46 protein-coding genes and 1 tRNA gene (1 of these 47 running past the window's edge) are annotated in these 57,671 nt (G+C 33.3%); 26 read left to right on the top strand and 21 right to left on the bottom strand.

Translation table 11 applies throughout. From position 1 onward, the window contains the following. Together ABJM36_RS16125 and ABJM36_RS16120 are read left to right on the top strand one after the other, a co-directional pair. Positions 1–2,706: the 3' portion of a putative LPS assembly protein LptD gene (locus ABJM36_RS16125; RefSeq protein ID WP_348452596.1), read on the top strand. Its footprint begins 48 nt before the window's first position; the window shows 2,706 of its 2,754 coding nt (coding positions 49–2,754); its start codon lies off the left edge, out of view; the stop codon is at positions 2,704–2,706. 81 nt (positions 2,707–2,787) lie between these two features. Then, a complete protein-coding gene (locus ABJM36_RS16120; protein ID WP_348452595.1) occupies positions 2,788–3,168 on the top strand; it encodes a Rid family detoxifying hydrolase in 381 nt (126 codons plus the stop codon). A 10-nt stretch (positions 3,169–3,178) separates the two neighbouring features. On the opposite strand, the gene ABJM36_RS16115 is transcribed toward ABJM36_RS16120, so the two are convergent. Then, on the bottom strand, positions 3,179–4,555 hold the full coding sequence (locus ABJM36_RS16115; RefSeq protein WP_348452594.1) for an ATP-binding protein: 1,377 nt from the start codon (positions 4,553–4,555) through the stop codon (positions 3,179–3,181). A 168-nt stretch (positions 4,556–4,723) separates the two neighbouring features. Between ABJM36_RS16115 and ABJM36_RS16110 the strand changes: the two genes are divergently transcribed. The 4 genes from ABJM36_RS16110 to ABJM36_RS16095 all read left to right on the top strand — a co-directional run bounded on the left by ABJM36_RS16110 (position 4,724) and on the right by ABJM36_RS16095 (position 13,192). Continuing rightward, positions 4,724–5,764: a GMP reductase gene (locus ABJM36_RS16110; protein ID WP_348452593.1), complete on the top strand. Its 1,041-nt coding sequence runs from the start codon at positions 4,724–4,726 to the stop codon at positions 5,762–5,764. A gap of 190 nt (positions 5,765–5,954) precedes the next feature. Beyond that, on the top strand, positions 5,955–9,281 hold the full coding sequence (locus ABJM36_RS16105) for a transglutaminase family protein (RefSeq protein WP_348452592.1): 3,327 nt from the start codon (positions 5,955–5,957) through the stop codon (positions 9,279–9,281). A gap of 456 nt (positions 9,282–9,737) precedes the next feature. Then, on the top strand, positions 9,738–12,299 hold the full coding sequence (locus ABJM36_RS16100; protein ID WP_348452590.1) for a circularly permuted type 2 ATP-grasp protein: 2,562 nt from the start codon (positions 9,738–9,740) through the stop codon (positions 12,297–12,299). 2 nt (positions 12,300–12,301) lie between these two features. Next, a complete protein-coding gene (locus ABJM36_RS16095; protein ID WP_348452588.1) occupies positions 12,302–13,192 on the top strand; it encodes a transglutaminase family protein in 891 nt (296 codons plus the stop codon). 87 nt (positions 13,193–13,279) lie between these two features. On the opposite strand, the gene ABJM36_RS16090 is transcribed toward ABJM36_RS16095, so the two are convergent. From ABJM36_RS16090 to ABJM36_RS16060, 7 genes are all read right to left on the bottom strand, one after another. Beyond that, positions 13,280–13,822, bottom strand: coding sequence for a transposase (locus ABJM36_RS16090; protein ID WP_348452587.1), 543 nt, complete (start codon positions 13,820–13,822; stop codon positions 13,280–13,282). 558 nt (positions 13,823–14,380) lie between these two features. Beyond that, positions 14,381–14,668 (bottom strand): hypothetical protein, encoded by a 288-nt coding sequence (locus ABJM36_RS16085; protein ID WP_348452586.1) that lies wholly within the window; start codon positions 14,666–14,668, stop codon positions 14,381–14,383. A 164-nt stretch (positions 14,669–14,832) separates the two neighbouring features. Continuing rightward, positions 14,833–16,050, bottom strand: coding sequence for an ATP-binding cassette domain-containing protein (locus tag ABJM36_RS16080; protein ID WP_348452584.1), 1,218 nt, complete (start codon positions 16,048–16,050; stop codon positions 14,833–14,835). An 11-nt stretch (positions 16,051–16,061) separates the two neighbouring features. Next, positions 16,062–16,922, bottom strand: a complete 861-nt coding sequence (locus ABJM36_RS16075; RefSeq protein ID WP_348452582.1) for an N-acetylglucosamine kinase — start codon at positions 16,920–16,922, stop codon at positions 16,062–16,064. A gap of 197 nt (positions 16,923–17,119) precedes the next feature. Further along, positions 17,120–18,127 carry a type I glyceraldehyde-3-phosphate dehydrogenase gene (gene gap / locus ABJM36_RS16070; RefSeq protein ID WP_348452580.1) on the bottom strand — a complete coding sequence of 336 codons (1,008 nt, stop codon included), beginning with the start codon at positions 18,125–18,127 and terminating at the stop codon, positions 17,120–17,122. A 17-nt stretch (positions 18,128–18,144) separates the two neighbouring features. Then, on the bottom strand, positions 18,145–19,131 hold the full coding sequence (gene pfkA / locus ABJM36_RS16065) for a 6-phosphofructokinase (protein ID WP_348452578.1): 987 nt from the start codon (positions 19,129–19,131) through the stop codon (positions 18,145–18,147). 141 nt (positions 19,132–19,272) lie between these two features. Further along, on the bottom strand, positions 19,273–23,670 hold the full coding sequence (locus tag ABJM36_RS16060; RefSeq protein ID WP_348452576.1) for a translocation/assembly module TamB domain-containing protein: 4,398 nt from the start codon (positions 23,668–23,670) through the stop codon (positions 19,273–19,275). A gap of 165 nt (positions 23,671–23,835) precedes the next feature. Here ABJM36_RS16060 and tsaD point away from each other — a divergent pair, with 165 nt between their 5' ends. From tsaD to ABJM36_RS16020, 8 genes are all read left to right on the top strand, one after another. Next, positions 23,836–24,858 (top strand): tRNA (adenosine(37)-N6)-threonylcarbamoyltransferase complex transferase subunit TsaD, encoded by a 1,023-nt coding sequence (tsaD, locus tag ABJM36_RS16055; RefSeq protein WP_348452574.1) that lies wholly within the window; start codon positions 23,836–23,838, stop codon positions 24,856–24,858. A 554-nt stretch (positions 24,859–25,412) separates the two neighbouring features. Continuing rightward, on the top strand, positions 25,413–26,045 hold the full coding sequence (locus tag ABJM36_RS16050) for a peptidylprolyl isomerase (protein WP_348452572.1): 633 nt from the start codon (positions 25,413–25,415) through the stop codon (positions 26,043–26,045). Between the two features lie 2 nt (positions 26,046–26,047). Next, positions 26,048–26,752: a 16S rRNA (uracil(1498)-N(3))-methyltransferase gene (locus ABJM36_RS16045; protein ID WP_348452570.1), complete on the top strand. Its 705-nt coding sequence runs from the start codon at positions 26,048–26,050 to the stop codon at positions 26,750–26,752. A 6-nt stretch (positions 26,753–26,758) separates the two neighbouring features. Beyond that, entirely contained in the window at positions 26,759–27,400 is a 642-nt protein-coding gene (locus ABJM36_RS16040) for a DUF4159 domain-containing protein (protein ID WP_348452568.1), read from the top strand. Between the two features lie 59 nt (positions 27,401–27,459). Then, positions 27,460–27,960 (top strand): TrmH family RNA methyltransferase, encoded by a 501-nt coding sequence (locus ABJM36_RS16035; RefSeq protein ID WP_348452566.1) that lies wholly within the window; start codon positions 27,460–27,462, stop codon positions 27,958–27,960. A 53-nt stretch (positions 27,961–28,013) separates the two neighbouring features. After that, positions 28,014–29,102, top strand: coding sequence for an AI-2E family transporter (locus tag ABJM36_RS16030; RefSeq protein ID WP_348452565.1), 1,089 nt, complete (start codon positions 28,014–28,016; stop codon positions 29,100–29,102). An 8-nt stretch (positions 29,103–29,110) separates the two neighbouring features. Next, positions 29,111–30,295 carry a class I SAM-dependent methyltransferase gene (locus tag ABJM36_RS16025; RefSeq protein WP_348452564.1) on the top strand — a complete coding sequence of 395 codons (1,185 nt, stop codon included), beginning with the start codon at positions 29,111–29,113 and terminating at the stop codon, positions 30,293–30,295. Then, on the top strand, positions 30,292–30,648 hold the full coding sequence (locus ABJM36_RS16020) for a hypothetical protein (RefSeq protein ID WP_348452563.1): 357 nt from the start codon (positions 30,292–30,294) through the stop codon (positions 30,646–30,648). The genes ABJM36_RS16025 and ABJM36_RS16020 overlap by 4 nt, the downstream gene beginning before the upstream one ends. A gap of 13 nt (positions 30,649–30,661) precedes the next feature. On the opposite strand, the gene ABJM36_RS16015 is transcribed toward ABJM36_RS16020, so the two are convergent. From ABJM36_RS16015 to ABJM36_RS16005, 3 genes are all read right to left on the bottom strand, one after another. Beyond that, entirely contained in the window at positions 30,662–31,120 is a 459-nt protein-coding gene (locus tag ABJM36_RS16015; protein ID WP_348452562.1) for an RNA methyltransferase, read from the bottom strand. A gap of 74 nt (positions 31,121–31,194) precedes the next feature. Further along, positions 31,195–31,268 (bottom strand) — tRNA-Arg (locus ABJM36_RS16010). A gap of 223 nt (positions 31,269–31,491) precedes the next feature. Further along, on the bottom strand, positions 31,492–33,078 hold the full coding sequence (locus ABJM36_RS16005) for a solute:sodium symporter family transporter (protein ID WP_348452560.1): 1,587 nt from the start codon (positions 33,076–33,078) through the stop codon (positions 31,492–31,494). A 148-nt stretch (positions 33,079–33,226) separates the two neighbouring features. Here ABJM36_RS16005 and ABJM36_RS16000 point away from each other — a divergent pair, with 148 nt between their 5' ends. The 6 genes from ABJM36_RS16000 (at position 33,227) to ABJM36_RS15975 (ending at position 39,449) form a co-directional block, all read left to right on the top strand. After that, positions 33,227–34,219: a GntR family transcriptional regulator gene (locus ABJM36_RS16000; protein WP_348452559.1), complete on the top strand. Its 993-nt coding sequence runs from the start codon at positions 33,227–33,229 to the stop codon at positions 34,217–34,219. Positions 34,220–34,238: 19 nt separating this feature from the next. Further along, a complete protein-coding gene (locus ABJM36_RS15995) occupies positions 34,239–35,129 on the top strand; it encodes an aldose 1-epimerase (protein ID WP_348452557.1) in 891 nt (296 codons plus the stop codon). 3 nt (positions 35,130–35,132) lie between these two features. Further along, on the top strand, positions 35,133–36,281 hold the full coding sequence (gene galK, locus ABJM36_RS15990; protein WP_348452555.1) for a galactokinase: 1,149 nt from the start codon (positions 35,133–35,135) through the stop codon (positions 36,279–36,281). 28 nt (positions 36,282–36,309) lie between these two features. After that, complete coding sequence (locus ABJM36_RS15985; protein WP_348452554.1) at positions 36,310–37,332, top strand: UDP-glucose--hexose-1-phosphate uridylyltransferase; 1,023 nt, start codon at positions 36,310–36,312, stop codon at positions 37,330–37,332. A gap of 62 nt (positions 37,333–37,394) precedes the next feature. After that, positions 37,395–37,784, top strand: coding sequence for a thioesterase family protein (locus ABJM36_RS15980; protein ID WP_348452553.1), 390 nt, complete (start codon positions 37,395–37,397; stop codon positions 37,782–37,784). Positions 37,785–37,853: 69 nt separating this feature from the next. Next, a complete protein-coding gene (locus ABJM36_RS15975; protein WP_348452551.1) occupies positions 37,854–39,449 on the top strand; it encodes a hypothetical protein in 1,596 nt (531 codons plus the stop codon). Here the strand turns inward: ABJM36_RS15975 and ABJM36_RS15970 are convergent, their stop codons facing one another. The 4 genes from ABJM36_RS15970 to ABJM36_RS15955 all read right to left on the bottom strand — a co-directional run bounded on the left by ABJM36_RS15970 (position 39,450) and on the right by ABJM36_RS15955 (position 42,931). Continuing rightward, positions 39,450–40,373 carry a hypothetical protein gene (locus ABJM36_RS15970; RefSeq protein ID WP_348452550.1) on the bottom strand — a complete coding sequence of 308 codons (924 nt, stop codon included), beginning with the start codon at positions 40,371–40,373 and terminating at the stop codon, positions 39,450–39,452. Further along, positions 40,363–41,052 (bottom strand): hypothetical protein, encoded by a 690-nt coding sequence (locus tag ABJM36_RS15965; protein ID WP_348452549.1) that lies wholly within the window; start codon positions 41,050–41,052, stop codon positions 40,363–40,365. The genes ABJM36_RS15970 and ABJM36_RS15965 overlap by 11 nt, the downstream gene beginning before the upstream one ends. A gap of 108 nt (positions 41,053–41,160) precedes the next feature. Further along, a complete protein-coding gene (locus ABJM36_RS15960) occupies positions 41,161–42,648 on the bottom strand; it encodes a hypothetical protein (RefSeq protein ID WP_348452548.1) in 1,488 nt (495 codons plus the stop codon). Positions 42,649–42,691: 43 nt separating this feature from the next. Next, entirely contained in the window at positions 42,692–42,931 is a 240-nt protein-coding gene (locus tag ABJM36_RS15955) for a hypothetical protein (RefSeq protein ID WP_348452547.1), read from the bottom strand. Positions 42,932–43,322: 391 nt separating this feature from the next. Between ABJM36_RS15955 and ABJM36_RS15950 the strand changes: the two genes are divergently transcribed. Both ABJM36_RS15950 and ABJM36_RS15945 read left to right on the top strand, forming a co-directional pair. Beyond that, entirely contained in the window at positions 43,323–44,756 is a 1,434-nt protein-coding gene (locus ABJM36_RS15950; protein ID WP_348452546.1) for a glycosyltransferase family 2 protein, read from the top strand. Between the two features lie 259 nt (positions 44,757–45,015). Continuing rightward, positions 45,016–45,534: a RidA family protein gene (locus ABJM36_RS15945; protein ID WP_348452545.1), complete on the top strand. Its 519-nt coding sequence runs from the start codon at positions 45,016–45,018 to the stop codon at positions 45,532–45,534. 260 nt (positions 45,535–45,794) lie between these two features. Here ABJM36_RS15945 and glyA read toward each other — a convergent pair whose 3' ends face one another. After that, positions 45,795–47,066: a serine hydroxymethyltransferase gene (gene glyA / locus ABJM36_RS15940; RefSeq protein WP_348452544.1), complete on the bottom strand. Its 1,272-nt coding sequence runs from the start codon at positions 47,064–47,066 to the stop codon at positions 45,795–45,797. A gap of 200 nt (positions 47,067–47,266) precedes the next feature. Between glyA and fahA the strand changes: the two genes are divergently transcribed. After that, the gene (gene fahA, locus ABJM36_RS15935; protein WP_348452543.1) at positions 47,267–48,550 is read left to right on the top strand and encodes a fumarylacetoacetase; all 1,284 of its coding nucleotides are present in this window, start codon (positions 47,267–47,269) and stop codon (positions 48,548–48,550) included. A 230-nt stretch (positions 48,551–48,780) separates the two neighbouring features. After that, entirely contained in the window at positions 48,781–49,959 is a 1,179-nt protein-coding gene (locus tag ABJM36_RS15930; RefSeq protein WP_348452541.1) for a hypothetical protein, read from the top strand. A 75-nt stretch (positions 49,960–50,034) separates the two neighbouring features. Here the strand turns inward: ABJM36_RS15930 and ytxJ are convergent, their stop codons facing one another. Then, on the bottom strand, positions 50,035–50,424 hold the full coding sequence (gene ytxJ, locus ABJM36_RS15925) for a bacillithiol system redox-active protein YtxJ (RefSeq protein WP_348452539.1): 390 nt from the start codon (positions 50,422–50,424) through the stop codon (positions 50,035–50,037). A gap of 261 nt (positions 50,425–50,685) precedes the next feature. Between ytxJ and clpB the strand changes: the two genes are divergently transcribed. Together clpB and deoC are read left to right on the top strand one after the other, a co-directional pair. Further along, complete coding sequence (gene clpB / locus ABJM36_RS15920; protein WP_348452537.1) at positions 50,686–53,292, top strand: ATP-dependent chaperone ClpB; 2,607 nt, start codon at positions 50,686–50,688, stop codon at positions 53,290–53,292. Positions 53,293–53,734: 442 nt separating this feature from the next. Next, positions 53,735–54,472 (top strand): deoxyribose-phosphate aldolase, encoded by a 738-nt coding sequence (deoC, locus tag ABJM36_RS15915; RefSeq protein ID WP_348452638.1) that lies wholly within the window; start codon positions 53,735–53,737, stop codon positions 54,470–54,472. A gap of 90 nt (positions 54,473–54,562) precedes the next feature. Here the strand turns inward: deoC and ABJM36_RS15910 are convergent, their stop codons facing one another. The 4 genes from ABJM36_RS15910 to pxpA form a co-directional block, all read right to left on the bottom strand. Next, positions 54,563–55,303 carry a DUF6503 family protein gene (locus tag ABJM36_RS15910; protein ID WP_348452535.1) on the bottom strand — a complete coding sequence of 247 codons (741 nt, stop codon included), beginning with the start codon at positions 55,301–55,303 and terminating at the stop codon, positions 54,563–54,565. Positions 55,304–55,371: 68 nt separating this feature from the next. Then, complete coding sequence (locus ABJM36_RS15905; RefSeq protein ID WP_348452533.1) at positions 55,372–56,226, bottom strand: biotin-dependent carboxyltransferase family protein; 855 nt, start codon at positions 56,224–56,226, stop codon at positions 55,372–55,374. Next, positions 56,219–56,950 carry a 5-oxoprolinase subunit PxpB gene (pxpB, locus tag ABJM36_RS15900; protein ID WP_348452531.1) on the bottom strand — a complete coding sequence of 244 codons (732 nt, stop codon included), beginning with the start codon at positions 56,948–56,950 and terminating at the stop codon, positions 56,219–56,221. Before pxpB ends, ABJM36_RS15905 begins: the two co-directional genes overlap by 8 nt. 6 nt (positions 56,951–56,956) lie before the next feature. Next, positions 56,957–57,671 (bottom strand): 5-oxoprolinase subunit PxpA (gene pxpA, locus ABJM36_RS15895; RefSeq protein WP_348452529.1); only part of this gene is annotated, 715 nt, incomplete at its 5' end.

Raw genomic sequence — 57,671 nt, 5'->3', positions numbered from 1 at the left:
GCGTTGCATACAAACAACTTTAAAATACTTTTTGCACTAAGTTTTACTGTGTTTATCAACACGTTAAGCTTTTCTCAAGATATCCCTAAAAAAGGAAAAGGCATTAACAGAACTGTTAAGGATAGTTTAGTTACTAGTGTTGACAGTCTCGACGTTTTAAAGACTTCAGAGAAAACTCAGGATACCATTAAAAAAGATTCTATAAAACCTAAAAAGGAATTCTTAGAAAACATCGTTAAGTATCACGCCAAAGATTACACGACATTCAGTAACAAAAAGCAAAAGCTATATTTGTATAATGAAGCCAAAATTGATTATGGCGACATGAATATTACTGCAGGAAGTATAACTATAGATTATAATACCAATACTGTTTTTGCTGTAGGTATTACAGATTCTATTAATGGGTATAGCCAAAAACCTATATTTACTCAAGGTAGTAATGTTGTTGAGCCCGACTCTATCGTTTTTAACACTGAAACTCAAAAGGCATTAATTTACAATTCGAAAACAGAACAAGGAGAAGGTACCGTAATATCAGAACTTACTAAAAAAGAAAACGACTCCGTATATTTTGTAAAAGATGCTAAATATACTACCGCTACTAATTTAGAAGATCCGGAATATTACATAAAATTAAGAAAAGCTAAAATTGTACCAGGTAAAAAAATTGTAACTGGTTTAGCCAACTTATTTATATATGATGTACCAACACCTTTGGGTTTACCTTTTGGATTTTTTCCACAAAGCGAAACTCAAACTTCTGGAGTTATAATTCCAACCTTTGGAGAACAAAATGACAGAGGTTACTTTTTACAAAATGGTGGTTATTATTTTGCCATTAATGACTATGTAGATTTGGCTGTTTTAGGAGATTATTACACCAACGGAAGTTACGGTTTACGTTTAGAAAATAAATACAAGAAAAGATATAAATACAGTGGTAATGTTGGTTTTAGATATGAAAATTTAATAACTAGCGAACGTGGGTTTTCAGATTATGCCACTAGCACTATTTATAATTTAAGGTGGTCCCACAGTCAAGATTCAAAAGCAAATCCTAATTCTCGTTTTTCAGCATCTGTAAACTTAGGTAGTAGTAATTACTATCAGCAATCTATAAATCAAGTAAATGTTTCTTCGTTTTTAAATAACACACTATCATCATCTGTATCATATTCCAAAACGTTTCAGGGCGAACCTCAGGTTAATTATAGTTTAACAGCCACGCATTCACAAAACACCAATACCGAAGAAATAAATATGACACTTCCAACATTTCAAGGAAGCGTTGGCAGAGTATATCCATTTGCATCTAAAAATGGGTCTAAAAAGGGTATTATTCAAAATATAAACTTGCAATATAACGTTCGCGGGGAAAATAGAATTACAACTACAGATTCATTATTCTTTAAAAAAGAAATGTTTGATGATGCTAAAGCGGGCTTTCAACACTCTATTCCTATATCTACAAACTTTAAATTATTTAAATATTTTAGTGCTAGTGCTAGCTCTAGCTTTAATGAAGTTTGGACTTTTAAAACCGTTGACAAGACCTATGATAGCGTTGAAAGAGAAACGGTAACAGAAACTATAAATGGCTTTGATGCCTTTAGAACCTATAATTTTAGCACCAGTTTAGGAACCACAGTTTACGGTATGTTTAATTTCGAAAAGGAAGGTAAAGATCCCAAAATTAAAGCCATAAGACACGTTATAAGACCTTCTATTAGTTATAATATAAATCCAGCTTTTGATAAATATTATGATACTTACGAAGTAGTAAGTGCGGATGGTTTAACTACTAGCGATGTTGATTTTACGCGTTTTGAAGAAAGCATATTTGGAACACCTAATAAAACGTTTTCAAGTTCTATGGGTATTTCTGTTTCTAATAACCTTGAAGCCAAAGTTAAAGACAGGGATAGTACGGCTACTGAAGATAAAAAAATAACCATTTTTAATAACTTAAACTTTTCTACATCTTACAACTTTGCTGGAGATTCTTTAAAATGGAGTCCGGTGCGTGTTAGTGGTGGTACGCAATTGTTTAAAAACAAAATGAGTGTGAATTTTGGAGCTACCTTAGATCCATATGCATTGGATAACAACAATAGCAGAATTGACACTTACAACATTGATAATGGTGGTAGCCTTTTCAGATTAACTAGTGCCAATATGAATGCCAGTTGGTCGTTCTCTAGTAAAGATGGTAATAGCAAGAATAAGGATAAAGATTCTAGTTTAGAAGAAAACAGGCGTAGTGGCGGTCGGGATGACGATTTGTTTGGTGTATCTCAAGATTTTGCAAATCAACAAATAGATGACAAAAAAGGCGATAAAGAAGAGAAACCTAGTGAGTTGTATAATTATAAAATACCTTGGAATTTTAGGGTTGCCTATGCCGTAAATTATTCAAATAGTACAAGGCAAAGTGAAATTTCATCACACTCCCTTATGTTTTCTGGCGATATCGATTTGTCTTCAAAATGGTCTATTGGTGGTTCCTCTGGTTACGATTTAAAAAATGCAGGTTTTACCTATACCCAACTCCGTTTTGAACGTGATTTACTAAGTTGGCGAATGAATTTTAGCTGGGTTCCTTTTAGTGCTAACAGTTCTTGGAATTTCTTTATTGGTATAAAATCTAGTATATTAAGTGATCTTAAATACGAAAAACGTAGACAAGCCGATATTCAATTATAAATCTGTGTAATACTAGCTTATGTTGAGATTAAAAACCTAGAACCAGCTTTTTTTTTACGGATAACTAAAAATTATACTATTATGAAAACCATTATCACTACCAAAAATGCTCCGGCTCCAATAGGACCCTATAATCAAGCTATACTAACAGGCAACACCTTATATACCTCGGGCCAAATTGCTATAAACCCAGAAACAAATACCTTGGTTATTGATGATATATCAAAAGAAACTAAGCAAGTCATGCAGAATTTAAAAGCTGTTCTCGAAGCGGCAGATATGACTTTTGAACATGTAATTAAATCCTCTATATTTATTAGTAATATGGATAATTTTACTACTATTAACGAGGTTTACGGTAGCTTCTTTAACGATGCTAATGCACCAGCTAGAGAAACAGTAGAGGTTGCTAGATTACCTAAAAGCGTTAATGTAGAAATTAGTATGATAGCTGTAAAATAAGCCTAATGGTTTAATGGTTAATAGCGGTAAACTTTTCTAGTAAGCCCCTAAGCTTTAAAACATCAATAGGTTTTGGTAAAAAATCATCAATACCTGCTTGTTTTGCTTTTTCAATATCCTTTTCAAATGCACTAGCAGATACACCAATAATTGGTGTCTTACTTCTATAATATTTATCGGTTTCCTTTATAAGTTTAGTCGCCTGGTATCCATCCATATCTGGCATATAAATATCCATAAAAATCATATCAAAATCCAATATTTTATAAAGCTCAACAGCCTCCAAACCATTTTTAGCAAAGGTACAATCAGCACCTTGCTTTTCTAAAAGGAATTTAATTACCTTTTGGTTCATTCTATTATCTTCTGCAACTAACACATTAAATTTGGTGGACAATATAGGCTCGCTAGTTTCTTCAAACTTTTTAACGTTTAAGGTCTTTTTAAGCTGTAAACTAAAATAAAAGGTAGACCCTTCATTTTCCTTACTTTCTAATTTCAGCTCTCCTCCCATAAAATTGACTAATTTATGAGAAATTGATAAGCCCATGCCCCCACCTCTATAATCCTTTTTAATAGAGTTATCATAAACACCATCAAAATTATTAAAGACGTGTTTCACATCTTCCTCCTTCATACCTATACCTGTATCTTTAATATAAAAGGTAATAATTTGATCGTTATCAATACCTACAGACTGATCGACAATTATTGATATTTTTCCAGCATTTGTAAATTTTATGGCATTATTAATTAAATTAATTAGCACTTGTTGAATTCGCTTAGAATCAGCAAAAACCAAAAATTTACCGTTATTTTCAGATATAAATTTGTATTCAAACTCTAAGCCTTTTTCCCAAGCCTGATATTCTAGAATTTTAAAAAGTTGAGATAAATCCGTTTTTAAATCGGTTGTTTTTAAATTCAATTTCAAATCCTTATCGTTAGATTTTTGGTTGTCAGAAACCATATTTACTAATTGCAATAAGTGTTTTGAAGAATATTCAGCTATTTCAACCTGAGCTGTTTGGTCACTATCAAGGTCGGTTTGCCTTAACATATTTAACATGCCCAAAACGGTGTTTAATGGGGTACGCACCTCATAAATCATATTCGCCAAATAAATAGATTTTTGGTTAGCCACCTCTTCAGTATGCTCTAAATTTTCTTTTAACTCATCTAACCTTGTCCTAAGGTTTGCTTCTACAACATCATTTTTAAGTTGGTTTTTTAAAAAATATTGTAAAGCAAAAACTTGTAAAATGGCTAGAATAAACAAAAAAATGGCCGCACTTTGAGCGTAAATTTTCTTTTCTAAATAAAAATAACCAATAAGTAAAATGGCGGTAATAGATGCAAAAATGAAAAAAGATAATTTCTTTTTCATTTTTAATTGTCTTATAGATTTAGGGAAACCCTTCATTAATTAGTGCTTTTAACAAACTTATCTATAAATATACGAATTAGCAAAACTATTATTTAGTATTAAGTAGTTTAATTACTATGAAAATACTTAAATTTAAACTTTAATCATTTATTAAAAAACAATTCTTAAATGCGCATAGAATATGAAATTAAGTTAGGGTTTAAAGATGTAATGATTCGCCCAAAACGCTCTACACTAAAAAGTCGATCTGAAGTTAACCTAGAACGCGAATTTAAATTCCTGCACAGCCCTATTACTTGGAAAGGAATTCCAATTATAGCGGCAAATATGGATACCGTAGGCACCTTTGAAATGGCTAAAGTATTATCAAAAAACAAACTTTTTTCTGCCATACACAAACACTATACAATAGAGGAATGGGCTGAGTTTTTAAAAAACACGCCTGCAGGTATTGAAGACTTCATTGCTGTTAGTACTGGAATTGGTAAAAACGATGCCGATAAATTATCGAAAATCATTACCCAACACCCACAACTTAAATTTATTTGTATTGATGTAGCCAATGGCTATTCAGAATATTTCTCAGATTTCGTTAAACAAACACGAATAGCCTATCCTGATAAAGTAATTATTGCAGGAAATGTGGTTACTGGCGAAATGGTTGAAGAGTTACTACTTTCTGGAGCCGATATTGTAAAAGTTGGTATTGGTCCAGGTTCGGTTTGTACCACACGGGTTAAAACCGGAGTGGGTTACCCACAGCTATCGGCAATTATAGAATGTGCCGATGCTGCCCATGGTTTAGGCGGACAAATAATAAGTGATGGCGGTTGTGCTATTCCTGGCGATATCTCAAAAGCCTTTGGTGCGGGAGCCGATTTTGTAATGTTAGGTGGTATGTTGGCTGGCCACGACGAAAGCGGTGGTGAAACCATTGAAAAAGAAGGCCAAATGTATCGGAAATTTTACGGTATGAGCTCTGAAACTGCCATGGATAAGCATGTTGGTGGTGTCGCTGAATATCGAGCTAGCGAAGGTAAAACTGTCGAAGTGCCTTATCGAGGTAAAGTCGAAACAACACTGCAAGATATTTTGGGTGGTATTCGCAGTACATGTACCTATGTAGGCGCAGCCCGGTTAAAAGAATTAACGAAATGCACGACTTTTATTCGTGTTGCAGAACAAGAAAACAGAACCTATACCCATTAACATTTAAAAGTATTTTATATCTAGTCTTATTCTATTTTTAGTGCCAAAAGTTAATTGATTTTTAATTTTAGCATTTATTGCAAGTATTAATATTAAAATCATAATTTAAGACTAATAATTCTGAGACTAATTATGTGTTTTCTTAATATAAAACCCTTAAATTGTATTATCTAATAATTAAAAATCAACTATGGCGTTAAAAATTGTAATTTCTCACAAAACAAAGTATAAATATGACAGACCGGTTTCGTTATCACCACATATATTTAGATTAAGACCTGCCCCCCATAGCAGAACGCCCATAGAAGCTTATTCCATAAAAATTACGCCCGAAAATCAATTCTTCAATTGGCAGCAAGATCCATTTGGAAATTATATGGCGCGTTTAATTTTTCCTGATAAAACAACCGAACTGACTATAGATGTAGAAATTATAGCCGATTTAAAAACGATAAATCCGTTCGATTTTTTTGTTGAAGAATATGCAGAAGAATACCCTTTTGAATATAAAGAGGAAACCAAAAAAGAATTACTACCCTATTTAGAAATTACTGATAAAGGAAAACTACTTCAGGAATTTCTAAAAACATTAGATTATAAGCCTAGAAAAACCATTTATTTTTTAATCGATATCAATCAAAAAATATATGAGTTTTTAAATTATAACATTAGGATGGATCCTGGTGTACAATCCTGCGAACAAACATTAGATATAAAAAGTGGTTCCTGTCGCGATTACGCCTGGTTATTTGTTCAAACTTTGAGACACTTAGGTTTTGGTGCGCGATTTGTATCGGGTTATTTAGTGCAATTAAAATCTGATGAAAAATCTTTAGACGGCCCTTCTGGTCCTGAAGAAGATTTTACCGATTTACATGCCTGGGCAGAAGTGTATTTGCCTGGTGCCGGATGGATAGGTTTTGATGCTACTTCTGGTTTATTAGCTGGCGAAGGTCATATCCCTTTAGCATGTACCCCTACTTTTGAAAGTGCTGCCCCCGTTTCTGGAATGTCTGATGTTTGCGAAACTGAGTTCTTTTTTGAAAACTCCGTAAAACGTATTTTCGAATCGCCAAGAGTTACCAAACCTTATACTGAAGAGCAATGGAAGGCTATTTACAAACTAGGTTTTAAAGTAGAAAAACAATTAGAAAAAGGAGATGTGCGTTTAACCATGGGTGGCGAACCCACATTTGTATCTATTGACGATATGGAATCGCCAGAATGGAATACCGATGCCGATGGTCCTCATAAAAGAGAACTAGCCAAAAACCTTTCTGCACGTCTATACGATGAGTTTGCAAAAGGAGGTGTATTACATCAAGCGCAAGGAAAATGGTATCCGGGAGAACCTTTACCACGATGGTCTATAGAATTGTGCTGGAGAAAAGATGGTAGAAACATTTGGCATAATAAAAAATTATTATCCTTGTTTTCAGATAATCCTATAGTTCCTGAAAATGCCGATAAATTATTCCTAGAAACCCTTACTAAACATTTAGGAATTACAGATACCACTATTGTCCCAACTTACGAGGATGCTTTCTATTTTATGTGGGAAGAAGGCAAACTCCCTATAGATGTCGATCCCACAAAAGATGATGGCGCACTATTGGTTAAAAACAAACTAAAAGATATTCTTAAAGATGGTAAATCCAAAGCAGTTGGTTATGTTTTGCCATTAAACAATTCTATAGGCACTTGGTATACTAGTGACTGGACTTTCCGTCGAAACCACTTATTTTTAATACCCGGAAACTCTCCTATTGGCTTGCGATTACCATTAGATTCTTTAATTAGAAAACCTGAACATGACGAATTCCCACAGTTTGTCGCTGATAATTTTTCGGTAAAAGGACGACTACCAAGCTTCAAAAAAACCGCAGCCACCCGTTACGAGCATGTCGTTAATAACGGTGCTGAAATAGATAATAAATATTTTATTAGAACGGCCTTATGTTCCGAAGTTCGAGAGGATAAATTATACTTGTTTTTACCTCCAATGGATTCTGCCGAAATATTTTTAGACCTCATTGCCTCAATTGAAGCTACCGCAAAAAAATTGAATATCCCTGTTATTTTAGAAGGCTACGACCCGCCAAAAGATCACAGATTAGAATCTATGAAAATAACTCCAGACCCTGGAGTTATTGAAATAAATGTGCATCCAGCTAAAAACTGGGAAGAGTTAACACATAACACATTAACTTTATACAAGCTCGCTAAGCAATCCCGATTAGGCACCGAAAAGTTCATGCTCGATGGTAAACATACGGGTACAGGCGGTGGAAATCACGTCACCTTAGGTGGTGTATCACCAGCCGATAGCCCACTTCTTCGTAAACCTAGTTTATTACGAAGTTTACTCACCTTTTGGCAACATCACCCAGGATTATCTTATTTATTTTCTGGCGCTTTTATAGGTGCAACAAGTCAAGCGCCACGAATAGACGAAGCGCGTATGGAAAACCTATACGAACTCGAAATAGCATTTAGTCAAATACCAAAAAATGGTGAAGTACCATTTTGGTTAACCGATAGGTTATTTCGCCATTTACTAACCGATTTAACAGGAAATACACACCGTGCAGAATTCTGTATCGATAAATTATATTCACCAGATTCTTCCTCAGGGCGATTAGGAATCCTCGAGCTCCGTGCTTTCGATATGCCACCGCATCCTCAAATGAGTTTAATGCAAAACCTACTGGTAAGAACACTAGTAGCTTGGTTCTGGAAAAAGCCATACGAACATGATTTAGTACGTTGGGGCACCGAGTTACACGATAAGTTTTTAATCGAGCATTATGTAAGAGAAGATATAAAAGACATTGTTGAGCAACTTAATAGAGCCGGATATAAATTTCAAGAAGATTGGTTTAATCCATTTTTCGAGTTCAGATTCCCACTTCATGGTATGGTTCAAATCAATAATGTGCATTTGGAGTTACGTGCAGCTATCGAGCCTTGGAATGTATTGGGCGAAGAAATGACCGGTGGAGGGACGGCGAGATATGTCGATTCATCCGTAGAGCGTATTCAAGTAAAAGTCAATCATTTTGTTGAAGAACGGTTTGTTCTTACTTGTAACGGTGTAAAAGTACAATTAAATAATACAGGTGTAAAAGGGGAGTTTGTTGCTGGAGTGCGTTACAAAGCATGGAATCCGCATTCGTCTCTACACCCAACCATAGATGTAGACACACCATTGGTTTTTGATATTGTAGACACCTGGAATAAACGCTCCATTGGAGGTTGCACTTATTATGTGGCCCATCCTGGAGGACGTTCGTACGAGAATTATCCTGTAAATAGTTACGAAGCCGAATCGCGACGCATAAATCGTTTTTGGGAATTCGGACACACACAAGGTACCATCGAAGAAAAAGAAGGCATCATGCAAGGTGGCGAAAGCATATCGAAAGTCGAAAAACAAGAAAGCTCTAAAAAGTTTAGTTACAAAGAGCTGCCAATAAATTTCGAGTTTCCATACACCTTAGATTTACGTAAAAAATAAAGTTTAATACCATTTCTCATGGAGCAGTAAGGTTACATGAGAAATGGTTAAAATAATTTAATCCTGCATTAATTTGGGCGTTACCCATAAAGGGTCGGGCTTACCGCTGTATCTTTTTTTGCCATTTATCGCAGCAAAAAAAGGATGTCACTTCAATCCCTAACGCAGTGTTACGCAAACATCCTTTAGGTTAAGCTTTGCGTTTCGGTTTAGATATATTTTTGCTTTTAGAGCCTATAAATGTTTAATCTAATTGTACTTAACACGAAATTAGTTGGTTTTGGTTGTCCCCTCGAGGGGACTTTAGGGGTGTCATCAATTTAAAAACAGCATTACCTTACAAAACACCAATACACTTCAATCTTAGGCCATTTTCTTTAAATAAAAAACCAAATCACATCTTTAGTACTTATAACAACATTTTACATTAATTTTGCAGTTCCATAATATCAAAAAATGCCCATTACAACTAAACCATTATTCCAGGATTACTTTTCTGATTTTAAAGGCTATGACGAGGTTTTAAAACCCAATATGTCTATCAGCTCAGAATGGCAACCACTGTTAAACAAATTTTCAGAAGTCGAAACCGAGAACCTCCTGTCTAAACAAGACGAGATTAATTGGTTAATGGAAGAAAATGGTGTTACCTATAACGTGTATAACGACCCTCATGGTCTTAACCGTTCGTGGGGTTTAAATGTGGTTCCCTATGTTATCCATCAAACCGAATGGGAATCGACCATAGAAAAAGGTATTCAACAACGTGCTGAATTACTAAACTTAGTTTTAAAAGATATTTATGGCAAGCGCGAACTTATAAAAAACGGTATTGTACCCGAGGAGGTTGTTCTCGCACATCGCGGATTTTTAAGGCAATGCGATCAAATTCAATATAAAACATCAAAGCATTTACAAATCTACTCACTAGATTTGGCTCGTGGTCCAGATGGCCGCATGTGGGTAGTTAGCGATCGTACGCAAGCGCCTTCCGGAATGGGATATGCTTTAGAAAACAGATATGCACTTAACCGTGTTGTGCCAGATCTATTCGAAAATATTAACGTTAAACAACCCCTAGCGTTTTTTAACGATTTAAAACAAATGCTGCTCGATGCTGCACCTCAAAATCAAAGCAATCCCAATATTGTTATCCTTACTCCTGGTCCGCATAACGAAACCTATTTCGAACATGCGTATCTAGCTTCCTATTTAGGCTATCCTTTAGTTATGGGTAGCGATTTGGTGGTGCGTAATGGTAAACTATGGCTTAAAACACTTAAAAGATTGAAGCAGGTTGATGTTGTTTTAAGACGTGTAGACGATGCTTTTATGGATCCCTTAGAGTTACGGGAAGATTCATATTTAGGCGTTGCAGGCTTACTTGAAGTGGTTAGAGAGCAACAGGTGGCCATTGTAAATCCTATTGGTTCTGGTATTTTAGATAATTCGGGGTTAATTCCGTTTATGAATGCCATTTGCAAGTACTTTTTTAAAGAACCATTAATACTACCACAAATTGCATCTTGGTGGTGCGGACAAAAAAAGGAATGCGAATATGTTATCGAGCATTTAAAAGATTTAGTAGTAAAACGTATCGATCGTTCTAACCGAGAAAATATTTATTTCTGCGAATTTTTAGACAACGATGCCCTAAAAAAATTAAAGGATGAAATTTCGTTGGCACCTTATCAATTTGTAGCCCAAGAAAAAATATCGTTTTCAACAGCACCAAATTTAGTAAAAGGTAAATTAGAACCTCGTAAAGTATCGTGTCGCACTTTTGCTATTGCTAAAAAAGACGGTTATAGCGTTATGCCTGGAGGTTTAGTTCGTGTGGCGGCCGATCGTAAAAAAATATTTGTATCCAACCAACGAGGTGGTATTAGTAAAGATTTCTGGATAGTTTCTAACGACAGTCAAAATCCGTTGCGTAATTACTCCTGGGATTCTTCATCTAACCATACCATTTCAGATATTAATGATTTATCCAGTAATACCGCCGAAAATTTATTTTGGTCTGGACGCTATTTAGGACGTTCGTTAGTTACCGCACGTTATTTACGTGTAGTACTTAATAGAATGAACCAAGGGCAATCTACAAGCCGCAAGTCAGATTTAGACACCTTAAAATTACTATACCAATCGATAACCAATATAACCTCGACATTCCCTGGTTTTATTGGTGAAGGTTCCGAAGAGCGCCTAAAACACCCCTTAAAGGAAATTGTTTCTTTAATTACCGACGAAACCCGCATTGGCAGTCTTGCGCAAACCATGAATAGCTTTAACAACGCCTATTACTCGTTAAGAAGTTTATGGTCCAAAGACATGTGGCGTGTTTTTGATGGCATAAAAAAACAATGGGAAACCTTTATTAAAACCAAAGACTTTTCAATTAATAAACTCATAAAATTCCTTGACCGTATTATTACGCGCCTTATAGCTTTTATGGCACTTATAGAAGAAAGCATATTAGTAAATCAAGGTTTGTTACTTTATTTTATTGGCTTGCAAACCGAACAATCGATGATGCATGTCGAAAAATGTCGCTCTTTATTGGTAGTAAATTATGAAGAGCAAGTACAATACGAAGTTTTAGAAGCCTTTTTAAATAGTAACGAAAGTCTTAATATTTATAGGTACAGTTACCGCTCGTACTTAAGTGTAGAAAACGTAATTAAACTGTTGTTAATTGATAAAGAATATGCCAAGTCGTTGGCCTATAAAATAACACGTATAGAAAAGGACGTTAATAAACTGCCTTATTCTGAAGGTTCGAATACAGTAACGGCTTGCAAAGCCAAAATATTAAAAGCACATACTAAAATAGAAAGTTTAGCTATTGATACCCTTTTAAAATTAGATGACGACGCTGGCCTACGACAAAATCTAGATGATGCCTTAGCCGAAATTAGCGAGCTTTTACACGAAACATCAATGGAGGTTTCAAATACCTATTTTAACCACTCGTACACACAAAAACAACTGACAAACCAAAACTTTCCACTACAATAACCATGTTATATCAAATATCCCATACTACAAGTTATTTATATGAAGTTGGTGTAACCTTCTGCCATAATATAGCCACTATAAAACCTAAGGATATACTGGGGCAAACAGTTGTTGATTATAAGTTAGATATTAGTCCAACGCCAACCGAATTCTCAGAAAAAATAGACTTTTTCGGAAATACCATAACTCGGTTTTCCATACAAGAGCAGCATAAAACTTTAAAAGTAACCGCTCTTAGTAAAATACTTCGCGACCACACGTTGGAACCTGATATTTACAAATCGGAAAGCGGTCAAAAAATAACCTTAATAGAAGCTTTAGCAGCGCTAAAAATCGAAACTCGAGGGCATTTACATATTAAACAATTTGAATTAGAATCTATTTTAATTGCCAATATATCGAAAGATATTAGGACTTACGCCGAAGCATCTTTTAAACCCAATCGTTCTATTTTTGAAGCGGCGTACGAGCTCATGGAACGTATTTTTAAGGATTTTGAGTTTAACCCTAATGTTACAAACGTAGCCACGCCAATACACGAGGTTATGGTTAACAAAAAAGGGGTTTGTCAAGACTTTGCGCAAATAGCTATCGCTTGTATTCGATCGATAGGTTTACCAGCACGTTATGTAAGTGGCTATATTGAAACCTTACCACCTCCGGGAAAAGAAAAGTTAGTTGGTACCGATGCTTCTCATGCTTGGTTTTCCATTTACATCCCTACGTTTGGATGGGTTGATTTCGATCCTACCAACAACCAAATACCCAAAGACCAACATATTGTTGTGGCTTATGGACGCGATTATTACGATGTGCCGCCTTTAAAAGGAGTTATTTATAGTTCGGGAGCTAATAAAATGAAAGTGGCTGTGGATATTCGACCTGCGGTTTAGGCGTAGCTTTTAATAATTAGTTTTAGGCTAGCACGAATATCTTGCTTGTACTATTGAACAAACTAAAAAACACTATTTGTAATCATATCAGACATCAACCTTTAAAATAGTTTGGTCGTCCTGATAATTTCTTGCACTACTGTACTTCCAATCAACTGGGTTTGTAACAAAACCTGATTCTACAGGATTATTATGTATATAGTCAATCTTTTGCTGTATAACTTTATCACTCCATAATTCAATTGGTTTATTATGTTGTTGCCAAAATTGAAGGTGCTTTACATTACTTTTATTTTTTCCAGCGCGTTCCATCATCCATAATAACCATTCTTTTCTACTTTCTTGTGGGTTCTCTTCTATTGTTTTTATGAGTTTTCTAGCAGTAAAACCTTTAAAATCTCGTATTAGTCCAGATGGATCGTCGTTAGCAGACCTAAATATTAAATGTACATGACTTGGCATAAAGCAATAAGCATATACTTCCATACCTTTTTCTGCCCTACAATACGTTATACTTTCCTCTAAAACATTAAAATATTCTTGTCGAGTAAAAACATCTAACCAATACACTGTTGCAAAACTTATATAGTATGCTCCTTGCTTATTATGGAATTTATATTTTCTACTCATTTTTTATTTCGCTAGCGCAAGCATCTTGCTTGTGCCGTTAAACTAACTAAAATCAACTCGCTTCAAAACCTTTACTCTAATCTTAAAATCGATACTTCGCTTACTCTTGACGCAACGAAAATTTATATTTCATACTCATTCATATTTCGCTAGCGCAAGCATCTTGCTTGTGCAGTTAAACTAGCTTAAATCAACTCGTTTCAACATCTTTACTCTAATCTTAAAATAGATACTTCGCATACACTTGACGTCACGAAAATTTATATTTCATACTCATTCATATTTCGCTAGCGCAAGCATCTTGCTTGTGCAGTTAAACTAACTAAAATCAACTTGCTTCAACATCTTTACTCTAATCTTAAAATAAATACTTTGCTTACTCTTGACGGCACGAGCGGGACGCTCGCGCTAGCGGGGAAATCCGCTTAATTAAACCGCTTTACTGTAATCTAAAAAACACTACTTCCTGCTAGCGCAAGCATCTTGCTTGTGCTGTTATACTAACTAAAATCAACTTGCTTCAACATCTTTACTCTAATCTTAAAATAGATACTTCGCTTACTCTTGACGGCACGAGCGGGACGCTCGCGCTAGCGAGGGGGCTTCGTCCTGTTGCCTTTTCGGTAGTGAATAGTCAACTATTTTAGTAAGTACAAATTCGATTAAGTCATTTGTTCTTGGTTTACCATCTCCATCTAGTTTTAAACAATAGCAATATCCTTTTGCCTCAGTTTCATCTATTTCTAACTCAACTTCTACTTTTTCCAGTCTAGAAAATATTTGACCTTCCCCATCTACTAAGAGTAGTTTTATTGCTTCGTGTATCCATTGGCTTTTATCTTTCAATTATGTCGTTCTTTGTTATTAAAAGTAACTCGTTATACAATAACTTCTACATTTCATATCCCACAAACAGTTCAGGACACAACATATTTCCACAAGTCATTACCCTCGTAAATATAAAAACTATAAATGTAATCTATTACGTATTACACCTAAGATAAATACCACTAGTCGAATAATTGACGACCTACAGAACCCGTTGCGTGGGGTGTAAGTTCAAAAACAAAATCTGGAGTAATAAATTCTTCTTTTCTGTGCGATACGTAAATAATAGCTGTTTCGCTTTCTTGGGCTATTTTGTTTACCAACTCTGAGAATAGTTTGGCATCGGCATCGTCTAAACCGTTAGTCGGTTCGTCTAAAATAAGTAAAGGTGGGTGTTTAACCATAGCTCTAGCTATTAACACTAAGCGCTTATGGCCATTCGATAAAAACTGGAAGCTTTTATCTTTTATATGCAGCATGTTTAAAAGGCTTAACCATTGGTGTGCAATATTAATTTGCCTATCGGTTGGGTGTTTATAAAGCCCTACAGAATCTAAAAAGCCAGAAACTATCATACTTTCTATGGTGTCTCTGCGTTTAAAACCGCGTAGCATCTCGGAGGTATAAAAGCCTATATTTTTTTTAATATCCCAAACGGTTTCGCCACTCCCCTTTTTTATGCCAAATAAGCGCATATCAACCATATAGCCTTTAGGGTTATCACCAGATATTAATGACAGTATCGTACTTTTCCCTGAACCATTAGGCCCAATAAGTTGCCAAAACTCGCCGTGTTTAATTTCCCAAGAGATCTTGTTAAGTATAGGCCGTTCGCCATAACTAACCGATACCTTATTGAGTTGTATTAAGGGGTTAAAGGTTTCCCTTTCGGTTTGATAAGGTTGTGGTAATTTTTGTGTGAAGTTTTTATGAGTCTCTTCTTCGGTGGCTACATAAAGTTTTGGCTCGCCATGTTCGATAACATAGACATCGTCTATAAACTCTAAAATATCGCGCCTTCTGGTGGAAAGCTGGATAATTATAACGTCTTGACTTAAATTTGTAAGGGTGTTTTTAATTCTAGATTGTGCTGCCACATCTAAACAATCAAAAACATTATCCAAAACAATATAATCCGGTTTAGATTCTAAAATATGATTGAGTAAAGCGCGTTTACGTTCCCCTTCAGATGAATTTTTAAGGCTGTTTTTGGTTGCCGTTTTTACATCGTAATGGCCATGACGCAGCTCTTCCTCTATAAACGCATTTATAGTAAACTCCGAAAATATAGCGCTTTTTAAATCGTTTAAATCATTAAACCATGCCCCAGAAGTAATGGTTTTAATAAGCTCTGGTTTACGCGCTGTATTAGAAATGTAAAATGCTTTATGTTTTGGCACCCTTTTTAAACCTATAAGTTTTTAGTGTGAAAAGGTACTAAACCATCAATGGGTCTACGTTCAAAATTTCCGACGGTAAAGCCCATTTCGTCTGCAACTTCTTTAATTTCTTTTTGAGCAAAAAAGGCAATAGAACCTGCAAAATGCACAGGAACGGTTTTAAGCTCTTCCTTATATTGCATAATCATATTGGTTGCAAACTCTCTAATACCTTTTTTAATAAGATTTATAGTGTATTCTGAATCTTTATGCAAAAACATAAACTCGGCAAAGTTTGCTAAGTATGCATTAGGACTTGGTTGCTTGTATAGATTGTATTTTATAAAATCGGCCTCCATGTTAAACTTCGCTCCAAAGGCGATTCTAACATTTTCTGGCATGTGATTAAAGTAATAATCTCTTATTAATTGCTTACCGTAGTAATTACCAGAAGCATCGTCCATTAATGTATAGCCAAGCGATATAACACGTTGATGCAAGGTTTCGCCATCATAGTAACTACAGTTAGAACCTGTACCTAAAATACAAACCACGGCAGCTTCCTTAGGATCATTAATAGTAGCGTAAACAGCTGCTAAAGTATCTTCATTAACTTCCACATGGGCATTGGCAAAAATGTCTTTTAAAACGGTGCTTAATAATTCTTTAGCATTTTCTGTGCCGCAACCTGCGCCATAAAAAAACACGTGTGTTACTTTATCGGCATTTGTTTTTAATTCTTCACTTTTTTTAATGAGTTTTTTTAGTTTCTTCTCGCTTAGAATAGCTGGATTTAATCCTTTAGTACGGATTTTATCCATTAATCTATTTCCATTACTATCTACAGCTAACCAATCTGATTTTGTAGAACCACTATCAACTATTAAAATCATAAGTATTAAAATTAAAATGTTATTAACGTTGCTTAATCTTTATTAAAAAAAGCAGCGATAAAAATGAAATCCCAATATGGATTGGGAGTAATTTAACTAGTTATTATTCTTTTCTATAGAAAAAAACAAAAGAAAATTTCAATAAAAAATCCACAGCATTATCCTTTTGAATAATACTGTGGAAATATATAAATAAATTATTTTAAAGACCCAATATGTTGAGCTAAATCAATTAATTTAGTTGAATAACCAAACTCGTTATCATACCAAGAAACTAATTTCACAAAACCATCGTTTAATGCCATACTTGCATTAGCATCGAAAGTACTTGTTTTTGGCTCAGATACGAAATCTTGAGATACAACACCTTCTTCAGTATAACCTAAAACACCAGCTAATTCACCTTCAGAAGCATCTTTTAAAGCTTGTTTAACTTCAGCCCATGGAGCCGGTTTTTCTAAACGACATGTTAAATCTACTACAGATACATCAACAGTAGGAATTCTGAAAGCCATACCAGTTAAGATACCGTTTAAAGATGGGATTACTTTTCCAACAGCTTTAGCCGCTCCAGTTGAAGCAGGTACGATGTTGTTTAAAGATGCACGACCTAAACGGTAATCTTTTCTAGAAACACCATCAACAGTAGATTGTGTAGCAGTTGCAGCGTGAACAGTTGTCATTAAACCTTCAGCAATTCCGAATTTATCGTGAATTACTTTAGCTAATGGTGCTAAACAGTTAGTAGTACAAGATGCGTTAGATACGATAGTATCAGCGGCAGTAATATCTTTATGGTTAACTCCCATTACAAACATTGGTGCATCTGCAGATGGTGCAGAAATAGCTACTTTTTTAGCTCCAGCAGTAATGTGTTTTTGTGCACCTTCTAAAGTTGTGAAAATACCAGTACAATCTAAAACAACGTCTGCTCCAATAGCATCCCATTTTAAATCTTCTGGGTTACGCTCTGCAGAAACTCTAATTGTATTTCCGTTTACTACTAAGTTACCATCTTTAGTTTCGATAGTTCCATCAAACTGTCCGTGAACAGAATCGTATTTTAATAAGTAAGCTAAATGATCTACATCTAATAAATCATTAATTCCTACTACTTCAATATCATTAGATCTAGAAGCTGCTACTCTAAAAGCAATTCTACCTATTCTACCAAATCCGTTAATTCCAATTTTTAATTTTGACATAATCGTGTTTATAAATGTTAAGTGCTCATGATATCTGAGACACGCAATAATTCTAAGTTTATTTTTGTTTTTCCTTTAATGGCGTTATCTAAAGGAGTAAGTTCCATTTTTCCGTTAATTAACCCTACCATATAATTGGTTTGACCATTTAACAAGGACTCTACCGCTTTCACACCCATTCTACTAGCAAGAACTCTATCGAAGCAAGATGGTGCGCCACCACGTTGCATATGACCAAGAACTGAAACTCTTACATCGTAGCCTTCCATGTTTTCATCAACATAGTCTTTTAATTCGAAAATATTCTTTCCGATTTTATCACCTTCAGCAACAATAACGATGCTAGACGATTTACCAGATGTTCTACTCCTATTTAAAGACTCTACTAATCTTTCTAATCCTAAATCTTCTTCAGGAATTAAGATCTCTTCAGCTCCACCGGCAATACCTGCATTTAATGCAATATGTCCAACATCGCGCCCCATAACTTCAATAAAGAATAATCGGTTATGCGAGCTGGCAGTATCTCTAATTTTATCAATAGCTTCAACTACTGTATTTAAAGCAGTATCGAACCCTAAAGTGTGGGACGTTCCGAAAATATCATTATCAATTGTTCCAGGAATACCCATTACTGGGAAACCAAACTCTTGATTAAAGATAAGAGCTCCTGTAAACGATCCATCTCCTCCTACTACAACTAATGCATTAATTTCTGCATCTACTAAGTTTTGAAAAGCTTTTTTTCGTCCTTCTTCGGTTCTGAATCCATTGGATCTTGCCGACTTAAGAATAGTTCCTCCTTTATTAATGATACCTTTTACACTTCGGGCATCCATTTGTTTAAAATCACCTTCAATTAAACCTTCGTAACCGCGGTAAACTCCAACACATTCTATATTATGGTAAGCACAAGCTCTAACTACCGAACGTATTGCTGCGTTCATGCCCGGAGAATCGCCTCCAGAGGTTAAAACTGCTATTTTTTTTATTGTTTTTGGCATTAATTTTCAATTTTAATAAAGTAAAATTACTAAACAAAAAGCACATATCTATGGCAATTACAGTAAATTAACAACAGTTTAAAAACTATAACGTTTTAGTTGATAAAAAAAACTAATGATTTGGGAAACAGCCTGAAAAAACTACTCTTTTTTAGAAGGTGATTCGATTGAAATATAACCTGGCAAGGCATTTTCTTCAGTTTTTTCTTCTTGAATTTCCAGACTAGCATTTTCGTCTGTTTCGGCTTTTTTAAAGAGTTTTTGTAGCAACTCTTTAAAAGTATCAAAATCTACATTATATGAAAGCCCAACACCTTGGGTATAACCAATATCTTCACCAAAGTTTTGGATACTATTTTCTCTGTTAAATACGTTGGCTGTAAGGGTTCCTTCTGCATTCAAAAGAAAATTTATTTCAACATCGCCTGCTACCACAGTACTAGTTGCTCCACCAACAGGAACTCCTACCTTACCATTTATTAATACACGGTCGCTAATTTGAGTTTGTAGCGTAACACCAAACCTATCATCCGTTTGATAATCTGGTCTGTTTTGTCCGGCTTCATAGTTTAAACCAACATTAACCTTTCCGTCTTCGGAAGCAAAAATACTATTTAAAATACCGTTTAATCGTTCGGCAATAGTTCCAGAGGCATTTAAAGTATTTAAACCACTTGAAAATGATCCTGTTGACACCAAAAACAAGGCTTGCGTATCGCGTTCATCTTTAGATTCCAATCGGTAATTAAGCTCTGACTTTATGGTTGATGTAACATTAGGGAACTCAAAGCTAAATTCTGGTACCGGTTGTTCGATATCACCAGTAATAGCAATGTTTAATTCCACAGGAATACTTCTATTTATAGGATTATCAAGTAACGGTGATGGATTTGCTTGAGTTTTATAAATAGCCAACATATCAATGGTTGTATTTTTAAGCGGATCCCCATTCCAGGCTATTGTACCACCTGGTTGAACTATAAATTGTTTTTGTATAATACCGCCATAAGCAAAATTATAAACCCCTTCGAATACAGCAAAATCCCCCCACATATCAAATTTCCCATTGGTATTTATTTCGACCAAAACACCACCTACACCACGTCCTTTTAAGGAATGACCTGTTTCTTTATCGATAATAATTTCTACTTCGGCATCTTGGGTTACATCTAATTCAAAGTCGAGTTCAAGTCCTTTTATTTCCTCATAAACCACTTCCTCTCCCATTTTTCGAGCTTCCTTTTCATCTTTAGTTATAAAATGAATATAGGAGTTATCACCAAAGGATTCTGAATCGTTTAATGGAATTTTAAATACGGTACCTTTTTTAGTTTCACCTACAACACTTATCACTAATTGCTCGGTTGGCCCATAAATACTTGCACGACCGCCAATAAAACCTGTACCATAATATAAGGACTCTTCAGATTCTTTAGTATCTAAAATAAGCAAACTTGGTGTTGTTATATCTAAGCCTAAACTCCATTTACCAAAGTTAACATGACTTAAAGAGCCATCTAAAAACCCTTTAGATTTGTATTTAGTATCGGTTAACATGATTCTATTAAACACAAAACTTTGATTTTTTAGCGTTACGGAAGCATTGGTATTAAAACTATAATCAACATTTAAATAAGGAATACCTAAGCCACCATTTTTAACTATTAAATCGCCATTAAAATCGGGTTTCTTTAAATTGCCAATAACATTAATACTACCATTAGCTTCCCCTCTAATATTGGCTAACACACCATCCAGCAGAGGATTTAAGGGCGATAGGTTAAAGGCATTAAAATCTACAGTAACATTAATAGCCGATTGCTTACCTGAAACAGAAATATCTCCTTTTGCAGCAAATGATCTTGTAATATCGTTTTTTATAGTAGCATCAACCGTGTAATTGGTAAGGGATTCATTACCACTTATAGTCGCATCAAAGGACCCTAACAAGAAATCATTAACCTTTAAATCGTCTATTACAATGGTTGAATTTGGCAAGTAACTGCCGTTTTGCTGTAAAATATCTAACTTACCATTAACATTTCCGGCTAATGACAAACTATCAATATCTGGAGTAATTTTAGCCAAATCTACATTGGTAAAATTTAATTTTATATCCTTTTGGGTAGAGTCTCTAACAAAACCAGAAAACTTAATCTCTTCGTTATTATGATTAACCCTAAACTTATCGATATCGAATTTAGTTAGCTTTTTATCAAAAGTTAATTTATGAAATTTATCTTGCTCCTCATTGATATACCATTTATTATCCTTCATGGTAATATCCGATTGTTTAAAACCAATTACCGACTCGTTAGCTTCATTAATAGTATGGTAAAAACTTAAATTAAAACTATCATTATTATGTTTTCCTCCAGAAAACTCAGACCTCATAAAAAGGGTATCACTAACCGTTACATTAATTAAATTAAATTTAGAAACATTGTAGTATTTGGTGTTTAAACTATCAATTTCAACAAACGTATTAAATAACGGGTTGCTATTATCAACTTGCACTTCAATATTATTAGCAAAACCCTTTAAATATTTAATTTTAGGCGATTTAAAAGTAAGCTTAAAATTCTCCTCTTCGCTTTCCACACGACCTCTTATATATGTGTTTTTTGCAAGTTCTAGTTCTGGATAAAAAACTTCTACAATTTTATTATAAATCTTAAAGTTAAAATCGATACTTTGGTCTATATCTAGCTCATGCGGAATATAATTGGTATATATATGACCGATAGAATTTTCGAATAGCTTTTTTAAATCCTTTAAAAGGAAATGACCTTTTAATGCCCCCTCAATAATATCTGGCGAAATAAACTCTACATAGCGAATATCATCATCAAACCTTGACGAAATATCAAATTTCTCGAAAAAATAAGTGTCGTTTTCATTTTCATACCTCGTTTTTGTAAACGCTATTTTACCAACAGCATCATCAAAACTACTACTGTTCATATTCATTTTAACACGACTTCTAAAAATAGAAATACTATCTTTTTTAACAAAATTAAGAGTATTTAAATCCGCATAATCCACAATAGCCTCAAAATCGTATTTTTTTATGGTTTCAGAAAAGTCTACCAATCCTGTAAAGTTTAGTTTTAAATTTTTGTCAAAAACGTTTAAATTACCATCGAAAATTTTATTCTGTATATTACCTGCTACTTTAATGTTTTTGTAATTATAGGTATTATAAATTAGCTCGAAAACTTCTCCTTTTACTTGCGTATCTACTTTTTCGGCTGTAAAACCTTTACCGTTTACATCAAAATCTAAAGAGCCTTTTCCAAAGTTTGGATCATCCAAAAATGTTCCGAAATCAAATTGTTGGAAAATTATTTGTCCTTTGTAGTCGGCATTATCAATATCATTAATTTTTGTGATTTCAAGATTAGAGTCTGCAAAACCTAATTCGGTATCAATTTCAATATCTGCTAGAACTTTTGAAGATGTAATTTGAGAATTTCCCCTTACTGTAAAATACCCCAAACGATCAAAAGACGACGGTATAGCGTCTCCCAAAACATTTGGCAATAGCGCTTTTAAATCTTTATATGTAGAGGATAGATTACTAAAGTTACCACTCATATAAAAATTATGATCCTCTTTATTAAACAGGTTTTTAAAATTAATATCGCCATAAACTCTAGTTCTAGAATTTGTATTTAATTTTAAATTACTCGTTTTTAAATCGTTTAAGGTTCCAGAAACATCCGTACTAAAGGTCGCCGATTGGTTTACTCCAAATTCATTATAAAATGTATTAAGCTCGTCCAATAACACCTTTGAATCTTTAAAACTAGCGTCAACCTTAACTTTATCAACAAAATACTGCAAATCTTCACGCTGATACAAAAACTTTAAATCGCCTTTTAACACTGAACCTGGCGTTTTTATTTCCAAGTTTGCAAAAGTCATATCCGTTAAAGTATAAGCGAAATTGGTCATCATATTTTTAACCTCCACCCCTCTACTATCCTTAAAAGCTAAAGTATTTATTCTGGCACTTACCTCACTTCCGTTTATTAAAAAATTAGTTGCATTAATATTTAAATCTTCAAAATGTAGGACTTTTGTAGTTTCTTTGTTTTCATCGGATAACATAAAAACACTGTTATAAATGGAAACATCACTAGATGAAAGCAAAAAATTGCTTTTTCCCGTTCTTGGGTTATCGCTTTCAAACCTATCGACAAAAACATCGAGATTGGTTTGCGACTCGTCCTTATATGTTTTTATTTGAAACAGTAAGTTTTCAATATCAATATCTCCAAAAACAAGATTGCCTTTGTATAAATTTCTGAAGCTTAAAATGGATGTATTTAATTCTGAAATACTAATTAGTGTATCTTTTTTAAAATCTTCTATGTAAATATTTTTAATTTCTACGTCGCCATTAAACTGTAAACTAACTTTATCGATATTTATGTTTGTCTTAAAATCATCGTTTAACCTATTGGTAGCATATTTACCTAAGCTTGTTTGAATAAAAGGAATAGAAAGTACTAACACCAAAATGATGAATAACATTAGCAAAATACCTGCTAATTTTAAAAGTATTTTTAGAATTTTTTTGATGTCCTTAAAGTTATAATTTTATTAAGAATAAACTATTTTTGCATATACGTTTACTAAGCACCACAAAGATGCTTATTCGTTTTCAAAATTAACAATTATTGTGCCTAATATTTATTAATGTCTTCACAAAATATTTACATTCTAGGAATTGAGTCGTCTTGCGATGATACAGCGGCTTCTATAATTTATAACGGTCGTATTTTAAGCAATGTTATAGCAAGCCAAAAAATACACGAAGAATATGGTGGTGTAGTACCAGAACTAGCCTCTAGAGCGCACCAACAAAATATAGTACCTGTGGTGCATCAAGCTATGGAAAAAGCAGGCATTACTAAAGATAAACTTAATGCCATTGCATTTACGAGAGGCCCTGGATTAATGGGGAGTTTATTAGTAGGAACATCGTTTGCAAAATCTTTGGCCTATGGTTTAAACATTCCATTAATTGATGTAAACCACATGCAAGGGCATATATTAGCGCATTATATAGATGAAGATGGTTATGATAAACCGCCATTCCCTTTTTTAGCTATGACCATTTCTGGCGGACATACACAAATTGTTAAAGTGGATCACTATTTTGATATGACCGTTATTGGTGAAACCATTGATGATGCTGTTGGCGAAGCTTTTGATAAAAGTGGGAAAATATTAGGTTTGGGCTATCCCGCAGGACCAGAAATCGATAAACGTGCCGCCTTAGGAAACCCTAAAGCCTTTAAATTTACAAAACCAAAAGTTGACGGATTAAATTTTAGTTTCTCAGGATTTAAAACTGCAGTACTATATTTTATACAACGCGAAGTTAAGGCAAACCCTAACTTTATTGAAGAAAACCTTAATGACATTTGCGCCTCTATTCAATATACTATTATTGGGATATTGATGGACAAATTAAAACTCGCATCCAAGCAAACAGGAATAAAACATATTGCTATTGGCGGTGGAGTTTCTGCTAATTCTGGAATACGTAAAGCCTTAAAAGAAGGCGAGCAAAAATTTGGTTGGACCACCTACGTCCCTAAGTTTGAATTTACTACAGATAATGCAGCTATGATTGCTATTGTTGGGTATTTAAAATTTTTAGAAGGCGATTTTGCTAAACAGGATGTTATTGCTTCTGCGAGGTTGAAGATTTAAACATGTATCAATTACAGACAAAACCATTTCTTTATTTTTGGTCTGCAGCAGCACTAACTGTATTAACGGGCTACACCTTATTTACCAAAATCCATAATGCGAAATTAGCATGGAATATACATCAAGATTATTTTGTTATTTCAAATATTGAATTTAATATTTTAATTGCATTTGTATTAGCATTTATCGGGTTGATATACTACATACATTCTATATTTAGAATTACGCCTTCTAAAAATTTAACTATAATTCATACATTAATTACCCTTTGTTGTCTCACACTTTATTTCTTAAGTCCTTTATTTTTAATAGGCAAAAACAAAGATTTTACTTTGTTCGATAATAAAACTTCCATTGATTATTTTCTAATCATTGTTTGCAGTACAGCTATAGTGTCCCAACTTATATTAATTTCCAACTCCATAATCAGTTCTATAAAATGCTTAGCGCAGAAAAATAAGTTATAAACAACATCTTCTTAAAAACTTATTGAGTTTTTTTAAAATGACTCATATTTACTTTTAAATTTGAAATCGAAATTAAAGCCTACACCAATGTTAAAAAAATTACTCGTTTTATTACTTATTAGCACAGCTTTTGTAAACGCCCAAACCTCGGTTGAAAAAGAATTAGATATTCTAGAAACAAAAGAGCAAGTAGAAAGCTATTTAAAAACGAAGAAATCTAAAAAAAACAAATTAATTACCTTTAACGAAGAGAAACATAAAACAATTTTAGCTAAAGAGCTATTTAAACTGGGTGTTGGTGGCAAAAAAGTTAATGATGGTGAGTTTGAAAAAACCTATTATAAAGTCATTAATAAAACAAAAAAAGAGTACCACAGATTGTCTTATATTTTTATAGATGGCAAAACGTACAAACTTGAAGAAATTAATGATTTAAGAGAAAAAATTATAACTAAATACCACAATGGCGCGCCTTTCGATTTTTTAGCAAAACAATATTCTATGGATGCAAATGCTAAAAAAGGCGGCGACTTAGGTTGGTTTTTAAAAGCTGAAACACATCCCGCTTTTGAGCATAGCGTATTTAGCGAAAACCATGAATTAAATGATATTTTTACGGCAGATGTACCTTCTGAAAATTGGTATTATGTTATTTTAAAAACACATGAACCAAAAGAAATTTTAGAAATAGACGTTTTAAAAATAGTTGAATCCAAATAATAATGCAGCTTTTTTATAGCCCAGACATAACAGAACACACAGGTCAATTCACTTTTAACAGAGATGAAAGCAAACACATTGTAAAGGTGTTACGCAAAAACATGGGTGATACATTATACATTACCAACGGTAATGGCTGGCTATTTACTGCAGAAATTTCGGTACCAAACATAAATAAATGTACCGCAAAAATAGTCTCGAAAGCACTCCAACCTAAACGCAAATATAAACTACATTTAGCTGTTGCTCCTACCAAAATGAACGATCGCTACGAATGGTTTTTAGAAAAAGCAACTGAAATAGGAATAGACAGTATTACCCCTATTATTTGCGACCATAGCGAACGCAAGGTTATTAAACCCGAACGTTTTGAGCGCATTTTACAATCGGCCATGAAACAATCCTTAAGCTGTTATTTACCTAAATTGAATGACGCTATACCGTTTCAAGCCTTTATTGAACAAGGGTTTAAAACCGAATTGTTTATTGCGCATTGCGAGGAAACCGATAGAAAATCATTAAAACAACAGTTAAAACCCACTACCGATATTACTATTTTAATTGGACCTGAAGGCGATTTTTCTGTTAAAGAAATAACCAAAGCACTCGAAAACAATTTTATTCCTGTAACTTTGGGTGAAACTAGATTGCGAACAGAAACTGCCGCTATTGTGGCGTGTCATTCCGTTGCGTTTGTAAACGAGTAATTTACCATGAAATTTTATTTATCTATTTTCTTTTTTCTTTTTTCCCTTTTCGTTTTTAGTCAAGATTTAGCTGTTTTAAAATATAAAGGCGGTGGCGATTGGTATGGAAACCCAACAGCATTACCAAACCTTATTGCGTATTGCAATACGAATATAAACACAAGTATAAATCCAAAACCCGACATTGCTGAAACCGGAAGTACCGATATTTTTCAATATCCTCTATTACATATGACGGGACATGGTAATGTGTTTTTTAGTGATATAGATGCCGAAAACCTGCGTAATTATTTGATGTCTGGTGGTTTTTTGCATATCGACGATAATTACGGCATGGAGCCTTATATAACCAAAGAACTTAAAAAAGTGTTTCCAGAAAAAGACTTGGTTGAATTACCAAGCAACCACCCCATATTTAATTATGTCTATAAATTCCCAAATGGTTTACCTAAAATTCATGAACATGATGGAAAACGTCCACAAGCTTTCGGAATTTTTAATGAAGATCGATTAATACTACTATTCACTTATGAAAGTGATTTGGGTGATGGCTGGGAAGATACCGAAGTGCACAACGATCCTGTTGAAGTTAGAGAAAAAGCACTTAAAATGGGCGCAAACATTATTAAATATGTTTTTGAAAATTAAGCATTCTCACCCTTACCTTCGGAATCCTTTTTCAAACACACCAATACCGCTTACTAATTATGCAACTCAATCATTATAACACCAATTTCAACAAAAAAACATTCCCAATAACATTAGTTTGCGATAATGTTACCAATGCACCTAATATTGGTAGCTTATTTAGAATTGCTGATGCTTTTGGCATTGAAAAACTAATCCTTTGTGGTAAAAATATCCAATTAGGCAGAAAAATGGCAAAAACCTCTAGAGCTACTGAAAAAGTAGTGAATTTTGAAATTTCGGATTCAGCTTTACCCATAGTAGAAGCACTAAAATCGAAAGGGAACCAAATAATAGCTTTAGAAATTACTAAAACTAGTACGGCCATACACGAAACTTTATTTTCAAACAAAAATCCTATAGCTATTGTCATAGGCGATGAAAACTTTGGAGTATCCCAAAGCATTTTAAACCTTTCTGATTCCGTAATCCACATTAATATGTTTGGACAAAATAGTAGCATGAATGTGGTTCAAGCTACTAATATTGCACTATATGAAATAACCAAACAACTACAGTAAGAGCATCCAAAACTAGAAGGGCGCATCACTTAAAATAATATTATATTTACTAAATGAATTCAAACACCATTTCTAACGGTATTTTAAAAGCTATAAGCATCGTTTTAGGTATAGCTTTGATATTATTTTTTCTTTACAAAATACAATCCGTAATTGGATATATAGCTATTTCTGCTGTGATTTCACTTATTGGGAGACCCATCGTTTTGTTTTTAGAAAACAAACTAAAATTAAAAAACACCATCGCCGTAGTGATTACCATAGTGGTTTTGCTAGGTTTATTTGTTGGTTTAGTTGGTTTATTTATTCCGTTGGTTATTGAGCAAGGGCACAATTTATCACTTTTAAACATTGATGAATTACAATCTAATATTGAAAACTTATATATAGAAGTTATCTCCTATTTGGACATTCGCCAAATTGATGTAGAAAATTCAATTAAAGAATCTAATTTAATGTCTAAAATAGATTTGTCCATACTACCAGATTTTTTAAACTCTGTAATTAGCGGATTAGGGAGTTTTAGTGTTGGATTATTTTCGGTATTATTTATAACATTCTTCTTTTTAAAAGATAGCAGATTGTTTGAAAATGGAATGTTAACCTTTATTCCAGAAACAAAAGAATCGCGTTGGAAAAATTCTACCACTAAAATAAAAGACTTGCTATCTAGATACTTTGTTGGTCTAATTTTTCAAATCCTAATACTTTTCATTATTTACATGATAGGCTTGTTAACAATTGGTGTTGAAAATGCAGTTGTTATTGCATTTTTATGTGCGCTTTTAAATTTAATACCATATGTTGGACCAATTATTGGTGCCTTTTTAATGCTTACTTTAACCATGACAAGTAACCTTGGTGAATCATTTAGTAATGTTATTTTACCTAAAACATTTTGGGTATTTATCGTTTTTATGATTGGACAATTAGTAGATAATTTTGGAAGTCAACCCATCATATTTTCAAAAAGTGTTAAGTCCCATCCCCTGGAAATATTCTTAGTTATTTTAATTACTGGTATTTTATTTGGTGTTATTGGTTTAATAATAGCAGTACCTGCATACACTGCTATAAAAGTAATTTTAAAGGCCTTTTTATCAGATAACAAAATAGTAAAAAAACTGACTAAAAACCTTTAATTTTTACTTTGAATAAAAACATATTAAATACTGATATACAGGATTTTATAAAACACAATGCGAATATCGCAATTAGTGATTTATTATTAAAAGGCACATCGTTTCCCGGTATTAACACGAAACAAATCGTAGAACAAATTGAAGCTAAAAACCGATGTAAAACTAAGCTTTTTTCTTGGTTTTCAACTGAAAAAATATACTATCCCAACAAGTTAAACATCGAACAAACCTCGTCTGAAACTACAGCTAAATACAAATCGGAATTATTAAATGGCAACTCCATAATTGATTTGACAGGTGGTTTTGGAGTAGATTGTTTTTACTTTTCAAAGACTTTTAAATCGGTTACACATTGTGAAATAAATGAAAGCCTATCGGACATAGTTAACCATAACTATAATCAATTAAATGTTAGCCATATTGAAACCATTAAAGCAGATGGCATTTCCTATTTAGAAGCTTCCAAGAAAAAATTTGATTGGATTTATATTGATCCTTCTAGGCGTCATGATCAGAAAGGGAAGGTCTTTTTTTTAAAAGATTGCTTACCTAATGTTCCTGAACATTTAGATCTGCTTTTTAAGCACAGCAACAATATCATGGTTAAAACATCACCGTTGTTAGATATATCTGTTGGAATTAATGAATTAAAACACGTTAAAACCATTCATGTAGTAGCCGTAAAAAATGAGGTTAAAGAGTTACTTTGGATTTTAGAAAACGGATATAACGAAGATATTAACATCAGAACGGTAAACATTAAAAAAGAAAAAGAAGAATACTTTTCATTTACCCTAAACGAAGAAAAACAGTCCGAGCCACAATACAGCTTAGCACTCACCTATCTATATGAACCTAATGCTGCTATTTTAAAATCTGGAGCGTTTAATCAAATATCAAAACAACTAAATATTAGTAAGCTTCACAGGCATTCACATATATACACAAGCTCTATTTTAATCGATTTTCCAGGACGTATTTTTAATATAGAAGCTTCTATTCCATATAACAAAAAAGCCATTAAACGCTTAGGTATAACAAAAGCCAATATAACCACAAGAAATTTCCCGGAAACAGTGCAACAAATAAGGAATAAATTCAAAATTAACGACGGTGGCAACACGTATCTATTTTTCACAACAGATATAAATGCTAATAAAGTTGTTTTAATCACTAAAAAAGTTAACCTATGACGCTTCAGGACTTAGTTGGTCAATACACTATAATAGGCAGTAATCAAAATGAAGAATTAAACAGCTACAAAGGCTCACTAAGTTTAACTCTTAATGAGAACAACAGAATTAAAGCAAAATGGCTAATTAACAATACACAAGAACAATTTGGAACTGGTTTTTTTAACGATAACATTCTTGTAATTAACTTTAATTACAAAATGGATCATAAAGTATTTAAAGGTGTTGCAGTGTATAAATGTATCTCGAAAGATATATTGGAAGGTTTTTGGTCTGAAAAACACGGCGATCCTAATTATTTAGGAAAAGAGCGCTGTTTTAGAACGGATAGCGTCAAAGAAATTTTAAATTAATAGCGCAGTTGTATTAAGACCGAGGCTTATCAATACCTCTATCATAAAGTACAATACTTCCTGCCACAGCAACATTTAAGCTTAGCTCAGATTTGAATTTCACTAAAAAATGGGACTTCTCTATGGCTTGTTTAGACAAACCATGGTCTTCGGCGCCTAATAAATACACACAACGCCTTGGATGATGAAAAGTCTCCAACGCCTCGGCCGTATCAGTAAGTTCCACACCTACCAATCGCGCACCTTTAGGCAGATTATTAAAAAAATCGTCAAATGTTTCATAATGAAAATACGGCATGGCTTTAACAGCATCATGGGTATCACTTGCTTGTTTTGCATAGCGATTACCAATAGTAAATATAAAACTAGCACCTAAGTTCTGAGCAGTACGCCACAGAACTCCTAGGTTTTCGGGAGTTTTTCCATTTTGAATACCTATACCAAAAAATTCATTTTTAAAATTATCATTCATAACTATAACTTCACAAAAAGCAATCAAAAGTATATAAAACAAAAAAGCTTCACTATTAAAAGTGAAGCTTTTTGTGAGCCCTGCAGGATTCGAACCTGCGACCGCCTCCTTAGAAGGGAGGTGCTCTATCCAGCTGAGCTAAGAGCCCTCAAAGAAAACATTTTCGTTTTCCGGTGTGCAAATATAAAATTAACTAAATACCTAACCAAAAGAAATGTTTATAATTTTTAATATAAAATGACATTTAAAAAACGTAAAAAGCTATATCCCTAATAACAAATATTTTACAGTTGACCTTTAATACAAAATAATCAAAAAAAAATCGTCAGAAACATAGTTTCTGACGATTTTTATATTAAAATCTTATTTTTTTAGCTAAAAATAATATAAGTACTTATTACAACAACACAAATTGCTAGGCCTACAGGTTTCACATATTTCCAAGGCGTCACATCAACCTCTTTTGTATATTCTTGAACATATTCGGTTTCTCTTGGTTTTATTTTACCTATAATTAACATAATTATAACGGTAAGCACAAAAGCCATAAACTGGAAGTGTAAGAAGTGTGGTAAATCCATTTCTAAACCTTTCGCTAAAATGATATACGTAACATAAAACACAAAGGCAAAAGTAATACCAACTTTAGCAGCTAATGCCGGAACACGTTTAGAAAGGAATCCAACAACAATAACCGTTAAAATAGGCACACTATATGCACCATTTACGGTTTGTAAGTACCCAAATAAACCATCGGATGCATAATATAAAAATGGCGCTACAAACATTGAAAACACAGCTAGTACAATACCAAACTTTTTCCCTACCGATACGACTCTACTTTCTTCTGCCGTTTTATTAATAAACTGCTTGTAAATATCAATACCAAATAAGGTAACACAACTATTTAACGCCGAGTTAAATGAACTCAAAATAGCACCAAACATAACAGCTGCAAAGAAACCAACCATGGGTTTTGGCAACACTTCTGCCACTAATCTAGGGTAAGCAATATCATTATTAGATAAAACCTCTCCTCCCCATTTATGGTACGCAATAATACCTGGAAGCACAACAATAATTGGCCCCAATATTTTAATAAACGCAGCAAGCGTTAAACCTTTTTGGCCTTCCGCTAAACTTTTAGCACCTAAAGCTCGTTGAATAATTTGTTGATTTGTACCCCAATAAAAAAGCTGTACAAGCATCATACCTGTAAAAATAGTAGCAAAAGGAATAGACGAATCTGCACCACCAATGGCATTTAATTTTTCTGGATGATCGCTAGCTAATTTTGCTAAGCCACTTGTTATACTTCCATCTTCCCCAATAGCCATTAAACCAAAAACTGGAATTAAAAGCCCTCCAACTAGTAATCCAATAGCATTTATAGAATCGGAAACAGCTACAGCCTTTAAGCCCCCAAAAATAGCGTATATAGAACCTATAATCCCAATACTCCATACACATAACCAAACCGACTGCCATTCTGTTATTCCTAGCATTTCCGGAAGATTAAACATGCCACTTATACCCAAAGAACCTGAATACAATACTATTGGCAGTAATACAATAGCATAACCAGATAAAAACAACCCAGAAGTCATGGCCTTTGTAGTGGTATCAAAACGTCTTTCTAAATAGGTAGGAATAGTGGAAATACCACCCTTTAAATATTTTGGCAATAAAAATACAGCTGTAATAACCATAGCTATAGCTGCTAATGTTTCCCAAGCCATAACCAAAATACCATCGGCATATGCAGATCCATTTAATCCTACAATTTGTTCGGTAGATAAGTTTGTTAATAATAAAGAGCCTGCTATAACTCCGGCAGTAAGACTTCTACCCCCTAGAAAATAGCCATCTGAAGATTTTTCGTTTGTACTTCTTGTGGCATAATAAGCGATAACGGCTACCAAAATAGTAAAGCCGGCAAATGAAAGTATTCCTAACATTATGTTTGTGGTTTAGTTTAGTATTATTCTAATAAAGAATCAAATATATATATTTATATTGAGAATATCACAATTAAAAAGGACAAAAAACAAACTAGTACGGTCTAGTAGTTTTTTAATCAAAATAAAACTATATTTGCAAAACATTATGATAAACATTAAAAGCAAAATAGGGATTCCTAAGTATAAGCAAATCATTAATTCTATTGAAGAAGCCATACTAGATGGTACCTTGAAAAAAGGCGACCAAATACCGTCCATTAATAAAATTAAAAATAAAAACAATCTCTCAAGAGATACTGTAATGACAGCTTTTAACGAGCTAAAAAACAGAGGTATCATAAAATCTATTGTAGGTAAAGGCTATTATGTTAATAGTGAAAACATTACTATTAATCAAAAAATTTTTTTACTATTCGATGAATTAAATTCATTTAAAGAAGATTTATATAATTCATTTTTAGAGCACTTAGGAGATAATATTCAGGTGGATATTTTTTTTCATCACTTTAACAAAAACACCTTTGATAAGTTAATTTTAGATAATTCGGGAGATTACAATTATTACGTAATTATGCCCGCTAATCTAAAAAACACCAATAGTGTTATTAATAACTTACCCAAAGAAAAGGTTTACATTTTAGACCAAATTCAAGAGGACTTAATGGAATACCCTGCCATTTATCAAAATTTTGAAAAAGCTATGTTTAACAACCTTAGCAAAGCTATTCATTTAATAAAAAAGTATAAAAAAGTAATTTTAGTGTTTTCTGAAGAAAAGCAACCTATCCCCATGAAAGAAGGAGTTGTTAATTTTTGCACTAGTAACCAAATTCCATTTGAAAGTATTAAAACATTAAAGGATAGAACGCTAGAAAATGGAGAATTATACATTATTCCCGAAGATAAAATCTTACTTAAAATTATAAAACAAATGAAAAGCCAAGACTTATTAATAGCAGAAGATATTGGCATAATATCCTATAATGATAGTTTACTTAAAGAAATTGTAGAGGGAGGAATTACGACAATTTCAACAGATTTTAATACCATGGGTAAACGTCTTGCTGAAATGATTTTAAATAAAGAACAAGATCAAATCGAAAACACTAATCACCTTATTATAAGGAATTCTATTTAACTAAACCGATTAAGCTATTATGTTCTCAATTACAAAAGATAACGACTTAAACACGTTAGAGATAAAAAGCATAAATAACCGCGTTTATGGCAAAATTCACCTAAACGATGGTGCCAGTTTACAAGCACTCACACTAAACGGACATGCTATAATTCAAAATTTAGAACCATTAATTTATAAGGATACCTACGCCTCCTCTATTTTATTTCCTTTTGCAAATAGAATAAAAGATGGCATTTACACTTACAATAACAAAGAATATCAACTTGAAATTAACCAAAAAGAGGAAAACAATGCTTTACATGGTTTAGTTTATAATAAACCTTTTAAAGAAACTGAGTCTTTTACCAACGAAGATTCTGCATGGATAGTACTAGAATATACTGAAGAAAAGGAATCTATTGGATTCCCATACACCTATAAAATTCAATTAAAATATACCTTTACTGAAACCCATTTAGAGCTAAATCTTTCTGTAATAAACACAGATTCTAAAGCCTTCCCGTTTACCCTAGGTTGGCACCCTTATTTTAATAGTGATCACCTACATGATAGTATTTTAGAATTTGATACTTCAAAAAAATTAATCATTGGGGAACGTAATATTACCACAGGGACTGAAAATCTTAACAGTTTTAAATCCCTTAAAATTGAAAATCAGAAATTAGATGATTGCTGGATTTTAGACTCCAATAGTATTCAATTTTATACGCCTAAATATAAGTTTTCAATGGAGTCTTCAGCAAAAAACAATTTTTTACAAGCGTACACGCCCCCCAAATTAAATACTATTGCTATTGAACCGACTACCGGTGTTTCAAACAGTTTTAATAACAAAATCGGGCTAGACATTTTAAAACCAAATGATACGTATTCCATAACCTGGAAATTAAATATTGAAAACAACTAAATTATGACCGATACATTAATTAAAGAGGTTGAAACCGCATTTTTAAACGAATTTAAGGTAAAACCCTTACTTATATTCTCTCCGGGGCGAATAAACATTATTGGTGAGCATACCGATTACAATGATGGTTTTGTTTTTCCGGCAGCTGTTAATAAAGGGATTGCTGCAGGAATTCACAAAAGTAATACAGGAAAATCTAAAGCTATAGCATTAGACTTAAATAGCACAATTGAATTTAATCTAGATAAACTAAAACCATCAAAAGAAGGCAGTTGGGAAAATTATGTTTTTGGCGTTGTTGCCGAAATACAGAATAGAAATAAAACTATAGGTAATTTTAATATTGTTTTTAAAGGAAATATCCCAGGTGGTGCAGGCATGTCATCTTCGGCAGCATTAGAAAACAGTGTTGTTTTTGGATTGAATGAATTATTCCAACTTGACCTTTCCAAAGAAGACATGATTTTAATTTCACAAAAAGCAGAACATAATTATGTAGGTGTTAAATGCGGAATCATGGACCAATACGCTAGCATGTTTGGTAAAAAAGACCATGCCTTACATTTAGATTGTAGAACCATAAAGTCTAAACCCTATAAGATCGATTTTAAAGACCACCAATTAATTCTAATAAACACAAATGTAAAGCACAGTTTATCTGATAGCGCTTATAACGACCGACGTTCGGCATGTGAAGCCATTTCCAAATTACTAAATATTAAAGCATTAAGAGACGCCACCGAAACCAATTTAGAAACGATTAAAGACAACGTATCTCCAGAAAATTACCAAAAAGCCCTTTATGTAATCCAAGAAAATATAAGAACTATTAAAGCTGCAAAAGCAATCGAAAACAATGATTTAGAAACTTTGGGCGCTTTAATTTATCAATCGCATGAAGGACTTTCTAATCAATACAAGGTAAGTTGTGAGGAATTGGATTTTTTAGTAGAACAAGCTAAAAAAAACAAACAAGTTTTAGGTGCTAGAATGATGGGTGGCGGCTTTGGTGGTTGTACCATAAATTTAGTAGCAAAAAGTGAATCTGAGACATTTACCGAAACAGCATCTACAGCTTACAAAAATAAGTTTGATAAAGATTGCTCTGTGTATTTCATGGAACTTTCTGATGGGACACACCTAGTAAAATAAAAAAACCAACTATCTTATATTACAAATAATGAAAACCACAGATTTACAAGATTACTCACATAAACGTTTTAATATTTTAACAGGTGAATGGGTATTAGTGTCACCACACAGAGCAAAACGACCATGGCAAGGGCAAAATGAAACTGTAAATAATGAAAAACGTCCTTCCTACGACGAAACATGTTACCTATGTGCAGGAAATACAAGAATTAACGGGGAAATAAACCCAAAGTATAAGGATGTATTTGTTTTTACTAACGATTTTGCTGCTTTACAGAATAATTCACCAACCTTTTCTTTAAAAGATGGATTATTGGTTGCCGAAAGCGAAACAGGAATTTGCAAAGTTATTTGTTTTAGTCCGGACCACTCCAAAAGTTTAGCCGATATGCATGCTAACGATATTCAACATGTTGTTTTCGCTTGGCAAAACGAGTTTAAAGAATTGGCTGCCAACCCGAAAATTAATTACATTCAAATCTTTGAAAATAAAGGTGCAGTAATGGGTTGTAGCAATCCGCACCCTCATGGACAAATCTGGAGTCAGTCTACCCTTCCAAATGAGGTTGACAAAAAAAACACACAACAATTAAATTATTACAACAAAAACAACAGCAGTTTATTAGGAGATTATTTAGCACAAGAATTAGAAAAACAAGAACGTATCATTTTTGAAAATGACGGTTTTTTGGTTATCATTCCATTTTGGGCTGTATGGCCTTTTGAAGCTATGATTGTCCCCAAAAGACAGATGACAACCATTTTAGAAATGACAGATGATGAAACACTACAATATGCTGAAGCCATTTCTGTAATTACAAAGGCTTACGATAAGTTATTTAACACCTCTTTCCCTTATTCTAGCGGAATTCATCAAGCCCCAACAGATGGCAACGAAAATAAGCATTGGCACTGGCATATGAGTTTTTATCCGCCGCTTTTGCGTAGCGCAACGGTTAAAAAATTTATGGTTGGTTACGAGATGTTTGGATCGCCACAAAGAGATATTACGGCCGAATCTGCAGTAAAAATGTTAAAAGAACTATTATAAAATATAGGATAACCTAAATAGAAACCTCTATTTTTGTTATCCTATTCCGATAGTTTATTAAAATGAAAACATACCAAACAAGTTTAATAGTTGCCCAAACGCACATAGATGATTTAAACCACGTTAATAACGTGCATTATGTTCAATGGGTTCAAGATATTGCAAAGGCCCATTGGCAGTCTAAAGCCTCGGAAGAGCTACAGGCTAAATATAGTTGGTTTTTATTGTCGCATTATATTGAGTACAAGAGCGCAGCTCTATTAAATGATACTATAAACTTAAAAACTTACATTGCAAAAGCCGAAGGGGCAACCTATACACGAATTGTAGAAATACACAACGCAAACACCAACAAACTACTTGCTAAATCGGAAACAAAATGGTGCCTTGTAAACGCAAAAACCGAGCGCCCTTGTAGAATCCCTCAAGAAATTGTGGAATTATTTGATTAATTCGTTGGCATTATACTAAATCATAATTTCAAAAGTTATATTTTTAGGCTCAAAACTTACCATTTTTAAATGACACGTTATTTATATTTTTTATTTACCCTAGTATTTTTAATGCTTTGGAGCTCTTGCCGTAAAGACTTTGAATTCGCTCCAAGTACAGGAAGTTTACATTTTTCAAAAGACACCGTTTACTTAGATACTATTTTTACCAATATTGGATCTAGTACCTATAATTTAAAGGTATATAATAAAAGTGATAACGACATTGTAATTCCTAATATCAGCTTAAAAGAAGGCTTTAACTCCTTATATAGATTAAGTATAGACGGCCTGTTAGGTGAAGATAATGGAACAGAAACTTCTCAAGGAAAAGTATTTGAAAATGTAGAAGTGTTAGCCAAAGACAGTCTTTTTATTTTTATTGAAACCACAGTAAATATCGAAAACCAGGCTGCTATTGCCAATCAGTTTTTATACACCGACGCTATTGAATTTGATACAGGTAACAACCTACAAACCGTAGAATTAGTAACCTTAGTACAAGATGCTGTTTTTATTTTTCCAGATCGCGATAACACCACTAAAGTTATTGATACACTGACATTAAATATAGGTGGCGAATTGGTGATAACCGATTTACAAGGCCGTGAATTATTACCTGAAGAACTTAACTTCACCAACGAAAAACCATACGTTATTTATGGTTTTGCAACAGTTCCTCCTAATGAAACTTTAACTATTGATGCTGGGGCACGCATCCATTTTCATGATAATTCTGGTATTATTGTTTCTAATGGAGCATCTTTAAACGTAAATGGCGCATTTAGTAACAACCAAGATATTTTAGAAAACGAAGTGATTTTTGAAGGCGACCGTTTAGAACCTAATTTTTCTGAAGTTACAGGGCAATGGGGCACTATATGGTTATTGGACGGCAGTGTTAATAATACCATTAACTACGCCACCATTAAAAATTCAACTATAGGCGTTCTATCTGATGGAAACCCTAATGAAACCAACAACAAATTAAACATTACAAACTCGCAAATTTACAATTCTAGTAGCTTTGGAATTTTAGGACGAAACACCTCTATTTCTGGTGAAAATTTAGTTATAAATAATTCTGGCTTATCTTCTTTTGCAGGAACTCTAGGCGGGAAATATAATTTTACACACTCTACATTAGTAAATTATTGGAACAATGGTTTTAGGCAATTCCCTGCTGTTTTATTAAACAATTTTGTTTTAGATGAAGACAACGTTGCTACCATTGCCGATTTAACTGAAGCTAATTTTAACAATTGTATTATTTATGGAAATGATAACCCTGAAATACTACTAGATGAAATTGAAGATGAGGCTGTAGTTTTTAATTTCAAGTTTACTAATTGCTTAATTCGTTTTAATGATTTTAATAACAATTTTACAGGGGATAATTATAATTTTGATGACACCTTAAAATACGAAGGCAATATATTTAATGAAGACCCAGACTTTATGGATGTTAATTTAAATGCATTAATTATTGGTGAAGATTCCGCCGCAAACGGTCAAGGTTTAACTTCATTTTCGACTCAAGTCCCAGTAGATATTTTAAACACAAACCGAACAAGCTCTCCAGATTTAGGGGCCTACCAACATATTTCTTTCCCTGAGGAAGAATAATTAAGCTACCAAATACTCAGCGAGTACTTTTGATATTTTTTGTCCTGTATTGCTTTCATAATAGGAATATCCAGGCATTGGATTAACCTCAAAACAATACACATCGCCGTTATCTGTAAACCTTAAGTCTATACCACTAAAATCTAATTTAAGAGCTGCACTAACATTTACACATGCATTTTTTACATGCTCCGGGATTTCAAAAGGCTCTAATTGGGTTTCTCCACCATCTTTTCTAGCATATCGATAATCGACACCTGTGGTTAGTATTTTAGTGGCTATAACCTCTTTTCCTATTACATGAACCCGAACATCAAATCCAGATAACCGGGCTTGAAATTGAACCGGACAATACTTAATTTTATTTAATCTTTCAATATTTGAGGGATCAAACTCCTTAACTATGGAACGAATTCCGCTAATGGACTTATAAATTATAGATTTATGAACGGCGTTAAAATCCAAAACGGCTTTTGGATTATTAGTTATTAAAGTTGGAGGTGTTTTTAATCCATAGCGTTTAATTATTTGCGCTTGATAGGGCTTACTACTATTACTATACATATTACTATGCCTATTAACAACCTTAGCATTTGTTACTTCCAACCATTGAAATAATGATTCGTGTAATGCGTTACATTTCGCTTTAGTTTCCTCATTCTTACCTTCCATTTCTGGAAGATTATTTTCGCTCATAAAACGAGAATAAACACTTTTAAAACTCGATAAATTATAACTACAATTAGACATATGTAATTTTCCTTCCGGTAAACCATTAACAAAGCCCCACTCTATTTCGGTGTCTTCAAACTGCCTTTGATTAAAAACTACAACATGAGCATCTTCTTCCATTAATGCATACTTCACTTTTGCAATTGGGCTCTCACTAGGTATGCCACATAATAATATCATTTTAGTTTTCATAAATAATATGTTTTAAAATAGCTATTAATTTATCTCCATATTTACTAAGCGCAGGGTAAGTATTTGCACTAACAAATTGATTTTCATCATCTTTATTAATATAAATTTCTAATAGTGGTGTTTGAGCAAGCAAGGAGAGTTTAACACAATTTTCAACAAGTTGTTTATTACAGCAATTGCTTATTACTTTTTTACCAATTACTAGAACACTTTCCTGATTTACATTTAAATTGTTTTCTGAAGAAACGGAACTAAAGCCTGCTTTATAAGCCGCATTTGCCCATTGTTGCCTAGACCAATAAACACCACATAAACTATAACCTTTTCCGGGATTATAAATGCGCCCTTTGTTATTAACTTGAGCTAACCAACTCATCATTAAAGCATTCATTTCAGATTGCACATACTGCCTTTCTGTTTCTTGAGCCTTATCCCAAACCGGAGCAATAGCTATCTGGGTTCTATTAAAAAGAAAATTGAGATTATTATGAGTTATTTCTAACCCTTTTTTTGTTTTAATATAAAACTGATCGTCATCATTATTAATGTTCTGAGTCCATTCTTCCGCCATTAGCAACTCTTCTGGACTTACCAATTCTATTTCAACATGGTTTTTTTGAAGCTCTAAATAAAGCCAAATCGCATCGGTATCTTGAGGGTGACTTAATATTACATTCATAATATATTATAAATTAAAAACCTTAAAAACAAATAACTACTTTGTTTGAGATATTTATTTTTAAGGTTTTATTAATAGTGACTAACTAACTCAAATTCGATTTGCGTATTACACAATACTGTCTGCAATATCTTTATTCATTTTTTCCTGCATTGCTGCAATGTCTTGCTCATTAGTTAAAGCTCCTGTTGACAAGTCTGGCCTTAAATCTGAACCAATAAAAGCTGTTAATGCCGATAAGCTTTGTTCTATTTGAGATAAACGATCTTCAATACTATTTCCACTAGCATTAAAGTTACCTAGCCCAGGATTAAACCTATCTGAGATTTCCCTAAGTTTATTTCCACCATCATATGGTTTATCTAACTTATCTGTTATCGGCTTATCTACCTTGTCTGAAATAACCCCTTTATTGTCAGGGAATTCTTTTTGTAATTCTTTCTTGATCTCCTTTAACTCCTTTTTAAATTCTTTACTCTCTAATTTCTCAACTTTTTCAAGCTTTTCTTTTTTTAATTCCTTGTTTTCTTTATTCTCTAGTTTTTCTATTTTTTCAGATTTTTCAACCTTTTCAAGTTTAACCTCTTTAATGTCTTTAATGGTATCTTTAGCATCTTTTAAAACACTTTTAGTTAATTTAACACATAAAGAAATATTCAATTCGCTTAACACAAATGAAATAGGATTAATATAAGTGTACCCCGCATCATTACCTGCAAAAAGAAGACCTATAACTTTATTATCGGCATTTACAACTACAGAACCCGAATCCCCCTTGGCACTAAATTTTGGATTTACATTTTCATCGGGTCTAATACCAATTTGATCGGTTAAGGTTTTAACTCCAATTCCTGGTCCGTAATCTACATTTACAGTAGCATTTATCGCATCAACAAAACCTTCGGTGAACAAGGTTGTTCTTCCTCGTTTTCTAACCGCCGTATTTAAAACAGCGGCTGCCGTTCCCTTAACATCACCTATATCTACAATAGAGCAATCATGTGGTCTGCCGTTTAATGTTGAAATAGCACCATCAACATGCGAACTCAATAGTGCTCTTTCTAAAGCCCCTACCCTGTCGGTTACGGGCGAACCAGTATCTACACGACTAGGTTGACACATAAAATCGCCCACACTCCATGTATTATCAATACACATTACATGAAAGTTACTTAATAACACAGGGTTATTTGTAACATTATCCTTAGCAATACACCCTAATGTTCCTGTATACACAAAATTACCATCTGGGGTAGAAATTGATCGTTCTGGACCAATACTAACACCACCTTTTACCGTGGTATACGTAGCTGTATCCGCCTGTAAAGAAAGGTTTTCTAATTTTTGAGATAAGATTTGCGGATAAACTTCCATTTCAATAACATCGGTTTTAATACCGTTTATTGTTGTTGGAATTTTTTCTTTTGAAGCTACCGTTTTCTTTTTCTGTTTTACATGTACCCTTATCGTAATTTCATCAGTACGTTTACCATTGGTATACTTATAGCCCACATCGACTCCTGTAACTCCTTTTAATTTAAATAAAGCAGCCTCTGCACTTTGCTTTTCCCTAATAATTTCATTTAATGCACTCATTTTAATGTTTTTTTAATTCTACATATCTTTCATTTTTAATTAATTATTGAGGGAAAATGGTTTTGTAGGTTACACTAATTACTATACCTTCTACAGATTCGGGGATATTTAAGTCCTTATGATTTATGTTTTTAGAATTCACCAAAACCCTAATACACAAATCACTTGTATAAACACCGTCTTTTTTTAAAGAGGCTATTTCAATTCCAGTTACATTAGGAGAATCTATTACTTGCTCTTGTATTATTTTAAATACCTCTTTTACTTTTTCATAATTTTTCATACCCGGATTTAATTGGTGATACCAAAGTTAATTTTAAAAACACAGTATTAATAGAGGAAATAACCTTATAACACCTGAGGAATAACTACCATTTATAAAGGGTGTTTTTCCTGTTTTAATAAGGCAATAAACATTTTAGCGAAAAAGAAGACACTGTCCAGTTTGAGGTAACCAAAGAAATTTTGATTTTATAGGACGTTAGTTTAAAAGCCCAAGTAAAACAGAAATTGAAAATGGTATTATTTTAAGCGAATAAAAACTCGATTACATAAATACACGCGCTGAAATTAGCGTAAATCCTTAAACTTTAATTAACACTTACTGAAAGTCTAAACTAAATTTTCCTACGTAAATCTTATATCTAAAATCAAACAAAAACCCTTGAAAATTTATGGACATACAAGTTTACCTTCGTAAAATTAATTTCATTATTAAAAAATCCATCCATTCTACTAAAGCATTCTTTCACTACAAATTAAATCCAGAAAATGCCGAAAACAACTTTGTTTCCTTAAGCACCTTTTTATTTATGGCTATGGGACTTTCTTTTTTCTGGGTATTTCATAACGATTTTGAGCAGTTTAATGCTAATAAATTTAGCACAACAATAGGATATGCTTTTGGGGTTGTTGCCTTTAGTTTTATGGCCTATAAAATTTTACTTTTTTTATATATCGTTTATAACTATTTTAAATATAAGCCTATTGCATCTGTACCAGATAGCGATTTACCAACCTGTACTGTTATTGTACCCGCTTACAACGAAGGCAAACAGGTTTGGGATACTTTAATGAGTTTAGCTGAAAGTGATTACCCTAAAGAAAAACTACAACTTATTGCTATTGATGATGGTAGTAAGGACGATACATGGACATGGATACAAAATGCTAAAGAAAAACTAGGAGACCGATTAGAAATATACAAACAACCACAAAACCAAGGAAAAAGGCATGCGCTTTACCGTGGCTTTCATGTTGGAACTGGGGATATTTTTGTTACCGTTGATAGCGATTCTATAGTGAATCCGGATACTATAAAACTTTTAGTGAGTCCCTTTGTACATAACAAGCAATGTGGTGCAGTAGCCGGAAACATTCGAGTTTTAAATAACAAAAAAGCAACGCTACCTAAAATGCTAGATGTTAGTTTTGTTTTAAGTTTCGAGTTTGTAAGATCTGCCGAAAGCAATTTAAACTCCGTGCTTTGCACGCCAGGAGCTTTAGCAGCTTACCGCAGTACAGCGGTTCACGAATGTTTACCACAATGGATAAACCAAACCTTTATGGGTAAACCTTCAGACATTGGTGAAGATCGTGCTATGACCAACATGATATTAAAACAAGGTAAACATGTGTTGTTTCAAAAAAATGCCATTGCTTACACTAATGTACCCGAAGAATACACAGGTTTATATAAAATGTTTATTAGATGGGGACGTAGTAATGTTCGCGAAAATTTAGAAATGGCTAAATATGTATTTACTAATTTTAGAGCGGATTCTAAATTCGGCACGCGTTTATTATTTATTAGTCAGTTTTCTAAAATTTTAATGAGCTTTCCATTTTTATTTTTCATGTTATATTTTGTGCTTGTACACCCCTTATTATTTGTGGGTTCTACCCTAGTAACTATTTTAGTTCTTGGAATGTTTCCGGTGTTATTCTTTGCACATAGATACAAATCTTTCGAAGCATTTTGGGCCTATTCATATAGTATTTTATATACCTTTGGCTTGTTCTGGATTACGCCATACGCTATTGCCACTGCAAACAAAAGTGGTTGGCTTACAAGAGAATTAGACGATAAAAAAGTAGCTAAGGTTTAAAAAATCATTTTACTTTTTACATATACTTATTTCAACCGCAATGCTATTTAACTTGCGGTTGTTTTTTTTTATCTGCTTTTATAATAAATAGTTTTTTCACCTATTCTTTTGATTTAATAATTTTCTTACATAAAAATTAATTATATTTATAGGGAAGCACCAACAAAATAAGTGCTTTAGCCTTAGTTATTTACTAGATATCCTTAATAAAACACTGTAACCAAAACCTAAATAAAGTAGATATTAAATAACCATAATTATGAAAAAACTAATAATACAATTAACTTTAATTGCGACGCTTTTTGCATTGACTTTTACAAATCAAAGTTGCGAACAGAAAGAAAAAGAAACAATCAAAGACATTGAAAACGTTGTGGTCGCTAGATCCGAAAAACCTGAATACTTTTTGCTAAGACCAGAAGTGGAAAAAGCTTATGGATATTCGCACGCTGTAAAAATTGGTAATGATATTAAAATTTCAGGTGCTGTTAGTATGGACGATGAAGGCAATCCAACCGCGATAGGTAATTTAGGTCAACAAATGAAAAATTGTTATGCCGATTTAGAAAAAATACTGAAACACTACGGTTGCACATTTGATGACGTTGTTGTGGAAAATGTTTTTACCACTGATATGGCATTATTTCTTGAAAACGCTGCTTACAGAAGTGAAATTTACACTAAACAATTTCCAACAGGCTCTTGGCTTGGAGTAAAAGAATTGGCGGTACCTGAATTTATGATTGAAATAGAATTAGAAGTACATAAACCGGAATAAAAGTACATTTTCTTATCAAACAACAAAATTAAAGTAAGTAGTAGGACAAAACACAACCTACTACTTAAGTGCTTATACTGCAGACTTGCCCGCGCTAGGGATTGTAGCGGCATCCTTTTTTTGCTGCCATAAATGGCAAAAAAAGATATAGTGTAAAGCCCGCCCCTTTTCGGGTAGCCTTCCTGCCGGCAGGCAAGCGCCCAAAACAAAAAAATCCCGCTTTACAGCAGGATTTTTTAAATAATTATATTTCGTTATGCTTATACGAATAAAGGTTTATCCTTCATCATAGCATTTACTTTTGTTTTTACGGTTTCCAATACTGCCTCGTCTTCAAAGTTTGTAATTACTTCATCTACCAGCTCTACAATAGCTCCCATATCGTTTTCTTTTAAACCACGAGTTGTTATCGCAGCCACTCCTAAACGAATTCCTGATGTTACAAATGGTGATTTATCATCGAAAGGCACCATGTTTTTGTTTACGGTAATATCTGCCTTTACTAACGCTTGCTCCGCGTCTTTACCAGAAAGGTTTTTGTTACGTAAATCGATTAACATACAGTGGTTATCTGTACCGTTAGATATAATGTTATATCCTTTTTCTACTAAGGCATCTGCCATAGTTGATGCATTCTTTTTAACTTGTAATTGGTAGGTTAAAAAATCGTCTGTTAATGCCTCGCCAAATGCAATAGCTTTAGCAGCAATAATGTGCTCTAATGGTCCACCTTGATTTCCAGGGAAAACTGCTGAATCTAATAAAGACGACATTTTACGTAAACTTCCGTTTTTAAGTTTAATTCCGAAAGGGTTTTCGAAATCTTGTCCCATCATAATCATTCCTCCTCTTGGGCCTCTTAATGTTTTGTGGGTTGTTGTTGTAACAATATGACAGTGTGGAAGTGGATCGTTTAAAATACCTTTAGCAATTAAACCTGCAGGATGCGAAATATCGGCCATTAAAATTGCACCAACACTATCTGCTATTATTCTAAAACGCTCAAAATCGATATCGCGAGAATATGCTGAAGCCCCTGCAATAATTAGCTTTGGTTGCTCTTTTGTAGCAATTTCTTGAATTTTATCGTAGTTTAAAACTCCTGTTTCTTGTTCTACCCCGTAAAATACTGGGTTGTATAATTTACCTGAAAAGTTTACTGGCGAACCATGTGTAAGGTGACCACCGTGAGATAAATCGAATCCTAAAATTTTATCTCCAGGATTTAAACATGCATGGTATACCGCAGTATTAGCTTGACTTCCTGAGTGTGGTTGCACATTTACATAAGTAGCACCGAATAATGCTTTTGCTCTATCGATAGCGATTTGCTCTACTTCGTCCACGACTTCGCAACCACCATAGTAACGTTTTCCTGGATATCCTTCGGCATATTTATTAGTTAACACAGAGCCTGCAGCTTCCATAACTTGGTTGCTTACAAAATTCTCTGATGCAATAAGTTCAATACCATGTAATTGGCGTTCTTTTTCTGCTTGTATAAGTTCAAAAATTTGTTCGTCGCGTTGCATAAAATAGAGTTCTAGTTAAATAATGTGCAAAAATAGCAAATAGATTAGTTATAAGTATTAAAAAAAAGTAGAATTGTTTTAAGTTTTCAACGGTTTATCAACTGTTAATATTTCTATAGATTTTTTCCGTTTTATTCAGTTAAAATAAAAAAAATGTTTAGGTTTGATAAGTTTACAATAAACCTTTAACTAAATAAGACATGTCATTATCCGCAAATAATCCAGATAGAACTTCGTGGTTACACGTTGATAAAAACTCAGACTTCCCTATACAAAACATCCCTTTTGGTGTATTTTTAACACGCGACGATATTATTACTATCGGTACTCGTATTGGTGATACAGCTATAGATTTAGGGGCTTTACATCAATTAGGTTATTTTGATGGCATCCCATTAACCGACGATATTTTTTTACAAGACACCTTAAATGATTTTATTGCCGATGGCAGAAAAACATGGCGTGCTGTAAGAAACAGAATAGCAGAAATTTTTGATGCCGAGAACGACACACTAAAAAATAACACCAAACATAAAGAAACCATTTTATTTCGTTTGGACGAAATTGAAATGCAATTACCCGTACAAGTAGGCGATTACACCGATTTTTACTCGAGTATAGAACATGCAACTAACGTGGGTACCATGTTTAGAGACCCTGATAATGCGCTTTTACCAAACTGGTTACATATTCCGGTTGGCTATCATGGTAGAAGTAGTTCTATAATTCCATCTGGTATTCCTATACATCGTCCGCAAGGGCAAACACTTCCAAACGGTGCTAAAACTCCGGTTTTTGGACCAAGTAAATTAATAGATTTCGAGCTAGAAATGGCGTTTATTACAACCGATGCCAACGATTTAGGTGAGCCTATCCCAATCGATGAGGCCGAGGAATATATTTTCGGATTGGTATTACTTAACGATTGGAGCGCTAGAGATATTCAAAAATGGGAGTATGTTCCTTTGGGACCTTTTTTAGCTAAAAGCTTTGCTTCATCCATCTCGCCATGGATAGTTACTTTAGACGCCCTAGAGCCTTACCGTGTGGAAAGCCCTAAACCATTAAAAAAACAGCTTGATTACCTTAAATATAAGGGCAAAAAGAGTTATGATATTAATTTAGAAGTTTCCATACAACCTCAAGGTGCTAAAGAAAATGTGGTAAGTAAATCTAATTTTAAATATATGTACTGGAATATGTCGCAACAATTGGCCCACCATACTATAAATGGTTGCCCTATTAACTCTGGCGATATGATGGGAAGTGGCACTATTTCTGGCCCTACCGAAGACAGCTACGGATCCATGTTAGAATTAACTTGGAAAGGCGAAAAGCCAATTAAATTAAAAGATGGTACAGAACGTAAATTTATAAATGATAACGATACGGTAATTATGCGAGGCTATTGCGAAAAGGATGGTACGCGTATTGGTTTTGGTAAAGTGGCCAATAAACTATTACCGGTTTACAAAAAGAAATAATGAGGTGTCACTGATAAAGTGAAGATAAAAATCCTGCATAATGCGGGATTTTTTTTTAAACCTTAATAAAAGCATCAAGCTTGGTATTTATCATTTAAAAACAGTAAGGTTAATCATATAAAATACAAACAAAAATCACCCTTAGTCGAATTTATTAGTATTTCATAGATAGTAATCGTATTTTGGCACCACTATTGAATAGTAACCAAAATAATCGAAATTTGATAACTATGAAAAAACTACTACTCCTTTCAGTTGTACTTTTATTAATTATAGCTTGTAACACCAAAAAACAAGTTGCAATGGCTGTTAATTCTGGTAATTACGAAAGTGCCATAAACACAGCGCTTGATAAGCTAAGAAAGAATAAAGACAAAAAAAGTAACAACGATTATGTAATTATGCTTCAAGATGCCTATTATAAAGCTGAGGAACGCGATTTAGAGGGCATTACTCATCTTAAAAAGGACAATAGCAATGAATCTTTAAAAAGTATTTACAACCTTTATTTAGAATTACATGCGAGGCAAGAAGCCATAAAACCAATCTTACCTTTACAGGTGGATGGCAAAAACATTCCGTTTACTTTTAATAATTACAGCGATAACATAATACAAGCTAAAACGCAACTTGCAGATTACCTGTACGAAAAAGGGTTAAAACTTTTAGAGGTTGATGATAAATATAGCATTAGGCAGGCACATAGTGAATTATCGTACTTAGACCGTATTAGTCCAAATTATGAAAACACAAGACAGCTTTTAGCAGAGGCTCACCAACGTGGAAAAGATTATATTTTAGTATCCATTCATAACGATACCCAACAAATAATTCCACAACGATTAGAAGCCGATTTATTGAACTTTGATACGTATGGTTTAAACAAGTTTTGGAGCGAATATCATGCTAATAAAGTGCCAAATATTAACTACGATTATGCTATGCACCTTAATTTAAAGCAAATTGTTGTGTCTCCAGAGCGAATTAACCAACGTGAATTGTTAAGAGAAAAAGAAGTTATTGATGGTTATGAATATGAAAAAGACAGTAAAGGTAACGTCGTTAAAGATAGTTTAGGTAACGATGTAAAATTTGAAAAAATTATAAAAGTTAGCGGCCGCTTATATGAAACTATACAAACTAAAACTGCCGAAGTCATTGCAGATGTTGTATATATAAATACCCAAAATAACCAACCCGTAGACACCTTTACTATTAATAGTAGTTTTATATTTGAACATATTTTTGCCAAGTATAAAGGCGACAAGCGCGCCTTAGTAAAAGAAGATAATCAATTGTTAAATAACAGACGTCTCCCCTTTCCTAGTAACGAGCAAATGGTATTTGACACTGGTGAAGATATAAAACTGCAGTTAAAGCAGATTATAAATTCTTACGCCGTAAGATAATAAACTAAAAAGGCCTCCAAATTAAAATTTATTAGGAGGCCTTTTCAATTTAAATTATACTATATAATTCCTAACTTATATAAACTGACTCAAATCAATATCATTAATAGCACCATGAGAAGCATGCGAAATCACTTCCCCTTTTTTAATTATTAAAAGTTGTGGCGATTCGTGCATGACTTGAAATTTATACCCCACTTCATTCGATACCTCTCGGTAATTTAACAAATCCAAATAGTATAAATCCAAATCGTTTTCTGTTAATCCATAAGCTCCAACAAATTGATTCATAACCATTCTACTTATACCACAACGCGTAGAATGTTTAAAAACAACCTGTGTTTTGGTATTTGATTTTTCAATAATTTCGTCTAATTGCTCTAATTCACTTAATGCAATCCATGGTAATAATTTATCCTCTTTTGGAGTTTTAGAACCCCCAAATAATTTTCCGAACATAGCCATTTTATTTTAGCAATTTATACTGCAATAATTTAAACAAAAATATCATTATTATGATATATTTCATTCATTTTGTCGAAAGGTTTTGGTTAACTTACATTTAAAATATTAACAACACTCAAACTGACGAAAAGTCACTAATAATAAGCTCAAATCAGCCATTTTGTCTTGCAACTACTATTGGTAAGGTAATTGAAATATATCCTTTGAAATCAATAATAAAAATAAGGTTTTCGCTTTAGCGGAAATAAAAACACATTATATATGAACCTAAACAATTATACCATTAAATCGCAAGAAGCCATACAGCAAGCGCAGCAAATTGCTCAAGGTTATGGCCATCAACAAATAGAAAACGAACATATTTTTAAAGGCATTTTCGAAGTTGATGAAAACGTACTGCCATTCATTCTAAAAAAACTGAATGTAAATATTTCCATATTAGAACAAGCATTAGATAAGCAAATGGAGAGCTTTTCAAAAGTTTCTGGAGGCGAACTTATGCTCTCTCGCGAAGCCGGAAAAAGCCTTAATGAAGCGTCTATAATTGCTAAAAAAATGAAAGATGATTATGTATCTATCGAGCATTTAATTTTAGCCGTTTTTAAATCTAATAGTAAAATAGCGCAAATGCTAAAAGACCAAAGTGTGACCGAAAAAGGTTTAAAAGCAGCTATTGAAGAACTTAGAAAAGGAGAAAATGTAACCTCACAAAGTCAAGAGGAAACTTATAACTCACTTAACAAATATGCAAAAAACTTAAACCAGTTAGCGAAAGACGGTAAACTAGATCCGGTTATTGGTCGTGATGAAGAAATACGTAGAATTCTTCAAATTTTAACACGCCGTACCAAAAACAACCCGATTTTAGTTGGAGAACCAGGAACTGGTAAAACCGCTATTGCCGAAGGTTTAGCGCATAGAATTATAGATGGTGATGTTCCTGATAACTTAAAAGATAAGCAAATTTTTGCTTTAGATATGGGTGCGCTTATTGCAGGCGCTAAATACAAAGGTGAATTTGAAGAACGTTTAAAAGCCGTTATTAAAGAAGTAACTACTAGCGAGGGTGATATTGTTCTCTTTATTGATGAAATCCACACGCTTGTTGGTGCTGGTGGCGGCCAAGGCGCTATGGATGCGGCAAACATTTTAAAACCCGCATTAGCTCGTGGCGAACTGCGTGCTATTGGAGCAACTACTTTAGACGAATACCAAAAATACTTTGAAAAAGACAAAGCTTTAGAGCGACGTTTTCAAAAAGTAATGGTTGATGAGCCTGATACAGAAAGTGCCGTTTCCATACTAAGAGGTATTAAAGAAAAGTATGAAACACACCACAAGGTTCGTATTAAAGATGATGCTATTATTGGCGCTGTGGAATTATCACAACGCTATATTACAAACAGGTATTTACCAGACAAGGCTATCGATTTAATGGATGAAGCCGCTTCTAAACTGCGTATGGAAATTAACTCCAAACCAGAAGAGTTGGATGTTCTAGATCGTAAAATCATGCAGTTAGAAATTGAAATTGAGGCCATTAAACGCGAAAAAGACGAAACCAAGTTAAAATCGCTACGCTCAGATCTAGCAAACATAAAAGAACAGCGTAACGAAATTAATGCCAAATGGAAGTCTGAAAAAGAAGTCGTTGACAATATTCAAAATATAAAACAGAATATTGAAAATTTCAAACTAGAAGCTGAAAAAGCTGAGCGAGACGGCGATTACGGAAAAGTAGCAGAGTTACGTTACGGCAAAATTAAAGAAGCCCAAGAACAACTTGAAGTTTTTCAAAAGCAGTTACAAGAACAGTCTGAAACCTCTTTAATAAAAGAAGAGGTTACTTATGATGATATTGCAGAAGTCGTAGCTAAGTGGACAGGCATACCGGTAACCAAAATGCTGCAAAGTGAACGTGAAAAGTTATTAAAACTTGAAGACCAATTACATAAACGTGTTGTAGGACAAGAAGAAGCTATTGAGGCCGTTAGTGATGCCGTAAGACGAAGTCGTGCCGGTTTACAAAACCCAAAAAAACCAATAGGTACCTTCTTATTTTTAGGAACCACTGGTGTTGGTAAAACAGAATTAGCAAAAGCATTAGCCGAATATTTATTTGATGACGAAAATGCCATGACCAGAATTGATATGAGCGAATATCAAGAGCGTCATGCTGTAAGTAGATTAGTAGGAGCGCCTCCTGGATACGTAGGTTACGATGAAGGTGGACAGTTAACAGAAGCTGTAAGACGTAAACCTTATTCTGTAGTGCTATTAGATGAAATAGAGAAAGCACATCCAGATACCTTTAATATCCTTTTACAGGTATTGGATGAAGGGCATTTAACCGACAACAAAGGACGTGTAGCCGATTTTAAAAACACGATTATAATTATGACTTCCAACATGGGAAGTTCTATAATACACGAACGTTTTGAAGCTACAAAAGATATCGATTCGGCCATCGCAGCCGCTAAAATTGATGTGTTGGCCTTATTAAAACAAACCGTTCGTCCGGAATTTTTAAACCGAATAGATGATACGGTTATGTTTACACCGTTAAGCAAGGACAATATTGTTGAAATTGTAGGATTACAACTAAAAAACGTAACCAAAATGATAGCTAAACAAGGTATTATTTTCGATGCAACACATGAAGCTGTAAATTATCTTGCCGACAAAGGTTATAATCCGGAGTATGGTGCAAGACCTGTAAAACGTGTTATTCAAAAGGAAGTTTTAAATGCTTTAAGCAAAGAGATTTTAGCAGGTAAGGTAACAACAGATAGTATTATATTATTAGATGCCTTTGATGATAAATTAGTTTTTAGAAACCAAGGCGATCTAGTTAAGGAAGAGTTTTAATAATAGACTTGTAATTTTATAAATTACAAGTCTAATTAATGGTTGGTTAGTTGAAAAGCAACATGAATCTTAGTTTAAGTTGATTGTTGCTTTTTTTTATCCCAACGAGTCAACCAATCCTAAATTAATAAAATTTTGTTAAATGATAAATTACCCCTTTTTCTGATTTCATACAACTCCCTGAAAATGTGACAAAACCAATCTACACCTCGATTCCTTAAAAAAAATATCACCCAAAACATAATATTTTGGCGTATATTTAGTTAATAAGTAAAATCAATTACCGTTAATCTAAAATTAATAATTTAATACCAATTAATGAGTTGAAATTAATAAATTAGCAATAGTGTATGCCCCAAAACACACATTATACTATTAAACAATTGATTTTTTTCGCCCTCTAAAGAAAAAAACTTAACCCTAAAACCTACAAAAACTAATGATGGACATTTCCAATTACATAGACTTTACATTATTAAAAGCTAGTACTTCAGAACGTGATATTATCGACCTATGTCATGTCGCTAAAACCAAAAACTATTACAGTGTTTGCATAAGCAGCTGCTTCGTTGCACTTGCAAAACAATTACTTGAAGATTCTAATGTTAAAATATGTTCTGTGGTAGGATTCCCTTTGGGAAGCATGTCGACAGAGGCTAAAGTTTTTGAAGCCCAAAAAGCGGTAAAAGACGGTGCAGACGAAATTGATATGGTAATTAATTTAGGCTATTTAAAAAGCAGAAATCATGTTTCTGTTTTAAAAGATATTACAGATGTAAAAATGGCCATAGAATCGACCCCTTTAAAAGTGATTCTTGAAATTTCTGAATTGAGTAAAAATGAAATTATAAAAGCTTCAGAAATATGTATTGATGCCAATGCCGATTTTATTAAAACCTCTACAGGCTTCTCAAAAAGTGGTGCCACTTTAACAGCAGTTAAAATAATTAAAAAAACTATTAGAAATAAAGCAAAAATAAAAGCTTCTGGTGGTATTCATGATTTTGAAACCGCTATAAAATACATTGATGCTGGAGCTGAAAGAATTGGCACATCTAAGATTATAAAAAGTAAAAACAACCAAAGGCAAATTAGGAACACCGAGATTTATACAGATTATATTGAAACGGTTCTAAACAAAAAACCAACCACAACCATTGAAACTAAAAGTAATGTATAAAACATTTTAGTACTGTTATAGTATTAGAAAATTTAACACCTAAAAAAACGTCCTATAAACCATGGTTTATAGGACGTTTTTTTTTACGATTTAATAAGTTACTGTTACCTGCTCTATGCCTATTTTTGAAAGTAGTTCTAGTTTATCTTCATCAAATAAAACATCTAAATTATTTAATATTGATAACTTAGAAATTGGCTTATAATTATTGTAATCTACAAACCGAATTCCTTTTACATAACGCTCATTATAAGCTTCACGAAAACGCATTCCTAAACCATCATTTTCATGATAAGAATACGCTAAATAATCTACCTTATTGGTTTTGGTATGCACCCAATACAGAAAAACATCATCATAGTCCTCGCCACCTCCATCTTCATTAAAAGTCACCTTAATTTTATGGTAAGGCTCTCCTTTAATGGATACCTCAGCAATATATTCTTTATTCACGGCTTCGGAATGTAAACCAATGGGTAAAACCGAGAAATAATGTACAGAATTTACCGAAGCACTATATAAATTTGCAATTGTATCTGGCAAAACAACATGTTCATGATTTATAAAGCGTTCAAAACCATCATTCGTAAGCCTATCAATAATAGAATCACTTCCCTTTACAGAAATTCTTTCTAAAACATAATTACCGTTATTATGCTTAGCCAAATAATGCTTATCTCTAAAATCGAATTCAATAGTTGAGGTTTTAAAACGTTCGCCGCCCGAAACCTTTATAGATTTATTTATAATAGCCTCTGCACTAATCGTCTGCTTTTCACAACTAAAATTAAGACCTAATAAAACAAAAAGTAACACAGTATTTTTAAGCATATTTGGATTTTTTTTTAACTTAGTAGTAAAAGTAAAGAACACCTTAATCAAAATATGTTAAACTTTAATTAATACTGAACATTTAATTTAAAGATAACCTCATCCCCTGTAAATTTTTGAGCTAAGCTATTCATCGCACTTTCTTTTAATTGTAAAACACGCGGATAACCTCCTGTAGTTTGGCAATCTCGCATTAAAATAATAAGTTTTCCTGAGGGAGTTAATTGAACAGTTCCGGGAAGTACCACAGAAGTTATTATTGCTTCTAAGGTATTCGTTAATGGTTCATTTAATTGATATGCCATTCTATTATTCTCTTTTGCAATTGTAAATGTAGTGCAAAACAATTTTTCTTGCTGAAAAGTAGAAAGCAAATCGAATTCTGGACCTTTAAAAACATCAATAGTTGATGATTTTAAATACCCTTGATTTATTCGTAATCTGGAATGGTGGGCACTAGGAAATGAAGTAATGTTATTTAATCCTAATTCATCATTTTTTTTAAGTAAATACCGAGTCGTAATACCTTTAAACATACTTTTACTCCCCATAATGCTTTCGATTTCAAAACCACCGGAAACACCTAAATAACAACGTATACCTAATTTTACTTTCCCAAAAGACAGCACATCGTTAGGATTAACTTTTATTTTTTTATTATTATCAATGAATACATCATTTAATTTAGGGCGCATATATGCTCCCGACAAACAAATTGCAGTTTCGCAATTAAACTGTAATGTAGCTCCTACAATTGTCATTTCAATAACGGCAGCGTTTTCATGATTCCCTAACAAACTGTTCACCAATACGGTGGCCTGCTTATCCATAACGCCAGAACTAGGAACACCATATTGCTGAAAACCATCACGACCAAAATCTTGAATACTAGAATAAAAACCTGGTTTTAATACTTTAACCATAAAACACCTCACTTTCTAAGCTAAACACCTTGGCTTCTACTAAGGTTTTAATTTGTTTGTATTCTTTTAAAGAAATACTGTAAAACTGAATTTTATCGCCCGCCTGCGCAAAACAAGGCTCATTTTTAGAAGTATCGAAAAACTCAATTGGCGAATTTCCAATAATATTCCAACCACCTGGACTTTCTTGAGGATATATTCCGGTTTGACCTCCTCCAATAGCCACTGCTCCCTTTTCTACTTTTAAGCGTGGGGTAGCTTTTCTTGGTGTAAATAACTTAGCATCTAAACCTCCTAAATATAAAAAACCTGGTAAAAACCCTAAAAAGTACACGGTATAAACTACTGCTGAATGCCTTTTAATTATGCTTGCTTGGGTGCAGTTTTTTTCTTCAGACATATCCTCTAAATCAATACCAAAACAAGCATCATAACATACAGGGATTTTCCATAAGCGACATTCAATTTTTGGTAAATTGCCAGTACTAAGATAAATTTTATCTAGCGTCTTTATCTCCTCATTAAAATCAATCTTATTTACATTATAAATAACTAATAATGAATTATATGCAGACCTTAACTCAACTATACTTTTAACATTATTTTTTGATATATTCTCTTTAAAACTAAGTATATCTTTTAGAATACTAATATTAATAACCTTTGGCCAGTTTATTAAAATAGAGCGTTCTCCAAAAGGTTTATATGTAAGAGAGAAGGCCAATACTAACTATCTAATTTTATAGCCCATTTCTTTTAAACGACCTACTAAATTTGAAACCAATTTAACGGCATCAGGATGATCGCCATGCATACAAAAGGTATCCGCTTTAATAGTTTCCAAATTACCAGAAATTGTTTTAACCTTTTTATGAAAAACCATAGAATAAACATGGTCGAACATAACATCTGGATTCGTAATTAAAGCATTGTTTTCTTGTCTTGAAACGAGTGTTAAATCATCGTTATAATTTCTATCAGCAAAAGCTTCGTACAATATTTGAATATTATTTTGAATGGCAACTTGTGCTATTACAGAATTAAATGGCACGTATAATTTAACTGGTAATGCCAGTGCTTTTACAACTTCAACTATAACATTTGCCGTTTTTTCATTTACTGCTGCCAAATTATATAAAGCGCCGTGAGGTTTTATATGATGAAGCGCTACATGTTCTTTATTTAAAATAGTTAATAAATCGTTTATTTGATTTTTAACGGAGGTATAAAGCTCCACACAAGACATATCTATAATAGAGCGACCAAACCCCTCTTTATCAGGAAATGAAGGGTGCGCGCCTATTTTAACACTATATTTTTTAGCCAACGCAACTACTTTCTGCATCGTTTTTTGGTCGCCTGCATGACCACCACAAGCAATATTGCATGACGAGACATATGACATAAGTTGGGATTCATTTCCCAAGCCTTCGCCTGTATCTACA

Source organism: Algibacter sp. (genome assembly GCF_039977455.1).
In the GTDB taxonomy this organism is placed as follows: domain Bacteria; phylum Bacteroidota; class Bacteroidia; order Flavobacteriales; family Flavobacteriaceae; genus Algibacter_B.
The sequence above is the reverse complement of the archived record's forward strand: the minus strand, read 5'-3'. Positions and strand labels throughout refer to the sequence as shown.

Bases quoted from the DNA above. Each gene is read 5' to 3' on its own strand.
- ABJM36_RS16120 (WP_348452595.1), top strand. From the start codon at position 2,788: ATGAAAACCATTATCACTACCAAAAATGCTCCGGCTCCAATAGGACCC.
- ABJM36_RS16115 (WP_348452594.1), bottom strand. From the start codon at position 4,555: ATGAAAAAGAAATTATCTTTTTTCATTTTTGCATCTATTACCGCCATT.
- ABJM36_RS16110 (WP_348452593.1), top strand. From the start codon at position 4,724: ATGCGCATAGAATATGAAATTAAGTTAGGGTTTAAAGATGTAATGATT.
- ABJM36_RS16105 (WP_348452592.1), top strand. From the start codon at position 5,955: ATGGCGTTAAAAATTGTAATTTCTCACAAAACAAAGTATAAATATGAC.
- ABJM36_RS16100 (WP_348452590.1), top strand. From the start codon at position 9,738: ATGCCCATTACAACTAAACCATTATTCCAGGATTACTTTTCTGATTTT.
- ABJM36_RS16095 (WP_348452588.1), top strand. From the start codon at position 12,302: ATGTTATATCAAATATCCCATACTACAAGTTATTTATATGAAGTTGGT.
- ABJM36_RS16090 (WP_348452587.1), bottom strand. From the start codon at position 13,822: ATGAGTAGAAAATATAAATTCCATAATAAGCAAGGAGCATACTATATA.
- ABJM36_RS16075 (WP_348452582.1), bottom strand. From the start codon at position 16,922: ATGATTTTAATAGTTGATAGTGGTTCTACAAAATCAGATTGGTTAGCT.
- gap (WP_348452580.1), bottom strand. From the start codon at position 18,127: ATGTCAAAATTAAAAATTGGAATTAACGGATTTGGTAGAATAGGTAGA.
- pfkA (WP_348452578.1), bottom strand. From the start codon at position 19,131: ATGCCAAAAACAATAAAAAAAATAGCAGTTTTAACCTCTGGAGGCGAT.
- ABJM36_RS16060 (WP_348452576.1), bottom strand. From the start codon at position 23,670: ATGTTATTCATCATTTTGGTGTTAGTACTTTCTATTCCTTTTATTCAA.
- tsaD (WP_348452574.1), top strand. From the start codon at position 23,836: ATGTCTTCACAAAATATTTACATTCTAGGAATTGAGTCGTCTTGCGAT.
- ABJM36_RS16050 (WP_348452572.1), top strand. From the start codon at position 25,413: ATGTTAAAAAAATTACTCGTTTTATTACTTATTAGCACAGCTTTTGTA.
- ABJM36_RS16045 (WP_348452570.1), top strand. From the start codon at position 26,048: ATGCAGCTTTTTTATAGCCCAGACATAACAGAACACACAGGTCAATTC.
- ABJM36_RS16040 (WP_348452568.1), top strand. From the start codon at position 26,759: ATGAAATTTTATTTATCTATTTTCTTTTTTCTTTTTTCCCTTTTCGTT.
- ABJM36_RS16035 (WP_348452566.1), top strand. From the start codon at position 27,460: ATGCAACTCAATCATTATAACACCAATTTCAACAAAAAAACATTCCCA.
- ABJM36_RS16030 (WP_348452565.1), top strand. From the start codon at position 28,014: ATGAATTCAAACACCATTTCTAACGGTATTTTAAAAGCTATAAGCATC.
- ABJM36_RS16020 (WP_348452563.1), top strand. From the start codon at position 30,292: ATGACGCTTCAGGACTTAGTTGGTCAATACACTATAATAGGCAGTAAT.
- ABJM36_RS16015 (WP_348452562.1), bottom strand. From the start codon at position 31,120: ATGAATGATAATTTTAAAAATGAATTTTTTGGTATAGGTATTCAAAAT.
- ABJM36_RS16005 (WP_348452560.1), bottom strand. From the start codon at position 33,078: ATGTTAGGAATACTTTCATTTGCCGGCTTTACTATTTTGGTAGCCGTT.
- ABJM36_RS16000 (WP_348452559.1), top strand. From the start codon at position 33,227: ATGATAAACATTAAAAGCAAAATAGGGATTCCTAAGTATAAGCAAATC.
- ABJM36_RS15995 (WP_348452557.1), top strand. From the start codon at position 34,239: ATGTTCTCAATTACAAAAGATAACGACTTAAACACGTTAGAGATAAAA.
- galK (WP_348452555.1), top strand. From the start codon at position 35,133: ATGACCGATACATTAATTAAAGAGGTTGAAACCGCATTTTTAAACGAA.
- ABJM36_RS15985 (WP_348452554.1), top strand. From the start codon at position 36,310: ATGAAAACCACAGATTTACAAGATTACTCACATAAACGTTTTAATATT.
- ABJM36_RS15980 (WP_348452553.1), top strand. From the start codon at position 37,395: ATGAAAACATACCAAACAAGTTTAATAGTTGCCCAAACGCACATAGAT.
- ABJM36_RS15975 (WP_348452551.1), top strand. From the start codon at position 37,854: ATGACACGTTATTTATATTTTTTATTTACCCTAGTATTTTTAATGCTT.
- ABJM36_RS15970 (WP_348452550.1), bottom strand. From the start codon at position 40,373: ATGAAAACTAAAATGATATTATTATGTGGCATACCTAGTGAGAGCCCA.
- ABJM36_RS15965 (WP_348452549.1), bottom strand. From the start codon at position 41,052: ATGAATGTAATATTAAGTCACCCTCAAGATACCGATGCGATTTGGCTT.
- ABJM36_RS15960 (WP_348452548.1), bottom strand. From the start codon at position 42,648: ATGAGTGCATTAAATGAAATTATTAGGGAAAAGCAAAGTGCAGAGGCT.
- ABJM36_RS15955 (WP_348452547.1), bottom strand. From the start codon at position 42,931: ATGAAAAATTATGAAAAAGTAAAAGAGGTATTTAAAATAATACAAGAG.
- ABJM36_RS15950 (WP_348452546.1), top strand. From the start codon at position 43,323: ATGGACATACAAGTTTACCTTCGTAAAATTAATTTCATTATTAAAAAA.
- ABJM36_RS15945 (WP_348452545.1), top strand. From the start codon at position 45,016: ATGAAAAAACTAATAATACAATTAACTTTAATTGCGACGCTTTTTGCA.
- glyA (WP_348452544.1), bottom strand. From the start codon at position 47,066: ATGCAACGCGACGAACAAATTTTTGAACTTATACAAGCAGAAAAAGAA.
- fahA (WP_348452543.1), top strand. From the start codon at position 47,267: ATGTCATTATCCGCAAATAATCCAGATAGAACTTCGTGGTTACACGTT.
- ABJM36_RS15930 (WP_348452541.1), top strand. From the start codon at position 48,781: ATGAAAAAACTACTACTCCTTTCAGTTGTACTTTTATTAATTATAGCT.
- ytxJ (WP_348452539.1), bottom strand. From the start codon at position 50,424: ATGGCTATGTTCGGAAAATTATTTGGGGGTTCTAAAACTCCAAAAGAG.
- clpB (WP_348452537.1), top strand. From the start codon at position 50,686: ATGAACCTAAACAATTATACCATTAAATCGCAAGAAGCCATACAGCAA.
- deoC (WP_348452638.1), top strand. From the start codon at position 53,735: ATGGACATTTCCAATTACATAGACTTTACATTATTAAAAGCTAGTACT.
- ABJM36_RS15910 (WP_348452535.1), bottom strand. From the start codon at position 55,303: ATGCTTAAAAATACTGTGTTACTTTTTGTTTTATTAGGTCTTAATTTT.
- ABJM36_RS15905 (WP_348452533.1), bottom strand. From the start codon at position 56,226: ATGGTTAAAGTATTAAAACCAGGTTTTTATTCTAGTATTCAAGATTTT.